The 57,671-nt window shown below is 48.3% G+C and carries 54 protein-coding genes (2 of these 54 cut by a window edge); 20 read left to right on the top strand and 34 right to left on the bottom strand.

Translation table 11 applies throughout. From position 1 onward, the window contains the following. Positions 1-1,660 carry the 5' portion of a class I poly(R)-hydroxyalkanoic acid synthase gene (phaC, locus tag ACO0LH_RS12915; RefSeq protein ID WP_422941493.1) on the bottom strand. The gene continues 86 nt to the left of window position 1, outside the view, so the window shows 1,660 of its 1,746 coding nt (coding positions 1-1,660); the start codon lies at positions 1,658-1,660; its stop codon lies beyond the left edge, outside the window. Positions 1,661-1,780: 120 nt separating this feature from the next. On the opposite strand from phaC, the gene ACO0LH_RS12910 reads away from it, so the two are divergent. Continuing rightward, a complete protein-coding gene (locus tag ACO0LH_RS12910) occupies positions 1,781-2,023 on the top strand; it encodes a hypothetical protein (RefSeq protein ID WP_422941492.1) in 243 nt (80 codons plus the stop codon). Here ACO0LH_RS12910 and pgeF read toward each other — a convergent pair. Then, positions 2,020-2,823: a peptidoglycan editing factor PgeF gene (gene pgeF / locus ACO0LH_RS12905; RefSeq protein WP_422941491.1), complete on the bottom strand. Its 804-nt coding sequence runs from the start codon at positions 2,821-2,823 to the stop codon at positions 2,020-2,022. The genes ACO0LH_RS12910 and pgeF overlap by 4 nt on opposite strands. Further along, positions 2,820-3,860: an RluA family pseudouridine synthase gene (locus ACO0LH_RS12900; protein WP_422941490.1), complete on the bottom strand. Its 1,041-nt coding sequence runs from the start codon at positions 3,858-3,860 to the stop codon at positions 2,820-2,822. Before ACO0LH_RS12900 ends, pgeF begins: the two co-directional genes overlap by 4 nt. A 43-nt stretch (positions 3,861-3,903) precedes the next feature. Here ACO0LH_RS12900 and ACO0LH_RS12895 point away from each other — a divergent pair, with 43 nt between their 5' ends. Continuing rightward, on the top strand, positions 3,904-4,707 hold the full coding sequence (locus ACO0LH_RS12895; RefSeq protein WP_422941489.1) for an outer membrane protein assembly factor BamD: 804 nt from the start codon (positions 3,904-3,906) through the stop codon (positions 4,705-4,707). An 81-nt stretch (positions 4,708-4,788) separates the two neighbouring features. On the opposite strand, the gene yaaA is transcribed toward ACO0LH_RS12895, so the two are convergent. After that, entirely contained in the window at positions 4,789-5,568 is a 780-nt protein-coding gene (gene yaaA, locus ACO0LH_RS12890; RefSeq protein ID WP_422941488.1) for a peroxide stress protein YaaA, read from the bottom strand. A 22-nt stretch (positions 5,569-5,590) separates the two neighbouring features. Here yaaA and ACO0LH_RS12885 point away from each other — a divergent pair, with 22 nt between their 5' ends. The 8 genes from ACO0LH_RS12885 (at position 5,591) to ACO0LH_RS12850 (ending at position 12,738) form a co-directional block, all read left to right on the top strand. Next, entirely contained in the window at positions 5,591-6,073 is a 483-nt protein-coding gene (locus tag ACO0LH_RS12885; protein ID WP_422941487.1) for a putative toxin-antitoxin system toxin component, PIN family, read from the top strand. A 257-nt stretch (positions 6,074-6,330) separates the two neighbouring features. Continuing rightward, positions 6,331-7,095 (top strand): protein phosphatase CheZ, encoded by a 765-nt coding sequence (locus ACO0LH_RS12880; RefSeq protein WP_422941486.1) that lies wholly within the window; start codon positions 6,331-6,333, stop codon positions 7,093-7,095. Continuing rightward, positions 7,095-8,960, top strand: a complete 1,866-nt coding sequence (locus tag ACO0LH_RS12875; RefSeq protein WP_422941485.1) for a chemotaxis protein CheA — start codon at positions 7,095-7,097, stop codon at positions 8,958-8,960. Before ACO0LH_RS12880 ends, ACO0LH_RS12875 begins: the two co-directional genes overlap by 1 nt. A gap of 155 nt (positions 8,961-9,115) precedes the next feature. Beyond that, entirely contained in the window at positions 9,116-10,600 is a 1,485-nt protein-coding gene (locus ACO0LH_RS12870) for a protein adenylyltransferase SelO (protein ID WP_422941484.1), read from the top strand. A gap of 11 nt (positions 10,601-10,611) precedes the next feature. Further along, positions 10,612-11,010 (top strand): peptide-methionine (R)-S-oxide reductase MsrB, encoded by a 399-nt coding sequence (msrB, locus tag ACO0LH_RS12865; RefSeq protein ID WP_422941607.1) that lies wholly within the window; start codon positions 10,612-10,614, stop codon positions 11,008-11,010. A gap of 11 nt (positions 11,011-11,021) precedes the next feature. Next, entirely contained in the window at positions 11,022-11,642 is a 621-nt protein-coding gene (locus ACO0LH_RS12860) for a septation protein A (RefSeq protein ID WP_422941483.1), read from the top strand. After that, positions 11,642-11,914: a BolA family protein gene (locus ACO0LH_RS12855; protein ID WP_422941482.1), complete on the top strand. Its 273-nt coding sequence runs from the start codon at positions 11,642-11,644 to the stop codon at positions 11,912-11,914. Before ACO0LH_RS12860 ends, ACO0LH_RS12855 begins: the two co-directional genes overlap by 1 nt. A 50-nt stretch (positions 11,915-11,964) precedes the next feature. Then, a complete protein-coding gene (locus tag ACO0LH_RS12850) occupies positions 11,965-12,738 on the top strand; it encodes a peptidyl-prolyl cis-trans isomerase (RefSeq protein WP_422941481.1) in 774 nt (257 codons plus the stop codon). 142 nt (positions 12,739-12,880) lie between these two features. Here ACO0LH_RS12850 and ACO0LH_RS12845 read toward each other — a convergent pair whose 3' ends face one another. The 22 genes from ACO0LH_RS12845 to ACO0LH_RS12740 all read right to left on the bottom strand — a co-directional run bounded on the left by ACO0LH_RS12845 (position 12,881) and on the right by ACO0LH_RS12740 (position 37,937). Continuing rightward, complete coding sequence (locus ACO0LH_RS12845) at positions 12,881-13,624, bottom strand: substrate-binding periplasmic protein (protein WP_422941480.1); 744 nt, start codon at positions 13,622-13,624, stop codon at positions 12,881-12,883. 207 nt (positions 13,625-13,831) lie between these two features. Beyond that, the gene (gene purL, locus ACO0LH_RS12840) at positions 13,832-17,833 is read right to left on the bottom strand and encodes a phosphoribosylformylglycinamidine synthase (protein WP_422941479.1); all 4,002 of its coding nucleotides are present in this window, start codon (positions 17,831-17,833) and stop codon (positions 13,832-13,834) included. A gap of 151 nt (positions 17,834-17,984) precedes the next feature. After that, positions 17,985-19,670, bottom strand: coding sequence for an ArnT family glycosyltransferase (locus ACO0LH_RS12835; protein ID WP_422941478.1), 1,686 nt, complete (start codon positions 19,668-19,670; stop codon positions 17,985-17,987). A gap of 191 nt (positions 19,671-19,861) precedes the next feature. Beyond that, on the bottom strand, positions 19,862-21,079 hold the full coding sequence (locus ACO0LH_RS12830) for an EAL and HDOD domain-containing protein (protein ID WP_422941477.1): 1,218 nt from the start codon (positions 21,077-21,079) through the stop codon (positions 19,862-19,864). 40 nt (positions 21,080-21,119) lie between these two features. Beyond that, complete coding sequence (cheZ, locus tag ACO0LH_RS12825; protein ID WP_422941476.1) at positions 21,120-21,752, bottom strand: protein phosphatase CheZ; 633 nt, start codon at positions 21,750-21,752, stop codon at positions 21,120-21,122. Positions 21,753-21,779: 27 nt separating this feature from the next. Continuing rightward, positions 21,780-22,175 carry a chemotaxis response regulator CheY gene (gene cheY / locus ACO0LH_RS12820; RefSeq protein ID WP_422941475.1) on the bottom strand — a complete coding sequence of 132 codons (396 nt, stop codon included), beginning with the start codon at positions 22,173-22,175 and terminating at the stop codon, positions 21,780-21,782. Between the two features lie 104 nt (positions 22,176-22,279). After that, positions 22,280-23,356, bottom strand: a complete 1,077-nt coding sequence (locus ACO0LH_RS12815) for a protein-glutamate methylesterase/protein-glutamine glutaminase (protein ID WP_422941474.1) — start codon at positions 23,354-23,356, stop codon at positions 22,280-22,282. 47 nt (positions 23,357-23,403) lie between these two features. Next, positions 23,404-24,012: a chemoreceptor glutamine deamidase CheD gene (cheD, locus tag ACO0LH_RS12810; RefSeq protein ID WP_422941473.1), complete on the bottom strand. Its 609-nt coding sequence runs from the start codon at positions 24,010-24,012 to the stop codon at positions 23,404-23,406. A 3-nt stretch (positions 24,013-24,015) separates the two neighbouring features. Beyond that, positions 24,016-24,909, bottom strand: a complete 894-nt coding sequence (locus ACO0LH_RS12805; RefSeq protein WP_422941472.1) for a CheR family methyltransferase — start codon at positions 24,907-24,909, stop codon at positions 24,016-24,018. A 237-nt stretch (positions 24,910-25,146) separates the two neighbouring features. Beyond that, the gene (locus ACO0LH_RS12800) at positions 25,147-26,871 is read right to left on the bottom strand and encodes a methyl-accepting chemotaxis protein (protein WP_422941471.1); all 1,725 of its coding nucleotides are present in this window, start codon (positions 26,869-26,871) and stop codon (positions 25,147-25,149) included. A 90-nt stretch (positions 26,872-26,961) separates the two neighbouring features. After that, entirely contained in the window at positions 26,962-27,477 is a 516-nt protein-coding gene (locus ACO0LH_RS12795) for a chemotaxis protein CheW (RefSeq protein ID WP_422941470.1), read from the bottom strand. Between the two features lie 35 nt (positions 27,478-27,512). After that, complete coding sequence (cheA, locus tag ACO0LH_RS12790) at positions 27,513-29,567, bottom strand: chemotaxis protein CheA (protein WP_422941469.1); 2,055 nt, start codon at positions 29,565-29,567, stop codon at positions 27,513-27,515. Between the two features lie 51 nt (positions 29,568-29,618). Further along, a complete protein-coding gene (locus tag ACO0LH_RS12785) occupies positions 29,619-29,984 on the bottom strand; it encodes a response regulator (RefSeq protein ID WP_188568472.1) in 366 nt (121 codons plus the stop codon). Between the two features lie 60 nt (positions 29,985-30,044). After that, on the bottom strand, positions 30,045-30,593 hold the full coding sequence (locus ACO0LH_RS12780) for a chemotaxis protein (protein ID WP_422941468.1): 549 nt from the start codon (positions 30,591-30,593) through the stop codon (positions 30,045-30,047). Positions 30,594-30,641: 48 nt separating this feature from the next. After that, positions 30,642-31,571, bottom strand: a complete 930-nt coding sequence (motB, locus tag ACO0LH_RS12775) for a flagellar motor protein MotB (RefSeq protein WP_422941467.1) — start codon at positions 31,569-31,571, stop codon at positions 30,642-30,644. A gap of 19 nt (positions 31,572-31,590) precedes the next feature. Further along, positions 31,591-32,451, bottom strand: a complete 861-nt coding sequence (gene motA / locus ACO0LH_RS12770) for a flagellar motor stator protein MotA (RefSeq protein ID WP_422941466.1) — start codon at positions 32,449-32,451, stop codon at positions 31,591-31,593. Between the two features lie 118 nt (positions 32,452-32,569). After that, the gene (locus tag ACO0LH_RS12765; RefSeq protein WP_422941465.1) at positions 32,570-33,319 is read right to left on the bottom strand and encodes an SAM-dependent methyltransferase; all 750 of its coding nucleotides are present in this window, start codon (positions 33,317-33,319) and stop codon (positions 32,570-32,572) included. Positions 33,320-33,391: 72 nt separating this feature from the next. Next, on the bottom strand, positions 33,392-33,946 hold the full coding sequence (gene flhC, locus ACO0LH_RS12760; RefSeq protein WP_422941464.1) for a flagellar transcriptional regulator FlhC: 555 nt from the start codon (positions 33,944-33,946) through the stop codon (positions 33,392-33,394). Between the two features lie 37 nt (positions 33,947-33,983). Then, positions 33,984-34,301, bottom strand: a complete 318-nt coding sequence (gene flhD, locus ACO0LH_RS12755; RefSeq protein WP_186945507.1) for a flagellar transcriptional regulator FlhD — start codon at positions 34,299-34,301, stop codon at positions 33,984-33,986. Between the two features lie 533 nt (positions 34,302-34,834). Next, on the bottom strand, positions 34,835-35,542 hold the full coding sequence (gene dnaQ, locus ACO0LH_RS12750; protein WP_422941606.1) for a DNA polymerase III subunit epsilon: 708 nt from the start codon (positions 35,540-35,542) through the stop codon (positions 34,835-34,837). A gap of 20 nt (positions 35,543-35,562) precedes the next feature. Next, the gene (gene tilS, locus ACO0LH_RS12745) at positions 35,563-36,963 is read right to left on the bottom strand and encodes a tRNA lysidine(34) synthetase TilS (RefSeq protein ID WP_422941463.1); all 1,401 of its coding nucleotides are present in this window, start codon (positions 36,961-36,963) and stop codon (positions 35,563-35,565) included. Further along, the gene (locus ACO0LH_RS12740) at positions 36,963-37,937 is read right to left on the bottom strand and encodes an acetyl-CoA carboxylase carboxyltransferase subunit alpha (protein ID WP_422941462.1); all 975 of its coding nucleotides are present in this window, start codon (positions 37,935-37,937) and stop codon (positions 36,963-36,965) included. Before ACO0LH_RS12740 ends, tilS begins: the two co-directional genes overlap by 1 nt. Positions 37,938-38,392: 455 nt before the next feature. Between ACO0LH_RS12740 and ACO0LH_RS12735 the strand changes: the two genes are divergently transcribed. The 5 genes from ACO0LH_RS12735 (at position 38,393) to ACO0LH_RS12715 (ending at position 42,756) form a co-directional block, all read left to right on the top strand. After that, complete coding sequence (locus tag ACO0LH_RS12735; protein ID WP_422941461.1) at positions 38,393-39,415, top strand: L,D-transpeptidase Cds6 family protein; 1,023 nt, start codon at positions 38,393-38,395, stop codon at positions 39,413-39,415. A 113-nt stretch (positions 39,416-39,528) separates the two neighbouring features. Further along, positions 39,529-40,683: a L,D-transpeptidase family protein gene (locus ACO0LH_RS12730; RefSeq protein WP_422941460.1), complete on the top strand. Its 1,155-nt coding sequence runs from the start codon at positions 39,529-39,531 to the stop codon at positions 40,681-40,683. A gap of 66 nt (positions 40,684-40,749) precedes the next feature. Next, positions 40,750-41,412, top strand: coding sequence for a peptidylprolyl isomerase (locus ACO0LH_RS12725; RefSeq protein ID WP_422941459.1), 663 nt, complete (start codon positions 40,750-40,752; stop codon positions 41,410-41,412). Positions 41,413-41,453: 41 nt separating this feature from the next. Then, positions 41,454-41,942, top strand: a complete 489-nt coding sequence (locus ACO0LH_RS12720; RefSeq protein WP_422941458.1) for a peptidylprolyl isomerase — start codon at positions 41,454-41,456, stop codon at positions 41,940-41,942. Positions 41,943-41,970: 28 nt separating this feature from the next. Continuing rightward, positions 41,971-42,756: a UDP-2,3-diacylglucosamine diphosphatase gene (locus ACO0LH_RS12715; RefSeq protein ID WP_422941457.1), complete on the top strand. Its 786-nt coding sequence runs from the start codon at positions 41,971-41,973 to the stop codon at positions 42,754-42,756. Between the two features lie 29 nt (positions 42,757-42,785). On the opposite strand, the gene ACO0LH_RS12710 is transcribed toward ACO0LH_RS12715, so the two are convergent. Continuing rightward, entirely contained in the window at positions 42,786-43,478 is a 693-nt protein-coding gene (locus ACO0LH_RS12710) for an ABC transporter ATP-binding protein (protein WP_422941456.1), read from the bottom strand. Positions 43,479-43,491: 13 nt separating this feature from the next. Here ACO0LH_RS12710 and ACO0LH_RS12705 point away from each other — a divergent pair, with 13 nt between their 5' ends. After that, positions 43,492-44,142 carry an arylesterase gene (locus ACO0LH_RS12705; RefSeq protein ID WP_422941455.1) on the top strand — a complete coding sequence of 217 codons (651 nt, stop codon included), beginning with the start codon at positions 43,492-43,494 and terminating at the stop codon, positions 44,140-44,142. Positions 44,143-44,146: 4 nt separating this feature from the next. After that, a complete protein-coding gene (gene mnmH, locus ACO0LH_RS12700; RefSeq protein WP_422941454.1) occupies positions 44,147-45,208 on the top strand; it encodes a tRNA 2-selenouridine(34) synthase MnmH in 1,062 nt (353 codons plus the stop codon). Between the two features lie 47 nt (positions 45,209-45,255). On the opposite strand, the gene ccoS is transcribed toward mnmH, so the two are convergent. From ccoS to ACO0LH_RS12665, 7 genes are all read right to left on the bottom strand, one after another. Continuing rightward, the gene (gene ccoS, locus ACO0LH_RS12695; protein ID WP_422941453.1) at positions 45,256-45,399 is read right to left on the bottom strand and encodes a cbb3-type cytochrome oxidase assembly protein CcoS; all 144 of its coding nucleotides are present in this window, start codon (positions 45,397-45,399) and stop codon (positions 45,256-45,258) included. Between the two features lie 6 nt (positions 45,400-45,405). Next, positions 45,406-47,664 carry a heavy metal translocating P-type ATPase gene (locus tag ACO0LH_RS12690; RefSeq protein ID WP_422941452.1) on the bottom strand — a complete coding sequence of 753 codons (2,259 nt, stop codon included), beginning with the start codon at positions 47,662-47,664 and terminating at the stop codon, positions 45,406-45,408. Between the two features lie 5 nt (positions 47,665-47,669). Further along, complete coding sequence (locus ACO0LH_RS12685) at positions 47,670-47,912, bottom strand: heavy metal translocating P-type ATPase metal-binding domain-containing protein (RefSeq protein WP_422941451.1); 243 nt, start codon at positions 47,910-47,912, stop codon at positions 47,670-47,672. Positions 47,913-48,358: 446 nt separating this feature from the next. Next, positions 48,359-49,342 (bottom strand): S49 family peptidase, encoded by a 984-nt coding sequence (locus ACO0LH_RS12680; RefSeq protein ID WP_422941450.1) that lies wholly within the window; start codon positions 49,340-49,342, stop codon positions 48,359-48,361. Positions 49,343-49,356: 14 nt separating this feature from the next. Further along, positions 49,357-49,722 carry a Rieske (2Fe-2S) protein gene (locus ACO0LH_RS12675; RefSeq protein ID WP_422941449.1) on the bottom strand — a complete coding sequence of 122 codons (366 nt, stop codon included), beginning with the start codon at positions 49,720-49,722 and terminating at the stop codon, positions 49,357-49,359. Between the two features lie 16 nt (positions 49,723-49,738). Continuing rightward, positions 49,739-50,398 (bottom strand): HAD-IIIA family hydrolase, encoded by a 660-nt coding sequence (locus ACO0LH_RS12670; protein ID WP_422941448.1) that lies wholly within the window; start codon positions 50,396-50,398, stop codon positions 49,739-49,741. Positions 50,399-50,491: 93 nt separating this feature from the next. Then, the gene (locus ACO0LH_RS12665) at positions 50,492-51,499 is read right to left on the bottom strand and encodes an RluA family pseudouridine synthase (protein WP_422941447.1); all 1,008 of its coding nucleotides are present in this window, start codon (positions 51,497-51,499) and stop codon (positions 50,492-50,494) included. Between the two features lie 634 nt (positions 51,500-52,133). Between ACO0LH_RS12665 and ACO0LH_RS12660 the strand changes: the two genes are divergently transcribed. The 3 genes from ACO0LH_RS12660 to moaA all read left to right on the top strand — a co-directional run. Beyond that, positions 52,134-55,172, top strand: a complete 3,039-nt coding sequence (locus ACO0LH_RS12660) for an Rne/Rng family ribonuclease (RefSeq protein ID WP_422941446.1) — start codon at positions 52,134-52,136, stop codon at positions 55,170-55,172. Positions 55,173-55,323: 151 nt separating this feature from the next. Continuing rightward, a complete protein-coding gene (gene chrA, locus ACO0LH_RS12655; RefSeq protein WP_422941445.1) occupies positions 55,324-56,655 on the top strand; it encodes a chromate efflux transporter in 1,332 nt (443 codons plus the stop codon). 83 nt (positions 56,656-56,738) lie between these two features. Then, on the top strand, positions 56,739-57,671 hold the 5' portion of the coding sequence (gene moaA, locus ACO0LH_RS12650; RefSeq protein ID WP_422941444.1) for a GTP 3',8-cyclase MoaA. 192 nt of this gene lie beyond the right edge of the window; the window shows 933 of its 1,125 coding nt (coding positions 1-933); the start codon lies at positions 56,739-56,741; its stop codon lies off the right edge, out of view.

The following is a 57,671-nucleotide window of genomic DNA, read 5'->3' as shown; positions in this document are numbered from 1 at the left end:
CCATTTTGCCACCATGTTCGCTGAGAAAAGCAGCCCATTGCGGCCACCAGCTGCCCGGGGTTTCTGTCGCGCCGGCAAACCAACTTTCAGCATCCAGGCCAGTTTTCTCATTGGTCCAATAACTTCTTTTCTTTTTCGCTGGCGGATTAACCACCCCTGCGATATGGCCAGATGCACCCAGTACGAAACGATTTTTGCTTTTGTGACGGGGATTGAGCAGGCTGGTCGATGCATAAGCAGCCGGCCAGGGCACGATATGGTCTTCGCGTGAGCCATATATAAAGCATGGCGCATCGATTTTACCCAGATCAACCTGGTTGCCTGCCACGGTCAATGCACCGGGCTGCTTCAGTTTATTTTCCAGATAGGTATTGCGCAGATACCAGCAAAACATGGGACCAGGCAAATTGGTGCTATCCGCATTCCAGTACAACAGGTCAAAAGGTGGTGGCGCCTCACCTTTCAGATAATTTGATTGCACATAATTCCAGACCAGGTCATTGGCCCTCAGGCTGGAGAACGTGCTGGCAAGATCGCGGCCAGGCAACAAGCCACCTCGGCCTATGGTCTGCTCACGCATATTGACCTGCATTTCATCGACAAACACATCGAGAACACCGGTATGCGAAAAATCCAGCAAGGTAGTGAGTAAGGTCAGGCTGCTGGCCGGATGCTCGCCACGGGCAGCCAGTACAGACAAGGCGGTAGAAATAATCGTACCGCCGACGCAAAAACCAAAAGCATTGATCTTGTCTTGCTTGCTGATTTTTTGTACGACCTTGATAGCCTGCACAGCGCCATCTTCGATGTAGTCATCCCAGGTAACCTGCGCCATGCTTTCATCTGGATTTGCCCACGACACCAGAAACACGGTATGACCTTGCTCAACCGCGTAATGCACGACTGAATTTTCTGGTTGCAAATCAAGAATATAAAATTTATTGATACATGGCGGCACCATTAACAATGGGCGCTGGTGTACGGTCTTGGTGACCGGCGTATATTGAATCAGCTGGAACAGATGGTTTTCAAATACCACTGTACCCTGTGATGTAGCGACATTCTTGCCAACTTCAAATGCAGATTCATCTGTTTGAGAAATTCTGCCCTTTTGCATATCCGCCAGCATTTGCGTAATGCCCTTGGCCAGGCTTTCGCCCTTGCTCTCAATCAGCTTGGTTTGCGCCTCAGGATTAGTGACCAGGAAATTTGCCGGCGACATGGCATCGATCATTTGCTGCACTGCAAAACCGATTTTTTGTTTGGTCTTCGCCGGTGCCTGCACAGACTCTGCCATGGCCATCAAAAAGCGCGCATTTAACAGATAGGAAGCTGCACTGTAAGAGTGCATTGCATGATTATGCCAGTCTGGCGCTGCAAATCGCCGGTCTTTCAAATCAGGCAGTTTGGACACTGAGAAATCCATCCACAGCTTACCCAGTTCCTGCATGTATTCGGTTTGCAGGCGCGTCATGGTCGCCGGATCAACCTGTACACCCAATTCTTTGAGCATATCCCCGGTCGCACTTAAGGGGCCAGCGCCTCCCGCAGGCATTTGATTCCATACAGCGGCAGATTTCAGACTATCCTGCCAATTATTTTGATTCACCAGCTGTGACATCCACTCGGAGTACATAGCTTGAGGATCGAAAGTCTTCATGCGTGCCTCCTGATTTTCGCGTATCGTTTCGGATTAATTTTAAGCTTTCATATGATTAAATTGCCTCATTCCCGAGGCAATTTCGCAAAGCCTCAGGTATAACTCAGGAATAAGGTTTTTATGTATATTGTTGCAATCGCCTGGATCTATGTCGTTTTGATGATGTCCATTACCGAGTATTCAGTCATTGCCGGAATAATGACTTTTTTGCTGTACTGCGTTTTTCCTTTAACAATAGTTTTATACCTGATGCGCGCACCACAACGCAAGCGGGAAAGGATGGAAAAACAAGCTGCACTGCAAAAACAAATGGTGCCAACGACGGCTTCAACCAATACCAGCGAACCAGAAAACCTGCCTTAATCGCCTGCGATCCAGATCAGACTTGCCATTCTGCCGGTAACGCCGTCACGCCGGTAAGAATAAAAACAGCTTGATTCAGTCACCGTACAGCGATTGCCTCCACTTATCTCGCTGACACCGACAGCATTTAGCAATTTTCTCGCCAAGCCGTAAATATTTGCCAGGTATTTGCCCGCCTCGCCGCTGCCGTCTTTGGGCCTGAAGTAAATCTCCACATTCTCTATTTGCGCAGAAAATGCCGTCAACACATCCTCACCCACCTCAAACTGGTCCGGGCCTATCGCCGGCCCCATCCAGGCAATAATTTCTCCGGCACCGGCTGCACGCATTTTGTTGACAGTGTTTTGTAATACCCCCGCCGCAAGGCCACGCCAGCCGGCATGCGCTGCCCCAACTACTTTACCCGCAGTATCGGTGAACAAAACCGGCAAGCAATCCGCAGTCAGCACAGCACATATGGCATTAGCTTGCTGGCTAACGACAGCATCAGCACAGGCACCCGCCGACACAGTCAAATCATCAAGTACTATATTGCCATGTACTTGTGATAAGAATATGACATCCGAAGAAAATTGTCGATTGAGTTGATCCCTATTGCTGGCAACGGCAATCTGGTCATCACCAACATGATCACCCAAATTAAAGCCCCCATTGCCCTCAAGAGCGCCATAGGTGCCCAGGCTTTCACCACCCTGTCTGACAGTGGTAAAAGCACGGACATGCGCCGGCAAGCCCGACCAGTCGGGCAGTAGTACGGGGAAAGGCAAGGTTTGCGACCAGATATTGCGTTCAGGCGTCATGCCAGGTTAATTCCCGCCTGGCCCAGCAACTCCTTGAAGTCATCGGCCAAATCTACTTGCCATTCGACATGCTCACCAGTTTTGGGGTGGTTCAGCCCTAATTTCCTGGCTTGCAAAGCCTGGCGGGGGAAAAAACGGGCCAGATGCTGCTTGCCATACAGAGGGTCACCCACCAGTGGAAACCCCAGGGACAGCATGTGCACACGGATCTGATGGGTGCGCCCGGTTTCCAGTTGGCAGGCGAGCAGGCAAACTGGAAACTTTTCAAGCATGCCTGCACCAATACGCTGAAAATGTGTGACGGCGGGCTTGGCAAGCACACTTTGTGAAACACTCATCTTGATACGGTCACGCGGATGCCTTGCCATAGGCGCATCGACGGTACCTGAGGGCTTGGGTGTGCCCCAGACCAAGGCGTTATATTCTCGTTTTACGGTACGGTCCTGCAATTGACGTACCAGTTCTGTATGCGCCATGAGGGTTTTGGCTACCACCATCAGGCCAGAGGTGTCCTTGTCCAGTCTGTGAACGATACCGGCGCGTGGAACACCCTGCAAGGCAGGCCAGCGAAATAACAGGCCGTTTAGCAGCGTGCCAGTCCAGTTTCCTGCGCCGGGATGCACCACCATACCGGCTGGTTTGTTGATTACCAGCAGGTCTTCGTCCTCAAAAACAACATCAAGAGCAATCTCTTCAGGTGAATATGCACCTTCATTTGGGGCAGCCTGGGGCTGGATGAGTATCTTTTCATCACCCAGCATGGTCATCTTGCCACGACCAGGCTTGCCATCAACGCTGACAAACCCGTCTTCTATCCATTGCGAGATGCGGCTGCGCGAATATTGGGGAACCAGTTTGGACAAAGTCTTGTCCAAACGCTCGCCGCAGACTTCAGATGTGAGTTTTAATTCAATATTTTCGACTGCAGACGAAAAATCTTCATCGACCTCTTCAGTCTCGGCAAGCCCCTCAAAATCGGTATCCAGGTCAGAATCTGACAAAATCACTGTAGTAGTTGGTTTCACATTTTTTGCCATCGGCTATAATCCGTAAATTGTTTTCATGCTCACGCACAAATTTATGCACATTAAATCTTTGAAATTGCTGGTTCTGGCTATGGCCGCGTCGTTAAGTTTAAGCGGCTGCGGGGTGTTTGGCGAAAAAGGCGATGAGACCAGAACCTGGTCAGCATCAAAATTATACGCTGAAGCAAAAGACGAAATGTCTAGTGGAAGCTATGAAAAGGCAATTCAGTACTTTGAAAAGCTGGAATCTCGCTTCCCTTTCGGCACTTATGCACAACAAGCGCAGATTGAAACTGCCTACGCTTATTACAAACAGGGTGATCAGGTACAGGCTCTGGCAGCGGTCGAACGTTTTATCAAGCTCCATCCGAATCACAGTCACGTTGACTATATGTATTATCTACGTGGTGTGATCAACTTCAATGATCAACTGGGTTTATTTAATTTCCTCGCCAATCAGGATATTACAGAACGCGATCCAAAAGCGTCCCGTGATTCATTTGATGCCTTTAAACAATTGGCAATACAATTCCCGGACAGCAAATATACACCCGATGCCATCTTGCGCATGAAGTATCTGGTCAATGCCCTGGCGCAGTATGACGTACACGTTGCACGCTATTACCTGCGTCGCGGTGCCTATCTGGCATCCGCTAACCGCGCCCAGGCCGCCATCAAGGAATATCCGGACGCACCATCGATTGAAGAAGCGATGTACATCCTGGTACGTTCATATGACGCCATGGGGATGACTGAGCTGCGCGATGACGCCAACCGCGTATTTGTGAAAAATTTCCCGGAAAGCGATTTCACGAAAGGTAAAAACCGTGGCCGCGATGCCTGGTGGAAATTTTGGTAAACCTGTTATAAGTGAAACTTCAATAGCTGAAGTTCCACTTGATCACTAAATCAAGCCTCCGGTCATCCCAGAGGCTTTTTTTCAGATTGTCTCGATATTTCTGCGAAATACCCAAGTATCCCTGGTTGATTCTTCCGCACAGTATGCATAACCCTCTTCAGAGAATGCCTTTAAGTCCTTGGCACTGCGCAGGCCATTTTGCGCACAATACCTTGCCATTAGTCCACGGGCACGCTTGGCAAAGAACGAAATAATTTTATATTTGCCATTTTTCCAGTCCTGGAACACTGGCGTGATAATAGTTGCATCCAGTAAGGCTGGGCGAACCGCCTTAAAATACTCATCTGATGCCAGATTGACCAATACTTTGGTTTTTTGTTGTTGAATTGCATCATTCAAGCGTAAACTTATTTTCTCACCCCAAAATGCATACAGATTCTTGCCGCGGGGATTAGCCAGTGCCGTCCCCATCTCCAGGCGATAAGCCTGAAAACTATCCATAGGTCGCAATAAGCCATACAAACCCGACAATATGCGCACATGGTTTTGCAGATATTTTAATTGTGACGCTGTTAAGGTATCAGCATCCAAGCCTTCATAGACATCACCATTGAAGGCAAACACGGCCTGCCTGACAGTAGAAACGCCTGGATTTTTTCCCCATGTAGCAAATCTTGCTGCATTGAGCTGTGCCAGCGCAGGGGATATATCCATCAATTTACTCAAAGCATCCGGGGTGTATTCGCGGGCAATTTCTATCAGTTCTTCGGCCTCGTCCAAAAAGTCTGGCGTAGTCAATATCTTTGTTTTGACTTTAGTTTCAAAATCTAGGCTTTTGGCGGGAGATAATACAATGAGCATAAATTAATTTAACTTAAGAAAAATGACGCACATCATACCTAAGCGTGTCGTTCTTGACACGAATGTCTGCCTAGATCTGTTTGTTTTCAAGGATCCAAGATGGTCAGTTTTAATGGAAGACCTGAAAAATGGTCACATTCAGGCAGTGACCAGAAGCGATTGCAGAGATGAATGGCTGGCAGTGCTCAAATACCCTCACCTGCCAGTCAATATGGATGACTACGAAACCATTGCGATGGCATTTGATACCTATATCACTTGCGTGAATCCAACCGATCACTCGTCCTACAAATTACCTGTATGCAGTGACAAGGACGATCAGAAATTTCTGGAAATTGCCAGGGATACGCAGGTTGAAGCACTGATCACCAAGGATAAGGCATTACTCAAACTTGCCCGCAAAATGAAACATGCCGGCATGTTCCGGATTGAGACACCTGAACAATATTTGCAAGCTTACGTAAAAGAATGTGACAAAACTACATTGACCCAAACAAAAGCATGACAAATTTTATTACTCTGAGTTATTCTTCGGTAATGTCCTGCTACTATGATGTGAGAAAAAAGCAGTCTCGTTTGTGCACGAAAACAATAACCAAATTCCCTTGAAAGAGAATCTGGTAAAACCACCGGAGTCCATGCGGAAAATTAAAATCTGAATGGCAGCAACGCTCAGAATTATTTCTGCATACTCTCGCTGACACACCATGATATTTGTGAAGATTACACAAGAATCAATGCGATTATGGAGAACAAAGGACTATGACCGATTCAGCAGATGATCTGGACGCATTGTTCGAAGAAATGGCCAATCAGCGTCTGGAAACAAACGTAACGGCCCCTACTTCCGAACCCTCTTCTTCAGGTGGGACAAGCGCGCTGGCCTCAGTTCCAGAAGCACCTCCTGCAAAGTTTAATTTCCACAGTAACGACGAAGCTTCAGCCAAACCCATATTTGACCGACTGGGTGGACTGGTCAGGATGCTGCATGATTCCATGCGCGAATTGGGCTATGACCGTTCGCTGTCAGACGTTGCTGTACAAATCGCCGATGCCCAGGACAGGCTTGAGTACGTTGCATCACTGACCGAACAGGCTGCCAACAAAGTACTGAACGCCACTGACGTCGGCTTACCGGAACAGGATGAACTGGCTAAAAAAGCGAAATCCATGGATGCGCGCTGGACAGATATGTTCGGTGGCAAACTTAGCGTGGATGAATTCAAAACGCTGGCAACTGATTCCAAAACCTTTGCCAATGCCGTACTGACAGCAACCGACGCAGAAAAAGCTCGCTTGCTTGACATCATGATGGCGCAGGATTTCCAGGATCTGACCGGCCAGCTGATTAAAAAAGTCGTGGCAATCAACAAGGCTGTTGAGCATGAACTGGCTCAAATCCTGCTCGATAATGCACCAAGCAATCTGAAAGAAAAAGCTGTTGAATTGATGGAAGGCCCTTCCGTCCCGAATGCGGCACTGGAACAGGACGATGTAGACAACCTACTTGATAGTCTGGGTTTCTGATGGATGACATGCTCAAAGAATTTGTCGTCGAGGCGCTCGATCTGGCGACTAATGTAGAAGAACATTTGCTTTCGCTCGAGCGCAATCCCGGCGACATGAACACGCTGAACGCTGTCTTTCGATCGTTCCATACGATCAAGGGTGGTGCTGGCTTCATGAATTTGAGCGCAATGGTGTCGGCCTGCCACCTGACAGAAAACTTATTTGACGCCTTGCGTACCGGCCAGGTGCCGGTAACGCCCGAGGCGATTGAAGCCGCACTGGAAGCCAGCGGATTCGTTGCAGACCAGTTGACCGCGCTTAACAATGGCACAGAACCGGACAAACTTTCGACGATGCCCAAGTCGCTCGAAAAAATGTTGACCGATGCCATAGAAATGAAGGGGGCGAGCAAAAAAGCGGCTCCTGCAAAAGCAAAAGTCGAAGATGCGCCAAAACCCGTTGAAAAGAAACCGGTTGCAGCCGGCCCAGAACCCAGCAGCAAGAATGGTGAGCTGGATTGGGAAAGCTATTTCCGCGCCATCACACCGGAAGGCACTTTGCCCGAAACAGCAACAGTAGCAGCGCCGGAAGAAGTTGAAGAAACTGCTGAAGCCGAAACAAAGGTTGCCACACAACGAGAAGAACACGAAGCAGTCAAGTCTTCACTTTCCAATGCCGAGATCAAGCAAAATGCGCCGGCCAAGGAAGAAAGCATACGCATTGATGCGGTGAAGCTCAACGTACTGCTGGAAGTCGCCGGCGAATCTGTACAGGCCGCAAATCAGGCCGCCGTATTACTGGAAAAACTCGCTCAATTCAAATTCGATGGCCAGGCAGCGCCGTTAATGTCGGCACTGACTGAAACCCTGACCCGTGCATCGCGCTACTCTACCGAGTTGCAACGGGCCACGCTGGCAACACGCATGCAGCCAGTTGGCCGCCTGTTCCAGAAATTCCCGCGCCTGATCAGGGAATTGGCACGTGACCTGGGCAAAGAAGTTGATCTGAACATTGCCGGCGCAGAAACCGAGGTTGACCGTGTCGTGGTTGACAGCCTGTATGACCCTTTGGTGCATATGCTGCGTAACGCGCTCGATCATGGCATTGAGACTGCGGAAGAGCGCATCAATGCCAACAAGGTACCACGCGCGACCATCTCACTCAAAGCCTGGCAGGAAGCCAGTAGTGTCATGATTGAAGTCACCGATGATGGCAAGGGTATGGATTCGCAGAAACTGCGTGAAAAAGCCATTTCCAAAGGCTTGATTAATGCCCACGATGCACGCACCGATGATGAGGCTTTCCAGCTGGTTTTCTTGCCCGGCTTTTCAACCAAGGAAGTCGCCTCCAGTGTTTCAGGACGTGGCGTAGGCATGGATGTGGTGAAAACCGCAGTAGAACGTCATCGCGGCGCAATCCGCATTGCATCTCAACTGGGCACGGGCACGACCTTCCTGATTCGCCTGCCAATCGAACTATCCATTGTACCAACCATGCTGGTTCGTACCGATGGTGCCTCACTGGCCCTGCCAATGGCAACAGTACAGCGTGTTGTGGAATTGCCGGAAACCTTTGAAAGCGTAGGCGGGCAACCTGTTCTGCGTGATCTGGGGCGACCTTTACCAGTCAAATCGCTGGGCAAGATACTTGGTTACACACCAGCATCAGAACGTGTAGGGATCGTCATTGCTGCACCCAGCCCTTACATTCTGTCAGTAGATTCAGTGGATGGCACTGCCGATCTGGTGATCAAACCATTGACTTGCATCAGCACGCCAGGCATTACCGGCACCGCCCGTTCTGCAGAAGGTGAGTTGGTCCTGGTAATCAGTTTGTCTTTCCTGATTGATGGCTGCAAGACACGTGAACGTATTTCTGCCTGATGCTGTAGTCACAACAGTTTTACACTATTCAGCCTGAAAGTTTCACCATAAACGCATTTTGACCAGATCTGTCAAAATGCGTTTATTCTTTTATAGCCAGTGATGCCGCATGAAACATACGGCATATCAGGCACATCAAATACCATTGGCATGTCATGACATCAGTAAATCCCCCACTCTCCCTGCAAGAATTGATGCTGGAGAATAAGTTTTCAAACCTGCCTCCGCATTTTTTTACGCACGTCTCTGCAAGCCCTATCAGTGCCCCCTACCTGGTTGCTGCCAGTCTATCGGCAGCAGCATGCCTGAACCTGGATGCAGCCTGCCTGGGCGCACCTGAATTTCTCTCTTATTTCTCTGGTAACCAGTTAATTCCTGGCAGCAAACCGCTGGCAGCCGTTTATTCTGGCCACCAGTTTGGTGTCTGGGCCGGACAATTGGGCGATGGCAGAGCATTGCTCCTGGGTGGCCTGAGCAATGTTGCCACCCATCAGGAAATCCAGCTTAAAGGGTCTGGCCCGACGCCGTATTCCCGCATGGGTGACGGGCGTGCCGTATTACGTTCATCAATACGCGAATTTCTATGCTCAGAAGCCATGGCTGGTCTGGGCATACCGACTTCACGCGCATTGTGTGTGATAGGTTCAGATCAAATGGTCTTTCGTGAAACACCTGAAACCAGTGCCGTGGTAACCCGCATAGCCCTCAGTTTTGTACGCTTTGGCTCGTTTGAGCATTGGTATTACAACGATCAGATAGATGATTTGCGCTTGCTAGCCGATTTTGTCATTGAAAATTCTTTTCCCGAGCTACTGGACCAAGCCAACAAATACCAGGCGTTACTGACTGAAGTAACAATACGTACCGCCGAATTGATGGCGCAATGGCAGGCAGTCGGCTTCATGCATGGTGTCATGAATACCGACAATATGTCGATTATCGGGCTGACTCTTGACTATGGTCCTTTCGGCTTCATGGAAGCCTATGACGAAAAACATATCTGTAACCACACCGATCAGCAGGGCCGCTATTCTTACCGCATGCAACCTGCAATCGGTAACTGGAATTGTCAGGCACTGGCACAGGCACTCTCCCCGCTCATTGGCAGTGCCGACGAAACCAATTTTGCCCTGTCGCATTATCCTGCAAGCTATAACAAAAAATGGCAAGCGCTGATGCGCCAAAAGTTTGGGCTCGAAATGGAAGAGGAAACTGATCTCGCGCTATTCGCAGACTTTTTTGCCTTAATGCAGAGCAATCAAGCCGACTTTACCCTGAGTTTTCGCTATTTAAGTAAGCTTTCGAATCAAACCACGACTAAAGATGAAGACTTGCGCGATCTTTTCATTGACCGGCTAGCTTTGGACCAATGGTTGGTAAATTATCGCGCACGTCTGACAAGGGAATTCAAGACAGACATTGAGCGCCAGACAAAGATGCTGGCAGTCAATCCCAAATACATATTAAGAAATTACCTGGCACAGGCGGCGATAGAAAAAGCCCAGAACAAGGATTTTTCTGAAGTGGCAAAACTACTTAAAATCCTTGAAAAGCCGTTTGACGAGCAAACAGAGCATGAAAGTTATGCCGATCTGCCCCCGGACTGGGCCAGGCACATAGAAGTCAGTTGTTCATCCTGAAAGGACAAAGAATTATGAAAAAAGTTGTCAAGCCCGATGCAGAATGGAAAGCGCAGTTAAGCGCAATGGAATACGAAGTGACCAGGCACGCTGCCACGGAACGCGCTTTTACTGGTAAATACTGGGACCACCATGAGGTCGGCACCTATATTTGCACCTGCTGCAATACGCCGCTTTTTACGTCTGATGCCAAATTTGACTCTGGCTGTGGCTGGCCCAGTTATTTCAAAGCGATAGACCCGGCAAATGTACGTGAGAAAATTGATACATCTCATGGCATGACGCGCACCGAGATATTGTGTAATATCTGCGACGCTCACCTTGGGCATGTATTTCCAGACGGACCACCGCCGACAAGGTTGCGCTATTGCATTAATTCCGCCTCCTTAAAATTTGAACCTGCAACTTAAATTGTCTGTAAATGAAATTTCTTTTTGATACGTTCCCGGTTATCTTGTTTTTCCTCACCTTCAAATGGGGAGAGAAAAACGCTGCAACAGCACAGTCTCTGATATCCGAGTATTTTTCCGGCATCGTTTCTGGTGGCGTTACCAGTTTGACACTGGCTCCTATTCTTCTGGCGACAGTGATTACCCTGGCGGCTTCAAGCTGCCAGATTGGGTATCTGCTGTTACGCAGAAGAAAAGTGGATGCCATGCTTTGGATCTCCTTCATTATCATTATGGTATTTGGCGGTGCCACCTTGTACTTTCAGAGTGAAGCGTTCATCAAGTGGAAGCCTACAGTATTGTATTGGTGCTACGCTGGTGCTTTTGCTTTGGCGCAATTCGCGTTCAAATCCAATCTCATCCAGGCAGCGATGGGGTCACAAATCAAACTACCAGAAACAGTTTGGGCCAAGCTCAGCTATGCCTGGATTGTTTTTTTCATACTCATGGGCTTCATTAATCTGTATGTAGCATTTAATTTTTCGACAGATACCTGGGCAAATTTCAAATTAATTGCAGTTGTAGCTATAATGCCCGCATTTGTGGTGATTCAAAGCCTGTTTTTGGCAAAATATATGGAAGAACCAGTCTGATGAATCGCTATCAGCAAATATTAGAACGTCTTTCGGAAACCTTGCAGCCACAGGAGTGTCTATTAAAAGATGATTCCGAGGCACACAGGGGCCATGCTGGCGCTGCCGGTGGCGCTGGTCATTACAGTGTAAGAATAGTTTGTCAGCAATTTGAGGGCTTAAACCGCGTTACTCGCCATCGACTAGTGTATGATGCCGTTGGCGATATGATGCAAACGGAAATTCATGCACTGAACATTGTGGCCTTGAGTCCGTCAGAGATACCGACCTAAGCAGTTTATCTATAATCCGTTTTTTTTATTTTGTTATTTAGGAACAGACAATGAATTTTAAACCTGCTCATTTGCTGGTAGTTCTTCTTGCAACTGCCCTGCCTGCAATGGCACAGAATTTAGCCGTCGTTAACGGCAAAGCTATTCCATCGAGCCGTGTTGATGCGATGGTCAAGCAATTGGCAACGCAAGGACAACAAGACACCCCGCAATTGCGCGCGATGGTAAAGCAAGAACTGATCAATCGTGAAGTGTTGATGCAGGAAGCTGAGAAATCCGGAGTAGCCGCAAATCCAGAGGTAAAAAACCAGCTGGAAATCGCACGCCAGTCTTTGTTGATTCGCGCCCTGATGATAGAACACGTCAAGAAAAACCCGGTTTCCGACGCTGAAGTGCAAGCTGAGTACGACAAGGCAAAAGCACAAGCTGGCGACAAGGAATACCATGCCTACCATATCCTGGTAGAAAAAGAAGATGAAGCAAAAGCGATCATTTCCAAACTGAAAGCTGGCGCGAAATTCGAAGAACTGGCAAAACAATCCAAAGATGCGGGCTCTGCTTCCAAAGGCGGCGATCTGGATTGGGCATCTCCTGCAACCTGGGACCCAGCTTTTTCTGCAGCCATGACGGCCCTGCAAAAAGGCCAGTTCACAGAAACACCAGTGAAAACACAATTTGGCTACCACGTTATCAAACTTGATGACGTACGCGCAGCTAAATTCCCTACACTGGAAGAAGTGAAGCCACAAATCGTAGACGGCTTGCAACAGCAACGTGTACAGGCTTTCCAGCAAGCACTGGTTAAAAAAGCAAAAATCCAGTAATCTGGATGGAATGATAAAAAGAGGCGCTGATGCGCCTCTTTTTGCGTTTACGCTCTCAATCCACAGCTATCCCGGCAAAAATAAACCATCATAAATAATCTGCCAGCTCACGCAAGCTGGTTAGATGCCATTGGCAATCTGGCTATTGGTATTTGCTGATGATGGCAGCCAGTTTGCCACTGCGCTGCAACTCTGCCAGACCTCTATCAATCTGATCCAACAATTGCTGCGCCTGTGGATGCTGCTTGCTGATACCAAAATGCAATGCATATCGCTCTGTCTGAGGTAAATTCACTATCTTGTACGCATTCATGTCAAGTGGGAGCAAGCCCAACCTGGCGAAGCCCCATAATACCTCCTGCATGTCGACGATGATATCGCAATGACCACGTTCAATTTTTCGCAACAGGCTGGTATAACTGGTGGCACCGCTTTCAATGACTGACGGCGGCAATTTGGTATAAAACGTGGACGCACCATGCAATGAGCAAACCTTGTATTTTTCAAGGTCCGTTAACATTTGCAGGGGTGGCGCCTGAAAACGTGAAGACGCATAGAGATAAGATGGTGCAAGGCTGTGATAGCTTCGTGAAAAGAAATACACTTTTTCACGCTCTGGCGTCCTGAAGACAGACATGACGACATCAAAACCTTCCCTTGCCTGCACTTCTGCCAGGCAGCGTGCCCAGGGACGCAGCTCTATCTTGGGATCAGCAAAAATACTTCTCAAGACATCGGCGGATAATCCCTCTACTGCTGCCCCTGCTGACTTGACATACGACATCGGCGGCCAATTGCTGTCACCACCACACGCACGCACCCGTTCCACTGCCTGCGCAGAAGCATGCAGACTAAAGGCCAGGGCAAGAAAAATCAGGCGTCGCATCTATCAAAAAAATATCCTTGAGTATTTCAGTATAAGGAAACCCCTATCTGGCGCAACAAAAATTCCAGCAATCAACAAAAATTCATACAATAGCGATTGAAGCTGCGACAAGTGCGATATTGGAGAGACGCCTGCAAATTTCTGGCCATCAGGTTTCACACTTCATGAGGTTTTTTTGAAGTGTGAAACCTCGCCCCAGTATCAGGATCAGCCGATCCAGACACGGGCATTACGGAACATTCTCATCCATGGGGAGTCTTCACCCCAGGCATCGGGATGCCAGGAGTTCAGCACGGAACGGAATACCCTTTCAGCATGCGGCATCAGCACGGTAAAGCGGCCGTCAGCATTAGTGACTGAGGTTATACCTTGTGGCGAACCATTTGGATTGTAAGGGTAGGCTTCGCTTGCCTGACCAGCATTGTTGACGAAGCGCATGGCAACTTGCGCTTTACCAATATCACCAGTAGTAGAAAAGTCTGCGTATCCCTCACCATGTGCAATCGCTATCGGTGCCTGTGTGCCAGCCATCCCCTGGAAGAAGATGGAAGCCGAATCCATCACCTCAACCATGGCAAAACGACCTTCGAATTGCTCTGATTTATTTTTGGTGAATTTTGGCCAGGCATCTGCACCGGGAATAATGGATTTCAGATTACTCACCATCTGACAACCATTACAGATACCCAGCCCAAACGTGTCGCCACGGTGGAAGAATTGGGCAAACTGATCAGACATCATGGTATTGAACAAGATGGTTTTGGCCCAGCCTTCACCAGCGCCCAGCACGTCACCGTAGGAGAAACCACCAACCGCAATCAACCCTTTGAAATCTGCCAGACTGGCACGGCCGGCAATCAGGTCACTCATGTGAACATCGACCGCTTCAAATCCAGCCCTGTGCATGACATAGGCAGTTTCGATATGGGAATTTACACCCTGCTCACGCAAGATAGCCACCCTGGGTCGTGCGCCTGTCGCTATGAAAGGTGCGGCGACGTCTTGCTGCTGATCAAAACTGATCTTGGGTTGCATACCAGGATCATTGACATCCAGTATGCGCGCATATTCTGCATCTGCGCAGGCTGGGTTATCGCGCAAACGGGCAATCTGCCAGCTGGTTTTGCTCCACAACTGGTGCAGGACACTGCGGGGTTGAGCGTAAATCTGCTTGGCGTCACGTGCAAATTCAATGACGTCGCCATTATTTGGTTTGCCGATAATATGGCTGCAAGCACCCAGATTATGTGCACGCAAGACATCCATGACGGCAGAACGCTGTTCAGTACGCACCTGGATGACGGCGCCTAGTTCTTCATTGAACAAGGCGCGCAAAGTCAGATCATTACGGCGCTCAGCCACCTGGCTGGCCCAGTTTTTGGCGTCTCCCTGGTCAGCTGCATGCTCGCTTTCCATGGTCAGAATATCAAGGTTCACAGCCAGGCCAGCGCGACCGGCAAAGGCCATTTCACACAGCGTGGCATACAAGCCGCCATCTGAACGGTCATGATACGCCAGCAGCTTACCCTCATGATTCAATTGCTGGATCGCGGCGAAAAAGGCTTTCAGGTCTTCAGCACTGTCTACATCTGGGGCATCATTACCCAGTTGCTGCATGACTTGCGCGAAGCAGGATGCCCCCAGGCGGTTCTTACCACGACCAAGGTCGATCAGTATCAGGCTGGTATCCCCCTGATCGAGACGAATTTGCGGCGTCAATGTCTGGCGCACATCATGTACAGGCGCAAATGCTGAAATGATGAGCGAGACTGGTGATGTGACCGATTTATTCTGATCAGCATCTTTCCAGGTAGTCCGCATGGACAAGGAATCCTTACCGACCGGGATGCTGATACCCAGGGCCGGGCATAATTCCATACCTATGGCTTTAACAGTATCGAACAACGCAGCATCCTGACCGGGCTGGCCACAGGCAGCCATCCAGTTGGCAGACAATTTGATATCAGAGATATCCTTGATGGCTGCCGCTGCAATATTGGTAATCGCCTCGCCCACAGCCATGCGGCCTGAGGCAGCTGCATCAATGATCGCCAACGGCGTACGCTCGCCCATGGACATGGCTTCGCCCAGATAACCTTCCAGACTCATGGTTGTCACAGCACAATCGGCTACCGGCACTTGCCAGGGGCCTACCATCTGATCACGTACAGATGTGGCACCAACGGTGCGGTCACCGATGGTGATCAAAAATGATTTATCGGCAACTGTAGGCAAGCTCAAAATGCGCTTACCAACTTCGCTCAAATCCATGCCTGTCAGGTCGATTGCTGGAAACGTTTGCGTTACATGCGTCACATCGCGATGCATTTTGGGTGGTTTACCCAGCAATACATCCATAGGCATATCTACCGGTGTTGTCTCATTTTGCGGATCGATCACGCGCAGTTGACGCTCTTCAGTCGCTGTACCAACAACAGCAAACGGGCAACGTTCACGCTCACAGAAATGACGGAACAATTCCAGGCTTTCTGGTGCAATGCCGAGCACGTAGCGCTCTTGCGATTCATTGCTCCAGATTTCTTTTGGTGCCATGCCGCTTTCTTCGAGGGGCACTTTGCGCAAGTCGAACAAGGCACCGCGTTTGGCATCATTGGTGATTTCAGGGAAAGCATTGGACAAGCCACCGGCCCCCACGTCATGAATCGACAAAATCGGATTGTCGTCACCCATTTGCCAGCATGAGTTAATCACTTCCTGGGCACGGCGTTCCATTTCCGGATTGCCGCGCTGTACTGAATCAAAATCGAGATCGGCTGTATTCGTGCCTGTCGCCATTGATGATGCCGCACTGCCGCCCATACCGATGCGCATGCCCGGGCCACCCAGCTGTATCAACAGGCTACCAACCGGCAAATCGTTTTTCTTCGTATGTTTATCTGAAATATTACCCAAGCCACCAGCAATCATGATGGGCTTGTGATAACCATAAACCGTGCCACCGACATTTTGCTCAAAAGTACGGAAATACCCGCCCAGATTTGGACGGCCAAATTCGTTATTGAATGCCGCACCACCGATCGGCCCTTCCAGCATGATTTGCAGTGCAGAGGCAATGCGGTCAGGTTTGCCATATACATGCGATTCGTGCTGGCCTTGCAAGCTGTCTGTGGCATTTTCCCAGGCTTGCGGCGCATCGGGCAAGGCCAGGTTTGATACCGTGAAGCCAGTCAGGCCAGCCTTTGGCCTGGCACCACGACCAGTTGCACCTTCATCGCGGATTTCACCACCCGCACCAGTAGAAGCACCTGGGAAAGGTGAGATAGCTGTTGGATGATTATGCGTTTCCACCTTCATCAGGGTATGAGTCAATTCTTCGCTGGCCTGATAAACATTGCCATTGGCGCTGCCACGTGGATAAAACCGCGTCACCATTGCACCTTCCATGATGGAAGAATTATCGCTGTAGGCAACGATCGTGCCTTTGGGTTGCAACTCATGGGTATTCTTGATCATCTGGAACAGGGATTTATCCTGTTTCAGTCCATCGATTGTCCAGTCTGCATTGAATATTTTGTGACGGCAATGTTCGCTGTTTGCCTGGGCAAACATCATCAACTCCACATCCGTAGGATTGCGTTTGGCATTGGTGAATGCCGTGACCAGATAATCAATTTCATCATCTGACAGCGCCAAACCCAATTCGGTGTTGGCATTCAGCAAAGCGGTTTTCCCACCCACCAATACATCAATGTGCTCAAGATTTTTGGCAGTCAGCTCAGAAAACAGATCCTTTGCCTGAGCGGCATCGGCCAGCACCATTTCTGTCATCCTGTCATGCAACAGCGCTGCAACCGCGTCGCGACTGGCTTCTGCAAGTTTTTTTGTGCCACCCAGCAAGCCGGTCTTCACCTGTACGCGATAACTAATACCGCGCTCTATACGGCGGATATCCGCCATGCCGCAGTTATGGGCAATATCAGTCGCCTTGCTCGCCCATGGCGAAATCGTGCCAAATCGCGGGATGACAACAAACACGTCGCCATCGTCATTACCAGAAAAGGCATCACCGTAAACCAGTAGTGAATCCAGGCGGCTTGCGTCTTCAGATTTTAGTTCGACAGCGGTATCGACGAAATGGATATAGCGACCGGTAACGCCAACAATACCGGCATCAACTGACTGCAAGCGGGAGAGAAGACCGGAAGTACGAAAGGCAGACAAGGCATTAGAGCCTGGCAATATCAACATGGTGAGCGAGGTAGTTGAGGCAATATGCACAATTTTGCCATGCACATTTGCTGGTTGGATCAGAAACCCAGATTATACCTTGATGCCCAAGCTGGCTCCAAACGTCAGCTGGAAGAAATTGCGCAGCCAGATCACATTGACCTGGCAAGACTCAGTTCAGGAATAAAGTGCTGTGGCCAATTTTTTTGCTACTGGTGAACTTATGCGCGTACCGCTCATTTGCAAAACCGCTTAAATCCTGATCAAGCACAATCAGGCTGATTTTTTCCTGATCAGAAACTTTATCAAAACCTGTGTCAGAAAGAACAATATTGTTTCTGTGCAGCTTATTACCCCAAAATAAATCGCTGCTGCGACTATCTGCCACACGTACCACTTGCTTTAGATAAAAAGGCAAGGAAGATTGATTCTCAAACACTTTATAAAGGAACACTTCGCGACCACTGGTGTCCGTTTGCAAATGCTGAACCAGGGGCAAGGTAGATGTCCAGTTACCAGAGAATTGCAAAACTGATAGCAATGTGAATAAAATGGCGACCGGCAGACTGGCAAAAGGCAAAATACCCCATTGCGGATATCGCCATACAACAAAAGAAACAAGAGCACAGATCACTGTCATGCTGATCAGGCAAATCTGTAAAAAGCCTGGCCCATCAAATGAATAGATCGACAGGGCGGATATCCATGAATATTCTGCCCCTTTGAACCACCAGGCAAGAGCCGCCAACAAGCCCGTCAATACCAGGCCGATGAGCAACCTTGCCCAGCGCTGACCAAAACCCCTATCCTCCAGCGCAATTGCCAGTTGCATTGCTGCCAGCGGCATCACAACCACAAGGTAATAATTGGCCTTTGCACTGGAAAGTGAAAAGAACAATACAGGAATTAACCAGGCGGACGTCATAAAAAAATGCAGGGACTTTGCAGATTGCTGCACAGATTTGACCAAAATGAGCAATGGCAGAAAAAATGACCAAGGGAATAAGTAAATGATCATTCTCGGCAGGTAATACCACCAGGCACCCGCATAGTAGTCATGTGGTTCCCTCTTCCCCAGAAAACGCAACACATGCTCATTCACAAAATAGAACCAGGCAAAAATAGGCTCTGTCAGAATGGCTGCAACATGCCAGGGGGCAGCGATCAGGAAGAATAAGCCCAGAGCCCTCCAGCTAAACCAGGCACCTAGTCGTTTGAAAAAATCGCCAATTGAGGCAGATAACAGAATAAGGTAGGCAAGCGTCACTGCACAGAACAGGATGATGGCAACAAAACCCTTTGCCAGCAAAGCAAAAGCCAGCAAAGTCACTGACCAGTACAGCTTCTTTTTGTCTTGTGTGGTGTTGAACAGGTACCCACACATCAGCGCGCCCGACAAAAATGCGGTCAACAGCATATCAAACATCAGGGTACGTGACATAGCGATCACGCCTACCCCACTGATAAAAATGATGGCGGCCAGCCTTGCTGCTGAAATACGCCCGATCTGGCGACCAAACCACAACATCATGCCTACACACGCCAATGCAGAGCTGGCAGGCACGAGGCGTGCGGCCCATTCATGCTCGCCGAACAGTGCAAATGAAATAGCCGTCAGCCAATATAAAAGTGGCGGCTTTTCCATATAGGCCAGACCATTCAAATGCGGAATAATCCAGTACGTCCAGTCACCAGAAGCCAGCATTTCTCTTGGAATTTCGGCGTACAACCCCTCGTTGTTATCCAAAATAGGATAGCTACCCAAGCCATAGGCGACAAAAAAAATGGCCAGACACCACACCAGCCATGTCGGTATGACTGGGTACTGCGTACGGTGATCAGGTGGAACAAAACTCATAGGCAAATTAAATTAATCAAATTCAGGCTAAAACATACTCTAATTGAGTTTTTGGTCGTATTTTCAAAAACAAAGGAGCTATGCTCATTTTTTAACCTTATTTCAAAATTGTTTGAAAATTTACTCTCTCATTACTAATGACAAAAAAAAGACAAGCAAAATGCTTGTCTTTTCAATGGTAAATAAACAACTCAGGCTACAGAGGCAACATTTTTTGCCCAGACCAATGCTGCCATATGCGCGGCATTCAGGTCGGATGGTGTAATCTTCAAAGATTCTGCCAAAGATCCCACCAGCATGCTGTTGAGCTCGCAAGCCTCTGCCAGCGCCAGGAACGGTCCATATACGCCACCGCGGGAAATCAGTGCTTCGGTAACAACTTCAGGTAATTGTATGGTCGACAATACCTCTTCCATGGGGATGCCCAGCAATCTGTCCAGCAACGAGAACATACCAGCGACAAACAGGTTTTCAGCTTCACTTTTGGACATTTTGCTTTGTCCGAGAGTTTCTGCCAAACGACCACGAACTATTGCAGTTTCCAGTAAAACCGGGGAATAACCACTGGAACTGGCAGTCGCCAGCAATAGTGTCAACCAGCGATATAAAGGGCTATAGCCTAACATTTGCACCGCATGCTTCAATGACTGAACTTCAGTCCTGAGGCCAAAGCCAGCAGAATTAATGTACCGCAATAATTTATATGCCAACGTAGCGTCGCGCTTGACCACGGCTTCCAATTGCTGGATATCGGCATTTTTTCTGACCATTTCCATCAATTGCAGAATGGTGGTTTGCGCCGTATTCAGCGCTTTCGGCGCGCTGCTCGGCCTGGGTGTCAGATGTAATTTGCCAACAAAACTATCAAGACCCAAAGCAGAGCAGGCATCAAAATCTGGCCAGGCCAAAACGTTTCTAGCCACCATGCGCACCGATGATTGCTTCAGGGTGGCATATACCTTGGCTTGTGAAGCGAAATTTGCTGCGTTCAATTTCACTTCAAGGTGAGAAATCTGGGCGAAATAAGCACGCTCCAGCGTAGTGACTTCAGCACCTCGCAAACAAATACCATAGCCGAGCTGACGCAACTGCGTCACCGCTTCCAGCGTTTCCGGGTCAGCAAAATACTTCTTATGCAAAATCAGGACTGTATTTTTTGCCGGCAGCAGCTTCAGACCTTCTGCCTGTAGCAACTCGGGGACCGCTTCGAGAAAAAGCAGGCTATCGCCGAGTAAAAAACCCTTGTCATCGTCGTGTAGCTGTTCAGCAACGAATTCCAGCAGGGAATTCAGACTTTGCGTGCTTGATTCAGCATTTTGATCAGGTTGTTGCCAGGAAAATTGGAATCCTATTACTCGCTGCTTGGGATCGAGTAGTGGTTCTCTAACGATGAAGCTTGCTTCGACCATTTTATCTATTATGTATGTTAATCAGTATGAATGAGACTGCTTAAAATCCCAGACTATCCAGCAAATCATCTACCTGCCCCTGGTTTGCTACAACTTCTGCATTGCCTTCAGGGTTGATTTGAGGGCCATTGAGCAAGTCATCTGAAATTTCCCGTTTAACTTCGCCTGGGGAATAGTCGATCAGTAATTGCACCAGCTGTTGTTCCAGATTTTGCGCCAGCGCCGTCACTTTCTTGATCACTTGCCCGGTCAAATCCTGAAAGTCCTGCGCCATCATGATATCCATGAGGTGAGACTTGGTCTCAATACTGTTTGCGCTTGCCATTTTCAGGTATGCCAGCATTTGCGCCGTCATTTCCTGATATTGCTCGGGCAGGGGCGATTGTGCCTGAGAGGCAGCAAGAGCCACACTCAATTTTTTTGCTTCAGTATCCAGCGTTTCCTGTAAGGGAATCGCTATATCCGTCGCATTCAATACCCGTTGCGCGGCTTGCTCAGACATTCTGGCCACATAGTCCAGTCTGTCCCTCGCGTCAGGAATATCTTCTGCCGCGCGCTCTAACAACTTATCCAACCCCAGGCCGCGCAAACTATCATGCAGCAACCTGGTCATGTGGCCTACTCTGTGCAGGAGATCATCTTGTTGAGTATTTTGATTGATGTTCTGACTCATATCCTCCCCTATTCAAAACTCAAAGCCTTACGCACCCTTACCCAGTTTTTCAAAAATTTTTGTCAATTTTTCATCCAAGGTTGCAGCCGTAAATGGTTTAACCACATAACCATTTGCGCCCGCCTGTGCGGCAGCAATGATGTTTTCCTTTTTTGCCTCAGCCGTGACCATCAGGACAGGCATTTTCGACAAAGCTGGATCAGCACGAATATGCTGAAGCATCGTCAGGCCGTCCATGTTAGGCATATTCCAGTCGGAGATGACGAAATCGAAATCACCATTCTTAAGCTTTGCCAATCCCATTGCACCATCTTCGGCTTCATCGACATTGGAATAACCCAATTCTTTGAGCAGATTCCGCACAATGCGACGCATAGTAGAAAAGTCGTCAACTACTAAAAATTTGAGATTTTGATCGGCCATGAATTACTCCACTATTTCTTTAAGGACAGTTATTAGCATTATCGGACAATTTGAAACAAAACGGTGCTGAAATTGCAGTAATACATTAAATTCTATCTAATGCATCAAACCCTCAAGGCTCGACTACCATGTGTTGCAAGGTAATGCAGGACTTTGGCAGGCAGCTCATTGAGCGGGCCGACCTCGTGCGTGGCACCAATTGCAATTGCTTCACGTGGCATCCCAAATACTACACAACTTGCTTCATCTTGGGCAAAATTGTAAGCGCCGGCATTTTTCATTTCCAGCATACCTGCTGCGCCATCTTTCCCCATGCCTGTGAGTATGACACCAACTGCGTTTTTACCGGCAAAAGTTGCAGCAGACCTGAATAAAACATCCACTGATGGGCGATGGCGATTGACAGCCGGCCCCTGATCCAGTTGCGTGACATAGTTGGCACCGCTGCGACCTAACAACAAATGAGAGTGCCCTGGCGCGATATAAGCATGGCCTGGCAGCACCCGCTCGCCTCCGGCTGCCTCTGAAACAGAAATTTTGCACAGCCCATCCAGTCGCTTGGCAAAAGAACGGGTAAAGCCTTCAGGCATATGTTGCGTGATGAGTATGCCGGGGCAGTCAGACGGCATCTGAACCAGAAAATTCTTGATGGCCTCAGTGCCGCCCGTTGATGCGCCAATAATGATCAGTTTTTCACTACTGGTTAATGGATTTCTAACCTGAGGTAAAACCCCTACGCTGGCATGTGTCGTGTCCGCAGCTGGCAAGCTACGTGCCCTGACTCTGGCTTTCGACGCAATTCTGATTTTATCCGTAATCAATTCGGTATATTCAAGCATGCCGCTTTGTATGGACAATTTGGGTTTGGTAACAAAATCAACCGCACCCAATTCCAAAGCGCGCATGGTAATTTCAGACCCGCGCTCAGTCAGTGACGACACCATGATCACTGGCATGGGCCGCAAGCGCATCAAGCGCTCCAGAAAATCCAGCCCATCCATCTTTGGCATTTCCACATCAAGTGTCAACACATCGGGATTGGTCTGCTTGATCAGCTCGCGCGCTACCAGTGGATCAGGGGCGACCCCGACCACTTCCATATCAGGTTGACTGCTGATGATTTCGCTCATGACACTTCGAATCAACGCAGAGTCATCAACAATTAAAACTTTTATTTTCATTAAAAACACTCCGCGTTCAGTGTTGCCATTGATAGCTTAAAAAATAACTAGAACAAATCCACTTCGCCGCCCACTGAAGTCGTTTTCAGTCTGCTGGCGTAATCTTGCTCGCGTCTTCTGAGCGTATCGTTGTGTTCCACTTTCAATTTCTTGACCAATACTTTTCCGGTTCTTGGGAAGAAGTACACTTTGCGGGGATAAATATCGTTCAAATCCTCAGCAGTCACGCGCATTCTTTCTGCCCGCAGGTAATCGAGTACAAATCTGGCATTCCGCTCGCCCACATTGATTGCCGTAAAACCGCGCAAGACATTGCCTCCACCAAAAACCTTGGCTTCCATGTTTTCGCGTTTCGCGCCTGCTTTCAGCAGTTCATTGATCAACACTTCCATGGCATATGTGCCATAGCGCATGGATGCAGATACAGGGTTATCTGCATCTCCTCCAGAATCTGGCAACATGAAGTGATTCATCCCACCGACTCCCGACACACGATCACGGATACATGCAGAAACACATGAACCCAGGACGGTGACTATCAACATATCTTTGTTCGTGAAATAAAATTCACCAGGCAAAATTTTTGCCGCATCACAATCGAAAGTACGATCGTAATAGACATTCGTTGCAAAATGCTCTTCGCTTAGCTGGCTCATGGATTACCCTTTTTGCAGATGACGCAATGTCGTTCTGGTGCCCGAAGCAAGGGACTTAGTCAATTCGTAGACTGTTTTCCCTCTCAGCTTGAAATCATCTGAAACATATAAAAAATTTTCCGAATGGCCTGCAAATAACAAACCATCCGATTTCATCAAGGGTACAAATTTCTTTAAAATTTTACTCTGTGTTGGCTTGTCAAAATAAATCATGACATTACGACAAAAAATAGCATCAAATTCGCCACTTAAAGGCCAGCTATCTTCCAACAGGTTCAATTGTTTGAACGTGATAAGGTCGCGCAACTCTGGCCTGACACGTACGAGTCCCTCTTGCGCCCCCTTACCCTTTAAAAAAAACTTCCGCGTCCGCTCCGCTGACAGTTTTTCAATACGGTCCAGGTTATATACGCCCCGCGACGCTGTTTCCAGAACATTGGTATCAATATCTGTGGCGATGATGTGCGCTGGCGGCCTCAGTGTTCCAAATGCTTCACAAAGTGTAATGGCAATTGAATAGGGCTCTTCGCCTGTTGAACTTGCAGAACACCAGATATTGACGCTGTCACTTCTCTTCGAAATATGCTCTGACAAGATAGGAAAGTGATGCTCTTCCCTGAAAAATGATGTTAAGTTGGTGGTCAGCGCATTGGTAAACGCCTCCCACTCGGATTCAATTTGCTCATTTTCCAGTCCGTCCAGGTATTCCGAAAATGAGTGAATACCTGTAGCCCGAAGACGACGCGCCAAACGACTGTAAACCATCTCCTGTTTGCTATCGGCCAGAGAAATGCCTGCTCTTTTATAAATCAAATCCCTGACGCGATCGAAATCACGCGCATTAAAAGAAAACTCTTTTGATGTGTCTGACTTATTTTTTTCGATGGATTTCGTCATTTAATACTTTCTCAAACTCTCACCATCATTTTCAGAAGCAAGTGTAAATCTCCGGAAAAATCGCTTGTATTACATAACATCGCATCGCATCGCACGTTCATCATCATATGATCTCAACATTGATACGACACCCGTACCAATTTTAAAGAAAGATCAGGCAAAAAATCCTGAGGGCAAACCGCAGCACATTGAAGCAAACCTCTTGCAATCACGCTTCACTGCGCGCTTCCTGCAAATTCAAAACTCCTCCCAGTCGTCCTCATTGCGTTTACCTTGTTCAGTCACATGCTTTGCTGGACGAGATGCCGAAGCCCCGCTGGAAGCGGCCCTTGGCAAGGCTTTCACCTGAGGTCGTGCGCTGGTCGCAACTTGACTACTGACTTTATTTACAACCGGCTTTACCGACGAACTGGTACTGGTTATCAGTTTAAAAACACTCACTGCTTGCGCCAACGAGATCGCCTGCTCTTCCATACTCTCAGCCGCTGCCGCTGCCTGCTCAACCAGGGCTGCATTTTGTTGCGTCATTTCATCCATCTGCGTAATCGCCAGATTGACTTGTTCAATACCTGAACTTTGTTCCTGACTGGCCGCTGTGATTTCACTCATGATGTCGGCAACATGCTGAACACTGGTGACTATTTCATCCATGGTCTTGCCTGCTTCATCCACGAGCTTGCTACCCTGATCAACCTTGTCTACCGAATCACTGATCAGGGATTTGATTTCTTTGGCCGCACTGGCGCTACGCTGAGCCAGGTTGCGCACTTCTGCTGCCACAACAGCAAAGCCTCTGCCCTGCTCCCCTGCCCTGGCCGCTTCTACCGCCGCATTCAATGCCAGAATATTAGTCTGGAAAGCAATGCCATCAATCACGCCGATGATGTCGACAATCTTGCGTGAGCTTTCCTTGATGGAGCCCATGGTACTGACCACTTGCCCAACCACAGCGCCACCTTTGACTGCAACACTAGAGGCGGAGACCACCAGTTGATTGGCTTGCCGCGCATTGTCCGCATTTTGCCTGACGGTGCTGGTCAGTTCTTCCATCGAACTGGCTGTCTCTTCCAGTGAGCTGGCTTGTGATTCGGTGCGGCTCGACAGATCGGCGTTGCCTGAGGCAATTTCTTGCGAAGCGACGGTAATGGTTTCTGTGCCCAACCTGACTTGCCCTACAGTGGACGCCAGATTGTCATTCATGTTTTTAAGTGCCTGCAACAAAGAGGTCACTTCATCATTACCTGACACCACCACCTGGCTACGCAAATCACCTTCTGCTACCGTTTCAGACAAATCCAGTGCTTCTTGCAGAGGCTGGGTGATGCTGCGTGTAATTGCCCATGCAAACAGGACGCCGACTGCCAGGGCCGAGAGCAGAATGGCGTACAACCACATCGTCAGCCTTGCACCCGCCACTGCAAATGTCTCAAACACCTGTTTGGTCGCAGCTTCCTGCAAATCCACCAGTTTGTTCATTTCTATAATCGACTTTGAACTCAACGGGTCGATAACCGAAGAAATTATTTTTACCGCACCTTCTGCATTAAATGCCAAAGCCTGTCCCACAGCATCTTTAAACGGCTTTTCAATTTCCTTATCAACTTTCGCAATGTCACCGAGGATTTTCTTTTCTTCTTCGCTTAATCCCAGTGAAGCAATTTTCTCTTTGGCATCATCATATTTTTTTCTCTGCGCCTTGACTTTGGCTTCTTCTTTTTGCATCTCGCCGACATCCGACTGAATACCAATATTGCGCATGGCAATACCACCCTCAAACAGGGCACTTTTCATGTTATTCGCCAGGATTTGCTTTTGGTTGGCCAGATTCAATCCGTCAACCATGGCTTTACGATTGCTACCGCTGAGTGCATTGACCAGCAAAATAACTGTTATCAGGCCGCCTAAAATGAATGCAAATCCCACCCCCAAACGGATACCGATTTTAAAATTCCTTAAATTCATAGCGTCTCCTATTTTTTTGATTAGCTTTTTATGTCTTCATTCCGCTACGCAGCAGGCCTGTAAGCCGGCCAGCATGACACCACCCCGCAATCAGGCGACGGTATCTACCAGACCCATCTCGGGGCTGGACATTAATTTGTCAATATCAACAAGAATCAACATCCTGTCATCCAGCGTACCAAGTCCGATCAGGAAATCGGTACTGAACGTTGTCCCCATTTCAGGGGCCGGCCTGACCTGCTCAGGCAGCAATGTAGTGACGTCAGAGACGCTGTCAACTACCATACCGACAATTCGTCCTTCTATATTTAAAATAATCACCACCGTGAATTGATCATAAGTAGGTGTACCCAAATTAAACTTGATACGCATATCCACTACAGGAACAATAATGCCGCGCAGATTAATAACCCCTTTTAAGAAATCAGGCGCATTGGCGATTCTTGTTACGGCTTCATAACCCCGTATTTCCTGTACTTTAAGGATGTCGATGCCGTATTCCTCATTACCTAAAGTAAAAGCGAGGAACTCATGTCCAGCAATATCAGATTTTGCACCATCGATATGTGAACTATTGTCTCCACCACCATGCGAAATTTGCGTCATTTCATTTTCCTCGTCTTAAATTTTCAATTCAATTTTCAGCGTGCGGTACGCAATACAGCGGCGACATCCAGAATAAGTGCCACACCACCGTCCCCCAGAATTGTTGCTCCCGAGATACCAGGCACTTTTTTATAATTTGATTCTATATTTTTGACCACTACTTGCTGTTGCCCGACCAGGTCATCCACAAAAAGTGCAGCCTTCTTGCCATCCACCTCAACGATCACCACAATGCCATCCGAGGGGTCGGTATATTTGGGTTTGATATCAAAGTATTCATACAGTGGCACCAAGGGCAAATACTCATCTCTAACCTTGACTACACGCCCTTTGCCATTGACTTCTTTTATATCTGCCTTCGCTGGCTGCAAAGACTCCATGACAAAACCCAGCGGCAAGATGTAAATTTCATCGCCAAATTTGATCGACATGCCATCCAGAATCGCCAGCGTCAGAGGTAAAGAAATGGTAATCGTCGTGCCATATCCTTTTGCCGAACGGATGTCCACCACCCCGCCCATGGCGGTGATATTGCGTTTAACCACATCCATGCCTACACCGCGACCAGAGACATCTGTCACCGTCTCCGCAGTAGAAAACCCCGGGGCAAAAATCAACAGCCAGACTTCACTATCGGTCATGGAATCAGAAACGATCAGCCCATTCTGCCTTGCTTTGGCAAGAATTTTATCTCTGTGCAAGCCGCCGCCATCGTCACTGACCTCAATGACGATATTGCCCCCCTGGTGCACCGCCGACAATGACAGCTTACCTGTATCATTTTTCCCGGCTTGCACCCTTGTAGCGGGCATTTCTATACCATGATCAATACTATTTCTGACCAGATGCGTGAGAGGATCGACAATGCGTTCGATAAGCCCCTTATCCAATTCCGTCGACGCACCATAAGTGACGAATTCAACTTTCTTGCCCAGTTTAGTCGCCAGATCTCGCACCATGCGCGGAAAACGGGAAAACACATAATCCATGGGCATCATGCGAATCGACATGACGGCTTCCTGCAAATCCCTGGTGTTACGTGTCAGATGCCCGACACTGCTGAGCAAGCGTTCATTGGCGATAGGGTCAAGCTCTTGCGTGCGTTGCTCCAGCATGGCCTGGGTAATCACCAGTTCGCCGATCAGATTAATCAACTGATCCACCTTCTCGATACCAACCCGTATCGTCGAAGATTCTTGCGAATTGTTTACTTTTTCAACTTCCTTCTTTGCGGCAGTTTTCTTCTCGGTTTGCGCTGTCAACTTTTCTGGCTCCACGACTTCAGGAGCAGCTTTTACAACCGGTGCATCTGGGCTCTTTTCCTCTGGCGGAAACATGGCGTCCAGCGGCTCAAAAAAGCCATAACCAAGATCTTCTTCAGCAACGGCAACCTTGCCAGCCGACACATCAGCAAGCTGCATTTCGGAAATCTTCAAGAGATCAGGATTGAGTATGAAAGAACAGATAGAAATAATGTCGTCCTGCCCCTCATTTGTCTTGAGATTCAGAACTACATTTTCCCCTGTATTTTCCTGCCTGGAAATCGCGCCCAGCAAGCCCAGTTCAGACATGAGGGCAGAAGCATCTTCCTTGGAAACCTTAGGCAGTTCTATTTTGAATGCAGTTTTATAGACGACATTCAAATTTTCATCATCAAGATTTTTATGGGAAAAACTGGCAATTGGTGCAGCAACTGCAACCACATCTTGTGAAAGCGACTGCAACAGCATTCTGACATCCGCAACCGCATCCTGATCAACTGGAGTGCCCAGTCTGTGCCCATCGAGCTGCATCTTCAAAATGTCTTTTGTAATGAGGAAAGCATCAACATGCTCTGCCGTTAAAGCCATCTCTCCCTTGCGTATCTTGTCAAGCAATGATTCAAGGATATGCGTCACTTCCGTCATATCGTTTAAACCAAAGGTAGACGCGCCTCCTTTAATAGAATGCGCGGCCCTGAATATGGCATTCAAATCCTCCGGATCCGGGGAGGAGATATCGACGGCAAGTAACAATTTTTCCTTCTCGGCAAGAAGCTCTTCCGCCTCGTCGAAAAAAACTTGGAAAAACTGACTCATGTCAATCGTCATTATTAAACTCCGTGATTTACATTTGTTTGCCCAGACAAGCGGCTTATTTATTTAGCCAATCACTTTTTTAACTACTTCAGTTAATTTTTGCGGATCGAACGGCTTGACCAGCCAGCCATTTGCACCCGCTGCACGTCCTTTTGCCTTCATGTCATCGCTTGATTCTGTCGTTAGCATCAGGATAGGTACGCGTTGATAAGAAGGCAATCCTCTGAGTGATTTAATCAAGGTCAGACCATCCATCCGTGGCATATTCTGGTCGGTCAAAACCAGGTCAACTACCTGATTTCGCGCCTTTTCCAGGCCATCCTGGCCATCGACGGCCTCAATAACCTGATACCCTGCGGCCTTCAAACTAAATGCCACCATCTGCCTCAACGAGCCAGAATCATCCACAGCTAAAATTGTCTTGGCCATATCTACTCCGTTATACAAATTGAAGGCAGTTTACATAAACTGCCCTTTGTTTTTTCAAACTTAAAATAACTCAATGTCACCACTATCCAGATGTTTTTGGTGCACTGCTTTTCGCAACAAATTTTTCAGGTCCGCACTTTGTTTTTCAAGACGCAAAGTCGTTTCACGCAAAACCGCAGTCAGTTCATCGGCCTCGCCATTGTGTTCAATATCGTCGCCAAGCACACCTAAAGTTTTCAATACATCCCGCAAACCTTCGCAACGCTGTAGCGTTCTGGAAATCAATTGACTGGTCAGATCCTGAAATTGCAGACTGGTCACCGCAGAATTAATATGCTTTGCAATCTCTTCCTGAATTGTTCTGAGTCGCTCCACACTGGCTTCCGACACGCCACCTGAGCTGATAATCAAATTGATTTCTTCCTGCTCACTCGATATCGCTGCGTGCAATGCCATAAAGCTCACGCCCAGTTTTTCGATTGCCTCTCCTAAGAGAATAGTCGTTTGCGCCAGGTCTGTTTCGACTTCGAGCAAATGTGCATTGCCGTGATCGGACACACCGGATAAAAGCTGCTTAACCTGAGAACCCAACATTTTCTTTTTGGACATCTTAAGCATCCCATCTCTACATTTTGACTTAATGATGCTGCGCCATGACTACTTTTCAAGCTTGACAGAAATTTCTGTGCTTGCGTCAGATTGGTTTGCGACTTCAATTGAACCACCATCCTGAGAAGCAGACTCTTCTGCTTTCTTGTTCATCACAATAATGCTTATTCTGCGGTTGATAGGATTCAAAGGATCTTGCTTGTCAAATAAAACCGAAGAAGACAGGCCAACCACACGAAGCACTTTGGTTTCATCCATGCCGCCATAAATCAATTCCCGCCTTGATGCATTTGCGCGATCAGCCGACAATTCCCAGTTACTGTAACCACGTTCACCACTGCCATAAGGCGCAGCATCGGTATGCCCGGACAAACTGATGCGGTTTGGCACATCATTCAATGCCTTGCCGATCTCATGCAATATCTCTCTTGTATAGGGCTGCAACTCAGCTTTAGCTGAGGCAAACATTGGTCTGTTTTGCTCATCCACCATTTGTATCCGCAAGCCATCCGTGGTGATATCCAGCAGCAGCTGTTTTTTATATTGCTTTAGAGTAGGATTGGATTCAATCGCCGCCTCAATCTTCCCTTTCAACACTTTTAACCGGTCAGCATCGACTTTTGCCAATGCGGCTTCGGCGGCTTGCAGGTTATAGGTTTTTTTTTGCGAATCAATATCGCCTTTGCGGTTTTGACCATCCCTGGCGCTGAGATCTTTGCCACCGCCCTTGATAACGCTGGAGCTGTCGCCACTGCCATCCCCCCCAGCCATTGCCACTTTCAGAGGGGTTTGAAAATATTCGGCAATACCGTTCAAATTACCCTTGGCGGTAGAGCCCAGCAACCACATCAACAGAAAAAAAGCCATCATCGCTGTCACAAAATCGGCGTACGCGATTTTCCAGGCGCCACCATGATGGCCGCCAGCTACTTTCTTAATGCGTTTGACGATAATCGGTCTTAATTCTTCGCTTGCCATCATCAATCCTGAGTTTTTGTTATTTAGATTTTGATTGCTTAATGTGGTCTTCTAATTCGCTGAAGGTTGGTCTTTCTGTGGAATACAAAACTTTTCTGCCAAACTCAACAGCCAATGCAGGCGCATAGCCGTTCAGACTGGCGAGCAGGGTCACTTTGATGCACTGGAATGTCTTGGAAGACTCATCCAGTTGTTGCTCCATCAGACCAGCCAGTGGCCCTACAAAGCCGTAAGCCAGCAAAATACCCAGGAACGTGCCGACCAACGCATGGGCGATCAATATCCCCAGCTCAGCCGGTGGAATACCTACTGACTCCATCGTATGGACCACCCCCATCACCGCGGCAACGATACCAAACGCTGGCAGGCCATCACCCAGTTTGGCGATAAAATGCGCCGGGACAGCACCTTCGTGATGATGCGTCTCCAATTCATTATCCATCAGGTTCTCGATCTGGAAAGCATCCATATTCCCGGAAACCATCAGTCGCAAATAGTCCCCGATAAACTCCATCATGTGATGGTCATGCACAATCGCAGGATACTTGCTGAACAGCGGGCTTTCTTCAGGTTTTTCGATATCACCTTCAATGGACATCAAGCCTTCTTTGCGTACCTTTGTAAGTACATCAAAGAGCATGGTCATCAACTCCATGTATAAGGCCTTGGTGTATTTAGAGCCTTTAAGCACGCCAGGTGCGGCTTTCAACGTGGCCTTCAAGGTTTTGGCATTATTGCCGACCAGAGAGGCGCCAACGGCTGCGCCGCCTATCATCAGCAGTTCCAGCGGCTGGAACAATACCGCAATATGCCCTCCGGACATGACAAAGCCACCAAAAACGGAGCCTAATACAACAATATAGCCGACAATAACTAACACGACCCTTTACTCCTTAGAGAGGAATTCAAAATATCGACCACACCACATCATGAGCCTATACCAAAAAGCACAAACAAAAGTTTAAATATTGCTTCAGGAATACATTTCACTATGATCATTATATGCGCCAGACATACAGAACGGGGTCATTCGCCTTGCTTTTTATAATTAAATCAGGCTCAACACCGGGTATCGGAAATTCATAACTCATCAGCAAAGTACCGGTCCGCATTTCCGACCGCGCCTTATCCCAAAGCCCGGGCATGGCCGCCGGGGACAAGTAAGCAAAAACCACATCGAATTCACCCAGATTCAAACGCAAATAATCTTGCAGGAAAAAACGCAACTTACCTGCGGCAAATTTTGCTCTTATCCAGCTGACGAACCAGGGAAAAGGGGCAATCTCCACACCATAAAAATACTGATCCCGCCTCACGCTCGAAAGCTTTGCAGACAAGCCACCAAAGCCGCTGCCAACATCAATAAAACGCAATGACGGACTTGTTGGTAGTTGTTCAAGAATACACGGCAACAAACTAGATTTGGAAGGAAAATATGGAACTTGCGTGCGGTAGGTTGACCAAAACAACAATACCATGACGGCAAATACCGACAAACTGAGCGCCGGACGTAGCTGGAAGATTAAAGAAGCAATGACGGCGAAGGGAAAAATGAACTGAATAATCCACCACCACCAGCTCAGGCGGCGGATGGCAGAGATCAGGACAGCCAGAAGGGAGTGGAAAAACAACAGAAGGTACGGGGTGATAACGCCGCCAAAATACCATTTATCGAATATATAGAGAGAATACGAGACAAAAAGCGCAACAAGCTGAACCAGCAAAGCATGAAAAGCTGGTGACGACACTGCCTTCGCTTCAGTAGGGAATTTGCCTTTGCCGGTTTTCGATGGGACTACCTCCAAGGCACCTCCTCAATTTTAAGCGACCATCTCCAAAGTGGCTTCAGCGTCTTTGGCTTTTTTTGTCTTGCCTGCCCTGGAAGGGACATGGCACAAACCACATGCATAATCATCATGCAAATCCAGGCTATGCGCAACAAAATGACCGCCGCATTTGCAACATTTTGCAAAGCTTAGCATTCTGCCCTCAAAAAACCGCACAAGTGTCCAGGCACGCGTCAGGGATAGCACTGGCTCTTCACCGGCAGGAACGGCAATTTGCTCCAGATAAAGACGATAAGCCTTGATGACCGCATCAATACCCTCAACACCCGCATGCTCACGCAAATATTTATGAATATTCATAAACAAGGAGGAGTGAATATTCGGTTGCCAGGTAGTGAACCAGTCGGTCGAAAATGGCAACATCCCTTTCGGCGGGGATACTCCCTTCAACTCCTTGTAAATCTTAAGCAAGCGCTCACGCGACAGCGAAGTTTCCGATTCCAGCAATTGCAATCTGGCGCCCAGGTTGACCAATTCAATCGCCAACTGGATTTCGTGTGCTTCATTTACTACGCTTTTGCCTGCCATGATTTTTCTCCATCCAACCAATAGTTATGCTGACGAATTAATGGATTTCTTCCACTGCCTGACCAGCCATCAGGATCGCTGCATGTGAATGAGCCAAAGCACGTTCTTTGTTGTAATTTGTCAACATGCACAGGATGGAGCTATCTTCAAACCTGAAACGCGCCAGCATCATGTTGGAACCAGCCAATTTCAAAATCTGGGCATTATTCAAGCCTTCGATCAGATCTGCAATTTCCTTGCCGATACCCAAACGAAAAATAGCGGTCGCTTTATCAGCGCGAATCATTTGCTGCGCAAGCATCAAATAACTCAAGTTGGCGTCCCGAATCTCAGCCATCATATCGTTCTGCGTCATCTTCCTACCCTCCATTCTGTAATCAGCGGCACGAATTGCGTTGCCAGTGAGATACATTGTGCAGGCTAGAAATTTAGCGCTGTATCAGCAGGAGTACGTATTTAAATCCAGAAAAAAACGAGAACATGCCGTAGGAAATTATCCTACAAGCAAATTTTGACATCTGCGAAATAAAATTTCACAGAAAATAGATTTTTATTTTTTAGATTGAGCAAAAAGACTCAATTAAAAATTTTCAACAAAAACAAAGACTTAAGAAAAATTTTAACTATTCCTTTATCGTCTCTTTACCATTAACGGCAAGGAAATCGAAAACTTTAGGAAATATTTAAAAATATTTTCGAATTATTTCCGTAAGCTTCTAACGGTTTAAAACCATAAAAACTTTAGGATTTTTTTCAAAAAGTTCAAAAAAAAATCACCCGTTAGCAACAGGTGATTGTTTTTTTAATACTTTAAATAACAAATTGCTATTATTTAATTTTCATTTTGGCAATTTTCATACTCAGGAAATGATAACGCTAAATCGTTTTTTAAGAGATAGAACGCCAAATACACCTATCACGGATCTGCTTATCCAAACCTGTCAGCAATAATTCATGTTCCTTCATTTCATCTTCGGATGCGAATTGGACCGAAATTTCGCCCAAAGGAACTTCAAAGGACACGACCGTTTGCACTTTAGGCAAGTCATCTTCATGATCATCGATCTCAAAGCTGTTTTGCCCGCGAGACATTGCCAAAAACACATCTGCCAAAAGCTCAGCATCCAGCAAGGCACCATGCAACTTGCGATGTGAATTTGATATTTCATAGCGGCCGCAAAGTGCATCCAGGGAATTTCGTTTGCCTGGATGCAATTCTTTTGCCTGCACCAGCGTATCGATCACCGAGGGACATAACTCAGAAAAAGGCGCCAGGTTCAGTCTGGTAAACTCGGCATTCAGAAAACCTATATCGAAAGGCGCGTTGTGGATGATGACTTCGGCATCTTTGATGTAAGCACAAAACTCAGCAACGATTTCAGCAAATTTCGGTTTATCACTTAAAAACTCGGTCGTTAATCCATGGACAGCCAACGCGCCCTCTTCTGAATCACGTTCGGGATTGATATAGCGATGGAAATTATTTCCCGTCAGCTTGCGGTTCACCAGCTCTACGCCACCAATCTCGATAATCCTGTCGCCATTGCGGGCATTCAGACCTGTCGTTTCCGTATCTAAAACTATCTGTCGACGCATTTCAATATCCAATAAATTCTTTAGTTAGTATCAAAAGACCATGACAGGCGAATGCGTGCATTTTCGCCATGTGTGCAAAAACTGCTTTGCATCCCCACCCCTGCGGCAAACAATAGGTTTGCCTTCTCAGACACAAAAGGCAAACGCTCGCGCTGCCAGAACGGAATTTGCAGTGTCTGGTAGTGGCTTTTCATATCCCGCGTATGCCGGTTGTCGGCCAGTTTTAAGCGCTCGCCACCTCTGCGCAAGTGCAATGATAGCTGCTGCTGCTTCAGCCACTCAAGTTCCAGGCCATCATCAACGGGCTCAAAATGCAGAGTGCCGGCAAACTCAGGAAAATGTATGCGTGCCTGCCCTTGCCAGGCAAATTCAATTGAAAACCCTGGATCAACAGGCATATTTACCGTATCCGACAGAAACACAGCATTCTTGAAGCGGTGAATGGCATGCTTGCCATGATGTACAGTAATGCGAGCATCATCACGCCCGCCAAATAGCTGGCTTTGCATCTCTTTTAATCTGGCAGTGGTCGGCATCCGAACACCTGCCTGTGACAACCAATAGCGAAACAAATTATCAATACGGTCAGCGCTAAGCTGTCGCATTGGCTCTATACCCAATCCCTCGCCAAGTTTGCAAGCGACCAGATCCTCCGCTGCCATTTCAGTCAGCAAGTTTTGTGCAGCCTGAAAATGCAATGCTGATCGCCCCAGACGCTCAGAATAACCTGGAGATAATTTTTCCAGTATCGGCATAACCTGATGCCTTATCGCGTTTCTGACATAACGGTGATCAAAATTTGATTCATCCTCTATGCAAGATAGCTGATATTTTGCCGTGAAGGCTTCCAGTGTAGTTCGCTTCTCAGCCAACAGGGGGCGCGCCAGCATGACCTCATCATGACCAAACAAATCAGGTGCCAGATGACAGATATCCATACCGGACATGCCAGCAACACCACTGCCTCGCAACAATTGCAAGAGCAAGGTTTCTGCCTGATCGTCTTGATGATGCGCAGCAAGAATCAGCTTGATCTGGCGGTCTTTCGCCAACTGCCCAAGCGCCTGATAGCGCCCTTTTCTGGCAGAAGCCTCAATCCCTTCGCCGCTATCCGTTGTAACCGTGATGCGCGCTGGGAAGAAGCCGACGCCGTAAGCATAGCAACTTGCCTGGCAGTGCGCCAGCCAGGCATCGGCGTTTGGGCTCAGGCCGTGATGAATATGGAAGGCATATAAGGGGATATTAATTTGACGGCAATATTTCACCGTCAAATCCAGCAACACCGTAGAATCCAGGCCACCACTGTAGGCAACGGCCACACCATTTTGCACATTGCCATCACAGAATTGCTCTATGATGGCATCAAGTTGCTTAGAAAAACCTTGTTCTAAAGCTGGCACCGGGCATCGCTGAGTTGCCATCATTCAGCAAGTTTCGTTTCCTTAAACTTGCCATAACTCATTAATTTTTCATGGCGTGCAGACAGCAAGTCCTTGGTTTTGACACCTTGGAATTGACGCAAGGTATCGGCCAGCGCACGTTTCACCAATGCACACATTTGCTTGGGATCGCGGTGCGCGCCACCCAAAGGCTCATTGATGATTTTGTCGATCAGGCCCATGGCTTTCAGCCTGTGCGCAGTCAAGCCCAATGCTTCAGCAGCATCTGAGGCGCGATCCGAGGTTTTCCACAAAATAGAGGCACAACCTTCGGGTGAAATCACGGAATAAGTAGCATATTGCAGCATCAGGACAGCGTCGCCCACAGCCAGAGCCAAAGCACCACCAGAACCGCCTTCACCGATGATAGTGGCGATCAGCGGCACTTTCAATTCAGCCATCACATACAGATTATGGCCAATCGCCTCTGACTGACCACGCTCTTCAGCGTCAATACCTGGCCAGGCACCCGTGGTATCAACAAAAGTAAAGACGGGGATATCGAATTTCTCAGCCAGTTTCATCAGACGCATCGACTTACGATAGCCTTCTGGCTTGGGCATGCCAAAATTACGCATGGCGCGCTCTTTGGTATCACGGCCCTTCTGATGACCCATGACCATACATGCCTGGCCATTAAACCGTGCCAGTCCACCGACGATGGATTGGTCATCGGAAAAACTGCGGTCGCCATGCAACTCATGAAAATCAGTAAATATCTGATTGATGTAATCCAGCGTGTAGGGGCGCTGAGGATGACGAGAAATCTGGGAAACTTGCCATGGTGTTAATTTGGCGTAAATATCCTTTGTCAACATCTGACTTTTCTTCGACAGTCTGTCGATCTCTTCCGAGATATCGACTGCGGAATCATCCTGAACGAAACGTAATTCTTCTATTTTTGTTTCAAGTTCCGCAATAGATTGTTCAAAATTCAAAAATGTTGTCTTGGTCATCGTGTCTCCTTAACATCACACGAGTTTATAAAAAAATCCAATTTCGCCACGAAACCGCTGCGATTAATCAAATTGAATCAAGTGTAGCCCTGATATATCATCGTGCAAGAAAAGCATTTAAATAGCTTTTTGCAAACTTCGAAATGAATCGACAAATGACACACCGCTCCGAAGAACCGGATTAGATATCAAAAATAGCCTTGTTGTCCAGTATCCCAAAAGAAATGCTGCTTGCTTTTGCTATACAACGGGCTTATTTCTGTCGATGCGCCTTTCATGCTGAAGACGATCTGCAAAAACAATCCGTGCAATAAAGCAAACACAAAAACGCTGTTTACGAGTCAAACACCCATAGCTGGCAACTTATTTGATAAGATGGCGGTTTGCTTGATGCTCAGTATATCATTGCTGCTTAACTGTTCTGCCAAACTCCTATAAATCCAAGACCGAACACCATGCGCCACATTTTGAAGAATGTACTTACTTTATCCAGTCTTTCACTGTTGTTAATGTCTGCCACTGTTATGGCTGACGATGCTGCTGATGTCGGGAAATTATTAAGAGCAGGCCAAACCAATGAAGCGCTGCAGAAGGTTGATGCCGCATTGGCACAAAAACCAAAAGATGCACAGATGCGTTTTTTGAAAGGCCTGATATTGACAGAACAAAGCAAATCTGCCGAAGCCATTACCGTTTTTACGAAACTGACAGACGATTACCCTGAATTGCCTGAGCCGTACAACAATCTGGCTGTTTTATATGCATCTTCAGGCCAATATGACAAAGCCCGCGCGGCTCTGGAAATGGCGATCAGAACCAATCCAACCTATGGCACTGCCCATGAGAACCTGGGTGATGTCTATGCCAAGCTAGCCAGTCAGGCATATGACAAGGCATTGCAGCTCGACTCAGGCAATAGTACTGCCAAATTAAAGCTGACCCTGGTACGCAATCTTGTCGGCAACACAACTGGCGGCACTAATCCCAAGACTGCTGCATTAACTACGCCAGCCGCAGTGACGGCACCTGCGGCAAAACCGACAGTCGTGGCAGCAGCCAAACCTGAACCAGAGCCAACCAAGGCCGAAAGCAAGGCCAATATAAAATCAACACCAGCCGCCAGTCCTGTAGCTGACCGCGAGGAAGAAGAAGTCCTGAAAGCGGTAGAAAGCTGGGCAAAAGCCTGGAGCAGTAAAGACACCACCACCTACCTTGCACATTACGCCAAAGATTTTCAGACGCCAAAAGGCGAAACCCATAAAGCCTGGGCTGAAGAACGCCGCAACAGGATTGAAGGCAAAGGTCGTATCAATGTCAAAATTGAAGCCGCCAAGATCAGTGTCGATGGCAACACTGCCACTGCAAAGTTCCGCCAGATTTATACCTCGGATCAGTTGACTGCAAATAGCCGCAAGACCTTGAACATGGTCAAGCAAGACGGCAAATGGCAGATCAAACAGGAGCGTGCGGGTAGCTAATGTTTTTTGCTGTCACCTCTGATGCTCCGACTAAAGGCAGACTCGGAAAGCTCTTTATTTTTGTTTTTTTGGTAGTGATATGGACGGCGAGCCTGCTCTCGCCAGCCCCTGTCATGGCGAAGTCGCGTCCAAATAAAATAGCTGCCGCAGAAATCAATCCCAATTCGCCAGATCCCGATGCTTTACTGATAGAAGTCTATAAAAGTCTTGCCGCCAATAATCTGCAAAAAGCGCAAAGCAAGATTGATGCACTGGTAGAGGCCTACCCTCACTTTCAATTAGCCCATCTGATCCAGGGCGACCTGTTATTGATGCACACCCGGCCAGTGCCAAGCTTTGGTGCGGGCGCGGCAGCGCAACCTGACAAATTAAAGGATCTCAGGGATGAAGCAGCAGTCAGGATACGCTCATACCGGGAACGGCCAGACCCTGATCTGATACCACGGGCAGTTTTGCAATTGCGTGATGACCAGAAGCAAGTCATCGTTGTTGACGCCAGAAAATCCCGTCTCTACGTCTATGAAAATAGCCCTGGGCAACCGCGTCTAAGCGCAGATTTTTACATCAGCCAGGGCAAGTTCGGCATCAACAAGATTAAAGAAGGCGATCAAAAAACCCCGATAGGGGTGTATTACATCACCAGCCGTCTGGCAGGTGCAAAACTGCCAAACTTCTATGGCCCAGGTGCCCTGCCCCTGAATTACCCGAATGAATGGGATAAATTGAATGGCCGCAATGGATCTGGCATCTGGCTGCATGGCATGCCACCAGAAAGCTTTAGCAGGCCGCCCATGGCGTCGGATGGCTGTGTTGTCCTGACCAATCCTGACTTTTTAAAGATCGCCTCCATAGTCGATATAGGCAAGACCCCGGTCATCATCAGCGAGCATGTAGAATTCATCAGCCGCAGCAAATGGCTGGCAGAAAAAAATCTGGCGGAAAAATTACTGGAAGACTGGCGACTGGACATGGAAAGCCAGAATGCCAACCGCATCCTGACCAACTATTCGCGCAATTTCAAGACTACACAGGGTGACAATCTCAACACCTGGTTTCCAAAACAGCAATCAAGCTGGGATAACTGGCATAATCCTGCTATTAAATTCAAGGATGTGACTCATTTCCGTTACCCCGGCAAAGATGAGCTGATCGTCAGTACCTTTACCCAGGAAACCAGTTTTGGAAAAAGCAAGAGCGCCGTTCGCAAGCGGCAGTACTGGCTGAAAGAAGCGGCAAGATGGCGCATAATTTATGAAACAACAGTTTAGGAAGTTCTGATTAAATGCTGATGGCGTTTACTTGGAAATTGTTTAAAAAACTCACTCAGACCAGATATGAAAATTTCAAAAATGAAACTAAGTAGTTTTTTCCTGAGTTGTAGCGTGATGCTGACGGCTCATGCTGGCTACGCTGAAAATTTACCTAAAGTCTCGCTAAAAACCAATATGGGCGAAATTGTTATCGAACTGCACCCTGAGGCTGCACCGAAAACCGTAGACAATTTTCTGAAATATGTCAAAAGCGGTCATTACAAAGGCACGATTTTCCATCGTGTCATCGATAACTTCATGATACAGGGCGGCGGTTACGATAAGGATTTGAAAGAAAAATCTGTTGGCAAGCCCATTGCATCTGAAGCACGTCACGCGCTGGAGAACGGACTGAAAAATGATCTGGGCACCATCGCCATGGCGCGCACGGAAGACCCGAATTCGGCAACTGCCCAGTTTTATATCAATGTAAAAGACAATGACTTCCTGAATCACCAAATACTGGCTGATGGCGACCCGGTAGAGTTCACTTACCGTGGCAACAGCATGACAGAACCACGTGCCAAAGCATTGAAAATGACTGCTGGCTACACCCCCTTTGGTAAGGTCATCAAGGGCATGGATGTCGTTGAAAAAATTAAAGTCCTTGAAACTGGTGAATCGAAGATGATGCAAAACGTCCCCAACAAACCAGTTATCATACAATCTGCTACCTTGCTAAAATAAGCAAAACTTCACTCAATTTCCAACTTTTTTGAAAGATTATCATGGCTGTTATTCTGACCACCAACTTCGGCACCATCAAGATCGACCTGAACGAAGAAAAAGCGCCAAAAACCGTTGCCAACTTTCTGGCCTACGTTGAATCCGGTCACTATAACGGCACTATTTTCCACCGTGTCATTGATGGCTTCATGATACAAGGTGGTGGTTTCGAACCTGGCATGAATCAAAAATCAACGAATGCGCAGATCGAAAACGAAGCAAAAAATGGCTTGAAGAATGAGCGTTATTCTCTCGCCATGGCGCGTACCGGCGACCCACATTCTGCATCTGCACAATTCTTTATCAATACTGCCAACAACACTTTCCTGGATTACCCAGGGCAAGATGGCTGGGGCTATTGCGTATTCGGCAAAGTCGTTGAAGGTACAGAAGTGGTTGACAAGATCAAGGGCGTCAAAACGACACGTACCGGCATGTTCCAGGACGTACCAGTTGAAAACGTAGTTATTGAAAAAGCTGAAATCGTTTAAAAGACGAACAGTTTTCGCATTCTGGCCAATGACCGCAGCTCTCAACGCGCATCAGGCAAAAGCGCAACCCGAACTGGTTGCGCTTTTTGTTTCTGACACACATTTAAATCCCTCACTACCCAAAACAACGACAGCCTTTCTCCGATTTTTGGAGCTGCATGCATCCCATGCTCCAGCGCTTTATTTGCTTGGTGACTTATTTGAATACTGGGTCGGTGATGACAATATTTCTGATGCCTATAATCAGATCATCGTTACAGCGTTGCGCACTATCCATGACGGTGGCGTCGAGCTTTACTGGATAGGCGGCAACCGGGATTTTTTGATTGGCGAAGGATTTGCAAAAGCGACGGGAGCGGCTTTATTGCCTGACCCTTTTGTCATTCAACTGAAGACAAAAAACATCGTTATTACCCACGGCGATGCGCAATGCACGGACGATCGCGCATACATGGAATTCCGTCAAAAAGTCAGGCAGGTGGAATGGCAAAAGGCATTTCTGGCCATGCCTTTACTTCAACGCAAAAATATTATCGAAGGCTTGCGCACTGAAAGCAAATCCGAGCAAAAGCAAAAAACAGCGGAGATCATGGATGTCAATAGTGCCGCCATCGAGCAATTATTCCTGGCAACTGACAGCAGCGTCTTGATCCACGGCCACACTCACCGGCCAGCTACCCATATCGTCAATGATCGCATACGGCATGTATTGCCAGACTGGGATTGCGATACCAACCCAGAAAGAGGCGGCTGGTCAGCTCTGTACAGTGATAGCACCATCCGTAGCTACAACTGGAATGGTGACGAACTGTGATTGCGCTCATGCCTCAATAAAACGGTATACTAATTATTGACTGCATCAGAGCGCAAATGTCCTGCACTGATCGTCAATACCCTGCCGCACCGCGCGGCAATCGATAAGTCATGAGTGACCAGTACCAGCGTCGAACCGCGCTCGCGATTCAGTGTAAACATCAGATTGATAATCGCCTCACCAGTTGTTGCATCCAGGCTGCCGGTCGGCTCATCGGCAAACAATAAGGGCGGCTCAGTCACAAAAGCTCGCGCCAATGCTACCCTTTGCTGTTCACCACCCGAAAGAAATTTCGGGTAATGCCTTAATCTTGATCCCAGACCCACATGCTCAAGCATTTCTTCTGCTTTTGCACGCGCCTGCTTTTCGCCACGCAATTCCAGCGGCAACATGACGTTTTCCAGCGCTGTCAAATGCATCAATAACTGGAAAGACTGGAATACGAATCCCAGGTTTTCTTTACGAAATTTCGCCCGGCCGTCTTCATTCAAAGCAAAAATATCTACCCCATCAAGTAAAACACTGCCCTGCGTTGGTGTGTCTAGCCCTGCCAGAATACCCAGCAAAGTTGACTTGCCAGAACCGGAGGCACCAACAATTGCAAGCGTTTCCCCAGCTTGCACGGTAAAATCAATACCATTAAGTATGCTTAGCTCACCCGTGGCATCTGCTACGCGCTTTGCCAGCTGCTTGACTTCAATTGCCAATTTGTCTGATACCATAAGGTCTTCTGTTATGCGTTTTGTTCGATTGATACGCCGTACTGCAAAGCATTTGCAGCATCTCATTGTGCTCGCAGTTTTCGCGATTTCAGCCACACCTGCTTATTCTGCATCAAAAACACTAGTTGTGCTCGGAGATAGTTTATCTGCCGAGTATGGTCTGGCCAGAGGTAAAGGCTGGGTAGCGCTGCTAGAAAAGCGCCTGCAAGAAAAAAAGATGGATACAAGCGTCATCAATGCCAGCATCAGTGGCGACACGACCAGTGGCGGCAAAGCCAGATTTGCCCATCTACTGGAAAAATTTCACCCCGATGTCGTCATCGTTGAACTCGGCGGTAATGATGCCTTACGCGGACTGTCGCTGAATGCATCAGAGGCCAACTTCAAAGCCATCATAGAAATGGCGCAAGCCAAGCACGCCAAAGTGCTGTTGGTAGGCATGAGAATACCGCCCAATTACGGCCCCGATTATTCAGAGCGCTTCTTTTCTCTCTACGCCAAACTGGCAAAAAACATGCGCGTGCCCTTGGTACCCTTTCTACTGGAAGGCGTGGTCGATAATGATGCCCTGTTTCAGGCCGACAGAATCCATCCTTTGGCAGAAGCCCACCCGACCATTTTAAATAATGTCTGGCCGCATTTACTGCCCCTGCTGAGCAAATAGCACCATGAAATACCCCGAGCTGATCAGTTTCGAAGATGCGCTGAAACGTTTTCCAGAATTCGATGCCATTATTGATGTACGCAGCCCCGCTGAATATGCAGAAGATCATATCGCTGGCGCCATCAATTGCCCTGTACTCGATGACAGTGAACGCATTACTGTCGGCACCATGTATAAGCAAATTGGTTCGTTTGAAGCAAAACGCCTGGGCGCTGTACTGGTTGCAAAAAACATCGCACAGCACATAGAAAAAAATTTTCTGGATAAACCCAAAGACTGGAAACCCCTGATTTATTGCTGGCGCGGCGGGAATCGCAGCGGATCCATGGCGCATATTTTTGCCAAGATAGGCTGGTCGGTAGCACAACTGGATGGGGGCTATAAATCTTACCGGCATTTCGTCAACAACAGCCTCTCTGCCGAGTCGATACAATTTCACTGGCGGGTTTTGTGTGGCCCAACTGGTAGTGGCAAAAGCCGTCTGTTGCAAACCTTGCAGCGTATGGGCGCACAAGTATTGGATCTGGAACAAATGGCCGGACATCGCGGCTCTGTTCTTGGCGGAATTCCAAATTGCCCGCAACCTTCACAAAAAAAGTTTGAAAGCAGGATTTTCGAACAATTGAAAAAATTCGATCATCAAAAAGTGATCTATGTAGAAGCCGAAAGCAAAAAAATCGGCAGGCTCAGAGTACCCGAAATATTGATGGATAATATGCGGGCGTCGCCCTGTATTTCGATTTGCCTGACTATAGAAAAACGAGTGGATTTACTCTTGCAGGAATACGCGCATTTTATTGCAGACACCGCAAGCCTGAACTTGCAGCTTGATTTCCTGACTGCTTTGCATGGCAAGGAAAAAATTGCAGCATGGCGGCAATTGGCAGAGAGTGGGCATATTCCCGCGCTGGTAAAACAGCTGCTGGAGCAACACTACGACCCAGCATACAATAAATCCATTGAGCGCAATTTTACTCTGGCCAATAAAGCAGTAATCATAAAACAGGATACTATCGCTGAAACTGATTTCATCAATTCAGCAAGACTGATCATGGATCAGACTTAATTAGATTTAGATCAGATTTACAGTGTGATTTGCCAAACTCAAATCAATCAACCATCGACATCATCAAGTATTCTTTGCCCTTCCCTGTCCAATTCATCAAACTGTTTATGATTAATTGCCCACCAAAAAACTGCCCCGATGGCAAAGATCAGAACCAGGCTCAGGGGTATCAGCAAATATAAAATATCCATATCTTTTCAGGTTTTAGCTTGCGTGAAATGTTGTGGCTGCGGCAAAAGATACAGGCGCAAGGCATTCAATACGACGATCAGGGAACTTAGCGACATCCCCAATGCTGCATGCCAGGGCTCGATAATTCCGGCAATAGCGGCAGGTATGGCAAGCAGATTGTAGAGTACCGCCCAGGCCAGGTTTTCCTTAATCAGCCGATAAGCGCTAGTGGCAACCGTCAATGCAAAATCCAGATCCAGCAAACGATTCGACATCAACAGAATATCGCTGCGTGTTTGTGATATTGGCGCCCCCTGCCCCATTGCAACAGACACGTTTGCCAATGCCAGTACCGGGCCATCATTCATGCCGTCCCCCACCATCATTACGGTTGCACCACCTGCCTGAAGTTGCTGAACCAGATGGTGCTTGTCAGCAGGACTTAAACCACCGCGAGCATCCTGGATATCGCACTGCGCTGCCACTTTTACGACCACTTCAGCTCTGTCACCTGACAACAGTACTATTTTTTTCCCCGTCCTTTTCAGATGCTGAATAACCTCAATTGCATCTTCACGCAAAGCATCATTCAGGCCAAATAACAAGATGTCGTCATCTTCATTAGACAGCATGGCCAGGGTCTGCTCAGATACCGATGCCGGAATGGGGTAGCACCCTGCGTGCAGTTCACGTACAAATGCAAGGCTCCCCAATCGATACCGACGATCATTGCAGGTCGCCTCGATACCTGCTCCCGGTACTTCGCACACGCCAGACAACTCGGGCATATCAGAGACATCAACACCAGATTGCAGATGATAAGCAATGGCCCTGGCGACGGGATGTGTCGACCTGGATGCAAGCGCGAACGCCATCATCTCTGCCTGCATCCCACCCAATACTGAACTTGGCATGGCGATCACTTCATTGACCTGAAGCTTACCCATTGTCAAGGTACCGGTTTTGTCGAACACTACATGCGTGGTTTGTGCCATGGCCTGTAGGGCCCTGGCTTTAGTCAGCAAGACGCCATTTCTGGCCAGCATACCTATGGCGGCCGACATGACGCCTGGTGTTGCCAGAGACAAGGCACAAGGACAGGTAACAACCACAATGCTGATGGCGATCCAGATTGCGCGCGTCGCATCGATTTGCCACCATACCGCTGCACTTACCGCAGCAGCCAATAAAATAAACAACAGGAAACGACTCGCGTGCCTGTCAGCCAAAAGAACCAGTGCAGGTTTTTCTGCTGCGGCACTATCCATCATATCTATCAATGCCGACAACTGCGTTTGCCCACCCGTAGCCTGCGCTTTTACGGTCAATGCGCCATAGATATTCACGGATCCGGCAATCACATTACTGCCTGCGCACTTGGTAACCGGCAAGGATTCGCCTGTCATCAACGCCTCGTCACAGGCACTCTCACCGGCCACCACTACACCATCCACAGGCACTTGTTCTCCCGCCGCAACCAATAACATATCATCGGGCTGCAACACACTTGCATCGACAATTTCTGTCGCTCGATGTCGTGGAAAATCAAGAAACCGCTGCGCCAGACTGGGCGTAAGTTGCGTTAATATCCTGAGTGCTGCGCTCGTGCGTTTTTGTACTTTAGATTCGATCAGGCGTGCACCTAAAAGCAGAAAGACAAACATGATCGCAGTGTCAAAATACACGACGCCACCTGCAAAGGTAGACCATACACTGGCCATGAAAGTCAGCAGGATTCCCAGAGAAACCGGCACATCCATACCGATATGCCGATTTTTTAAATCACGCCAGGCAGATTGAAAAAACGGCATTGCAGAAAAACCGATAACGGGAATCGTGATTATCATGCTGGCTATTTTCAACAGCCTGTCCACATCAGGTGTCAGGTCACCGTCAATTTGTGGAACCGGCACCAGATAAGCCGGAAATGCATACATCATGACTTGCATCATGGCAAAGCCAGCTACAAATAAACGCCACAATGCCAGCTTGTTTTCTTTTTGTTCAAATGCATCGACTGACATGCTTGATGGCAAAGCACCATAACCAAGGTCTATGATGGCATTCAAAATTTGCTTGAGGGAAATTAATTCCGCTTTCCAGCGTACAACAGCACGATGGCTGGCTGGATGCACTTTGAACGACAGGACACCGGATAATTGCCGGATACGATATTCAATTAATTGCACACAGGCAGCGCAGCGCATGCCAGACAGGTTGATATGCTCCTGCTTTACCTGCAGTTGGGTATCGTTCAATTTATCAACAGGCAATGCGTTGTCCATCGTAATCACCTGACGAGCGTCTGGTTTGCCCTGCTCAACAGATATTCGCCCACCAGTTGACTTTGTTCAACAGTACGCAATATGGTCAGGCAGCCATGACAGCAGACGCTCTGGGCGCTACGGTTGAAGGTGATGACCAGGGCATGGGTCTTCGCTATTTTTTCGCCACAATGAAAACATAGCACTTTCTCTTCCCCCTTTAAAACAGGGAACATGGATGCAAGCAGCGCAAAAAAAGGAAATGACATAATTTCCGTCACAATGTGATGAAAGATGAGGGGTAGTTTTGATGATATAGGGGAACATATTGCACGACTTGATATGCATCAAGAGTGCTATGCGAAATTTTGGCAATAAAAAAACGGTAGCGTTGCACTACCGTTTCTTTTACTTCATGGATGCTGTATGGCTGTTACCTAGCGAGGAATCCGAGAAACCTCTGAACCGCGAATTACACGGTCAAGTCCTGCACAAATTGTAAACCGCTCCACTTCATTAATAACCGGTACATAAGACATTACCGGAGCTCAAATTCAATCCGCCTTGGATACAAAAAATAATTTTGTATATCGACCTCCTTCTTTTGAACCAGTTACGCCACTAATATAAGCCAACTGAAGAAGGAGTGAAAGAAAAAAATAACTATGCAAGTAAGCGGCGGGATTGAAAAAATTAAACAAACTATATGTTCAATTTAGCGCATGCTTGGAACATTTTCCTTCAATATCGTTGAGGCTGCGGAAGAGCCAATTGAAGCGCCAAATTTCTTCAGCACACGTTCAGGCAAACCTTCCTTTTGCGTGTAATCGACAATGTTTTCTACCTTGACCACATCGCGCGCAACTGAATCAACAGAACCAAAATCATCTGCCAGCCCCATTTCAACTGCTTTACTGCCTATCCAGAACAGGCCTGAAAACATTTCCGGCGTTTCTTTCAGGCGCTTACCGCGTCCAGCACGCACAGTATCAATAAATTGTTGATGAATTTCGTTCAGCATTGCTTGCGAGAATGCCTTTTGCTTTTCTGTCTGCGGAGAAAATGGGTCCATGAAACCCTTGTTTTCACCAGCGGTCATCAAGCGACGTTCAACACCCAGTTTTTCCATGATGCCGGTGAAACCGAAACCATCCATCAAAACACCAATAGAACCAACAACGCTGGCCTTGTTGACGTAAATTTTATCTGCAGCAACGGCAATATAGTAGCCACCTGACGCGCAAATCTCGTCGACGACGACATAGAGTTTCTTGTCCTGATATTCTTTGCGCAAGCGAACAATTTCATCGTTGATCATGCCCGCCTGCACCGGGCTACCGCCGGGGCTGTTAATACGCACAACCACGGCGACAGAACCAGGGTCAGCAAAGGCCCGGTTCAGCGCAGGAATGACAGAATGGGCGCTACCGGCCCCTTCCGACTCTATGTTGCCATCTATCTCTATCAATGCGGTGTGATGTCCAAGGTTTTCCATTTCTCCGGTGGCATAGTCACTGAAATAATAGAAGCCGAAAATAATCACGGTCAAAAAAACAAACTTGAAGAATATGCCCCAGCGCCTTCTCAAGCGTTGTTCGCGCAAAGAATCTGTAGCCAGCTTTTCGAGCAACTGGCGCTCCCAGTTCGATTCAGGTTTCCCCGCTTCGCCAGTCTGCGAATTCGTTAATTGATCATTCATAGCTATTCCACAGTTCAGGCAATAACAGGTTGTATATAGTCATCAGGATGCCAGTAGACTTGCCCGTCCACTTCACTGACATTAATTTTTCGCAGACGCCCGCCTCGGCAGGGGCCACCCGTGCAATAACCGGTATCTGGCTGGTAAATGGCACCATGCGTTGCACACATGATGTAGAGACCACTGGACTCAAGGAATTCACCTGGGTTCCAGTCCAGTTCGACGGGCACATGGGCACAACGGTTCAGATAGCCATGCACTGCGCCATTATAACGAATGACAAAGCCAACGGCGTCGTCGCTGCCCGCAGTAACGGGAAAGCGCACACCCTTGCCACCCTCGATCAAGTCTCCTGAAACACAAATAGAAATCGTCGTCATTGATGCATCACTCCGTTCAGGCGTTTTCACGCAGCCACTCGCGCAGTTGCAAGACATTTTTGGCAGAAAACAGAGGGTTCAGATTCTGCAGAGCCACCGGATCATGCGCGCCATACTCGACTGCAATTGCCGCAGCACCAGCGTTGCTGGCCATTTGTAAATCATGCGTAGTGTCACCGATCATGACGGTGCGGCGCATATCCTGCCCAAGTTCACGCGTCAATTCTTGCAGCATCGCTGGGTGCGGCTTGGAAAATGTTTCATCAGAACAACGCGTAGCATCAAATACAGAAGTCAGTTTTGCCGTGTGCAGGGCGCGGCTCAACCCTACCCGGCTCGCGCCTGTGGCGACCGCCAGAAAATACCCTTCCTGCGACAATTCCGCCAACATTTCCCGCACACCGTCGAATAAGGGTAACTCATGGTCTTTGGCCAGGAAGTGATAGCGAAACCGCTCCACGACACGAGGATAGAGCTTTGGGTCAATGTCCGGCATTGCCATCTGAATCGCGTCAGCCAGAGCCAAACCGATGACATAGGAGGCAACATTTTCTTTAGGAACTGGCAATCCAAGATCTCGCGCTGCTGCCTGTATGCATTTGACGATGGTCGTCGTGCTGTCCATCAAGGTGCCATCCCAGTCAAATACAATTAAATCGAATTGCTTTTTTGCCATATTTTTAATAAATGCGACTTCCGCAGAAGTCGCAATTTGTTTCTCGTTAATAACAACATATTACCATTACTAAACCACCAATACTTTTCAGAACTAAGCAAGACTCTTCAGAAAATTTTCACACTCACCAGGCAAGGGCGCATTCACTGTCTGGGTTTTACCGGACTCAGGATGGACGAAACTGATTTGATGCGCGTGAAGAAACATTCGCTTCAACGCACCACGCCCCTCCGCGGCTTTCAGCAAAGCACGGTTCAGGGCAAAATCGCCATACTTGTCATCACCAGCGATGGCAAAGCCGCTAGCTGATAAATGCACACGAATCTGATGGGTACGCCCGGTCTTGAGCTCTGCCTCCAGCAAAGCAAAATCCCGGTATTTCTTCAAAAGGGAAAAAACTGTATGAGAAGGCATGCCGTCAGCCTGAACCCGCACACGGCGCTCACCTTCCGCTGTGGTGTATTTATGCAAGGCCAGCTTGACATGCTGCCGGGTATTTTTCCAATCGCCATGCACCAGGGTCAGATAACGCTTGTCGGTAACCCCATCGCGCATTTGCTCATGCAAATTTGTCAAGGCACTGCGCTTTTTTGCCAATAAGAGTATGCCCGAGGTTTCTCTATCCAGTCGGTGGACGAGCTCCAGAAATTTCGCATCCGGGCGCGATGCACGCAATTGTTCGATGACGCCATAGCTGACGCCAGAACCGCCATGCACGGCAACGCCAGCAGGCTTGTTGATAATAAGCAAATGATTATCTTCAAACAGGATAGGAAATTCATGTTTGGGTACAAGCTGCTCTATCACTTCCGCCATACGTATTGGCGGAACACGTACCACGTCGCCTTCCACCAGTCGATATAGCTGATCTATCCTGCCCTTGTTAACGCGCACTTCACCAGAGCGCAAAACACGATAAACATGGCTTTTTGGCACGCCTTTACAGATACGCAATAAGAAATTGTCAATACGTTGCCCCGCCTCTTCTTCCGAGATTGTGAGCAACTGCACTTTGGGTTGTGATGCCGAAGGCTGCTGAGGGGAAGGCTTTTCCATCTGAATTTGATGTGCTCCCCTATTAATTGTCGCTAAGTCCTTCATTTTGAATATATAATCATTTTCGCTTCAGCATTTAATGCTTAAGCAGTGTAAGAGGAATAAACAACTATTTTACACAGGGGCATGTCCATCGGCCTCGCCAGTTTGCAAATTTGATGGAAAAGATGTGTATGCAGCTTCATTTGCGTGTCAAGGTAATCACCAATTGTTGTTATCGGGCATAGATAAGTGAAGTTGGATCAGAGAGTTTGAATTGTAAGGATAAGTCTGGCAAGAGATGCTGGTTTAATTAAGAATCAGTGTGCTTGCCGGTTGATAGTTTCGGTAATCGGATCGATTCCGCCAGACACAACACAAGAAGATGGTCTGGCACCAAAGTTGCTCATCGCCTGGCGTTGCACCTGCTTATTGCAAAACATAAGCAATTACGACAACGCGGGGGACATGTGCACTCGAGCTTTTTTACCTGAACTGTCCGCGCCCAGCGCAAAACAGATGTCCGGTTTTATCAGTTTTCATAGCAAGCTGCTTGCTGTGACTGTTTCCGCCCTGCTTTGCCTCAGGCATTTCCCTCCCCCTCAGACACTCCGCTCCCGCGTACATCCCGTATCAGTACAGTTGCGTTCCCAAGAAGGGAATGCAACACAAGATGACCACCAGGTCACGGAGTAAAAACATGAAACGTATGCTGTTCAATGCGACGCAGCAAGAAGAGTTGCGCGTTGCGATTGTCAATGGGCAAAAGCTGATTGACATCGATATCGAGACTGCCGGTCGCGAATTGCGCAAGTCCAATATCTACAAAGGCGTGATCACCCGCATCGAGCCTTCCCTTGAAGCCTGCTTCGTCAACTATGGCGAAGAACGTCACGGCTTCCTCCCCTTCAAAGAAGTTGCCCGTACCTACTTTAAAGAAGGTGTGGACGTACGCAATGCTTCCATTAAAGAAGCGCTGCGCGAAGGCCAGGAAATCATGGTCCAGGTTGAAAAAGAAGAACGTGGCAACAAAGGTGCAGCCCTGACCTCGTTCATTTCCCTGGCAGGCCGTTACCTCGTATTGATGCCTAACAACCCACGTGGTGGTGGTGTTTCCCGCCGCGTTGAAGGTGAAGACCGTCAGGAATTGCGCGAAACCATGGACAAGCTGGACTTGCCAGGTGGCATGTCCGTAATTGCCCGCACAGCTGGCATAGGCCGCAATGTTGACGAATTGCAATGGGATTTGAATTACCTGATGCAACTCTGGCGTGCAATCGAAGGCGCTGGCAAGTCTTCTCCTGGCGCTTTCCTGATTTATCAAGAGTCTTCCCTGGTCATCCGCGCCATTCGCGATTATTTCCAGCCTGACATTGGTGAAATCCTCATCGATACCGATGAAATCTACGAACAGGCTCAGCAGTTCATGAGCCATGTGATGCCGGACATGGTGCATCGCGTTAAACGCTATAGCGATGATGTCCCGCTGTTCTCGCGTTTCCAGATCGAACACCAGATCGAAACAGCCTATTCCCGTACCGTACCCCTGCCATCTGGCGGCGCGATCGTGATTGATCATACTGAAGCCCTGGTGTCAGTGGACGTTAACTCGGCCCGCTCGACCCGTGGTGGTGATATCGAGACGACCGCTTTCAATACCAATCTGGAAGCAGCTGAAGAAGTAGCCCGTCAATTGCGTTTGCGTGACTTGGGTGGTTTGATCGTGATCGATTTTATCGACATGGAAAACGCCAAGAACCAGCGCGAAGTTGAAACCCGCCTCAAAGATGCCTTGCGCTATGACCGCGCACGTGTGCAAATGGGCAAGATTTCCCGCTTTGGCCTGATGGAATTGTCACGCCAGCGTCTGCGCCCTTCGCTGTCTGAAGGCAGCCATGTGACCTGCCCACGCTGTAACGGCACCGGTCATATCCGCGATACCGAGTCTTCTGCCCTGCAAGTCCTGCGCATTATCCAGGAAGAGGCAATGAAAGAGAATTCAGCAGCGATCCACGTCCAGGTACCTGTCGACGTTGCCGCTTTCCTGCTGAATGAAAAACGTGGCGAGATCCTGAAGATAGAAACGCGTCACCGCGTGACTGTCATCCTGATCCCCAACAAGCATCTGGAAACCCCACATTACAAGCTGGATCGTCTGAAAACAGATGATCCGCGCCTGGAAGACCACCATGCCAGCTATGCCATGGCTGAACAGGCTGACACCGACATCGGCTATAGCAAGCGTCAGAAAGAAGACGTCAAGCCACGTCAGGAAGCCATGGTCAAGAGTATCACGCCAGATACGGCACCAATTGTTGAGCGCAAAGAAGTGGCGCCTGCGGTGGTGGCGCCTGTAGCGGCTGCCCCAGAGCCTGGCTTCTTCAGCAAACTGTTTGGCTTCCTGTTTGGCAAAACTGAAACGCCAGCAATCGTGGAAACACCTGAACCGGCTGAAGAAAAAACCAATGGCCGTGACCGTAATGCCCGTAACCCACGCAATAACCCACGCAACCGCAATCGTCGCAATCGCGATCGCGATGAACGTGAAGAGCGTCCGGCACGTGCAGAAAAAGTCGAGCAAGAGACCGCAAAGCCAGTAGTAGCGACAGAGAATACTCGCCCGCCAAAAGCACCTAAGCCGCCGCGTGAAGAACGTGAATCGCAGGAAAGCCGACGCGAACGTCAGCAACGCCAACGTGACGAACGCAAGGAAAATCTGACGACTGAAGGCAAGTCAGAAGAACCTATCCACAAGCATGTTGATCCGGTTCCCGTTGAAGTAATGCCAGCAACACCGCAACTGGAAGCACTGGAAGCTGGCGTCGAAAATGAAACGACGGAACAAGGTGAAGAACGCCGTCGTCGTCGCCGTCGTGGTGGTCGCAATCGCAACCGCCGTGATCGTGATGGCAATGAGCAAATCAGCGAACAAGGTGAGTTGCCAATTGAAGCAGGCATAGATGGAACTGATGCGCCTGCCAGCCCGGTAAATGAAGTAGAACCGGTAAGCGCGCCATCCACCCACATTGCCCCGACTGCATTCCCAGCGACTTCTGCGCCAACTTCTATCGCGGACGATACTGTCGCTGCAACAGTGGTGGTACCTGTATCAGAGGCAGCTCCAGCGATAGCAGTTGAGTCAGTTGAACCTGTCGTTCACGCACCCGCCGTAGAAACAATCACGGCTGCCAGCGCGGTGCCAGTTGCCGCAGAAGTGGCTCAGCCAGCGGCGACGGCAAGTCCTGAAACTGCTACCGAAGTTGTGTCTGCGCCTGCTAAAACAGAAGCAACAGTCGCAGTTACTACAGAAGTAACTGCTGCGCCGGTTACGGAGGTGGCGACACCTGCGTTGGTGACTACGTCAGTCGAAGCTAACAGCATCCCTGTTGCAGCAAGTGAACCAGCGGCACCAGAAGCACCAACAGTAATCGCTGAGTCAACGCTGTCGGAACCAGTCATTGCCGCCGCAGAAAAGGCACCGGCAACAACTGCACCAGCAATCAGCACCAGCAAACCGGTGACAGCACCTGCAGTGGCTGCACCTATGGCTATGGATACCCTGCATGCCATGCTGAAAGAAGCTGGTCTGGAACTGGCAAGTACTGATCCTGTCAAATTACAGGCAGCACAAGCCAGCGTAGAAAGTGCCACATCTGCACCGCGCGTGCCACGTGAACGCAAGCCTTTGCCTGTCGTGACTGGGGAGCCCTTGGTATTGGTGGAAACACGTCGCCAATAAGTACTGCACTGCAATGTAGTGATCTCCTGAAAAGCCGGCAATTTGAAATTGCCGGCTTTTTTACTGTTTTGACTTTTTGAGAGTTCAGCGGCATGGAGCATACTGACCGTAGACACACATGCTTTTAACCTGTCACCTTATCTAAAAACGCATGCAAGCCACCACTTTGCCACCACCAGCTGTTTCGCTTAAAGAAGCCTTTCTGTACTGGCTCAAATTAGGCTTTATCAGCTTTGGCGGCCCTGCTGGTCAAATTGCACTCATGCATGCAGAATTGGTGGAAAAACGCCGCTGGATATCAGAAGCACGCTTTCTGCATGCACTGAACTACTGCATGCTCTTGCCTGGACCAGAGGCGACTCAGCTTGCCGTCTATATAGGCTGGCTGATGCACAAGACCCGTGGCGGTATCATGGCGGGTGTCTTATTCATACTCCCCAGCATGATCGTGCTGATCTTGCTGTCGTGGGTCTATATGCGCTTCGGCAACAACGACATTGTGCGTGCTGTCATGGCAGGCATCAAACCGGCCATCGTCGCCATCGTTGTTGCTGCCGCATGGCGCATCGGTCAGCGTACGTTAAAGAGCAGTTTTTTGATCGGCATTGCTGCCATGTCGCTGCTTGCCATTGCAGTGTTTAAAATTCCCTTTCCGGCAATCATCGTTGGTGCTGCCTTGCTTGGTTTTTTATTTCAAGCTCAATGCAACATAGTGAAAACCAACGCGTCATCAGATGCTGCCATCATCGCCAGTATCAGGCTAGCCATCATTGATGACAACAGCCCTACTCCAGCGCATGCAAAATTTAGCTGGAAGCATCTGCTTTGGGTGGCAGTCTTCGGGATTGCTTGTGCGGGCGCCATATGTGCACTACTGATCGCGTGCTTTGGCAAGCAGCATCCACTGATGGATATGGCCTGGTTCTTTACCAAAACGGCATTGCTATGTTTTGGTGGCGCCTATGCAGTTTTACCCTATGTTGTTCAGGGGGCGGTTGAACATTTTCATTGGCTGAACGCCTCACAAATGATAGACGGCCTTGCATTGGGTGAAACCACGCCTGGCCCATTGATTATGATTGTTGCTTTCGTTGGCTTTCTGGGAGGCTGGAACAAGGCCTTCCTGGGAACTGATAGTGTGTTCCTGGCCGCCAGCCTTGCAGCCAGCGTGAGTTGTTTCTTTACCTTCCTGCCTTCGTTTATTTTTATATTGGCTGGTGGCCCGCTGGTGGAATCAACACGCAACAATTTACGCTTGAGCGCACCATTGAATGCCATTTCCGCAGCCGTAGTTGGTGTCATTCTCAGTCTGGCGCTTTTTTTTGCCAGCCATGTATTTTATGATATTGCAGGTCAGCTCAACTATGCTGCTATTGCGCTGGCAATTTTTGCCAGCATTGCCATTTTTCGCTACCAGGTATCCACTATCCATTTGCTCCTCGCTAGTGCTATAGCAGGAATTTTCTTGCCAGCATTTCACTAATGCTGGCAATGCATCTCGGGAACAAGAGTAAGCCAATCGTGCTATTGTTACAGGCTAAGCTCATTTTTACTATTAGTTGAATCATGACGGAAAAATTTATTCCGCTGACAGACCTGCGGCAAGTTGCCTCGACCTTGCCCATTCCAGCCATCCTGCAGCCACCCAATGGCTTACTCAAGGATACACTGGCGAGACCGCTGCATGACTTGCGTATATCTGTTACTGATCGTTGCAATTTTCGTTGCGTCTATTGCATGCCCAAGGAAGTATTTGATAAGAATTACCTGTATTTGCCACAGCACGCGCTGTTGAATTTTGAAGAAATAACGCGTATTGCCAGGATTTTCGTCACCCATGGCGTGAAAAAAATTCGCCTGACCGGGGGAGAACCGCTGTTACGCAAACACCTGGAACGTCTTATAGAAATGCTGGCAAACTTGCGCACTGTCGACGGCAAACCGCTGGATCTGACTTTGACGACAAACGGTTCCTTACTGGCGCGCAAGGCGCAAAGTTTGAAGGACGCAGGTTTAACACGCGTCACGGTCTCACTGGATTCACTGGATGATGCCATTTTCAAGCGTATGAACGATGTAGATTTTTCCGTCAGCGAAGTACTGGAAGGCATCACTACGGCAGAAGCTGTCGGACTTGGTCCGGTTAAAGTCAATATGGTTGTCAAAGCAGGCATGAATGACCAGGAAATCATTCCCATGGTGCGCTATTTCAAGGACAGCCCACACATATTGCGTTTCATTGAATACATGGACGTTGGCGCATCGAATGGCTGGAAGCTTGATGAAGTTATTCCATCTGCCGAAGTCATAAGGCGCATACAGGATGCCGGCATGCCTTTGACAGCCATCGATGCCAATTACACGGGGGAAACCGCAGAACGCTGGCGGCACGCTGACGGTAGCGGAGAGATCGGCGTTATTTCCAGCGTCACACAAGCGTTTTGCCATGATTGCAGTCGCGCCAGACTCTCGACGGAAGGTCAGCTTTACACTTGTCTG

This window comes from Undibacterium sp. TJN19, from assembly GCF_049339485.1.
GTDB lineage: Bacteria > Pseudomonadota > Gammaproteobacteria > Burkholderiales > Burkholderiaceae_D > Undibacterium.
This window is presented reverse-complemented; position numbering and strand designations above follow the sequence as displayed.

What these genes read in the sequence shown, in the direction of transcription:
- ACO0LH_RS12730 (WP_422941460.1), top strand. Translation starts at nt 39,529, where the DNA reads ATGGCGAAGTCGCGTCCAAATAAAATAGCTGCCGCAGAAATCAATCCC.
- cheZ (WP_422941476.1), bottom strand. Translation starts at nt 21,752, where the DNA reads ATGAGTCAGAACATCAATCAAAATACTCAACAAGATGATCTCCTGCAC.
- ACO0LH_RS12685 (WP_422941451.1), bottom strand. Translation starts at nt 47,912, where the DNA reads ATGTCATTTCCTTTTTTTGCGCTGCTTGCATCCATGTTCCCTGTTTTA.
- dnaQ (WP_422941606.1), bottom strand. Translation starts at nt 35,542, where the DNA reads ATGCGTCGACAGATAGTTTTAGATACGGAAACGACAGGTCTGAATGCC.
- cheD (WP_422941473.1), bottom strand. Translation starts at nt 24,012, where the DNA reads ATGAGCCAGCTAAGCGAAGAGCATTTTGCAACGAATGTCTATTACGAT.
- ACO0LH_RS12780 (WP_422941468.1), bottom strand. Translation starts at nt 30,593, where the DNA reads ATGTCCAAAAAGAAAATGTTGGGTTCTCAGGTTAAGCAGCTTTTATCC.
- ACO0LH_RS12665 (WP_422941447.1), bottom strand. Translation starts at nt 51,499, where the DNA reads ATGAAGGACTTAGCGACAATTAATAGGGGAGCACATCAAATTCAGATG.
- ACO0LH_RS12855 (WP_422941482.1), top strand. Translation starts at nt 11,642, where the DNA reads ATGAATCGCTATCAGCAAATATTAGAACGTCTTTCGGAAACCTTGCAG.
- ACO0LH_RS12860 (WP_422941483.1), top strand. Translation starts at nt 11,022, where the DNA reads ATGAAATTTCTTTTTGATACGTTCCCGGTTATCTTGTTTTTCCTCACC.
- ACO0LH_RS12895 (WP_422941489.1), top strand. Translation starts at nt 3,904, where the DNA reads ATGCACATTAAATCTTTGAAATTGCTGGTTCTGGCTATGGCCGCGTCG.
- flhC (WP_422941464.1), bottom strand. Translation starts at nt 33,946, where the DNA reads ATGGCAGGCAAAAGCGTAGTAAATGAAGCACACGAAATCCAGTTGGCG.
- flhD (WP_186945507.1), bottom strand. Translation starts at nt 34,301, where the DNA reads ATGACGCAGAACGATATGATGGCTGAGATTCGGGACGCCAACTTGAGT.
- pgeF (WP_422941491.1), bottom strand. Translation starts at nt 2,823, where the DNA reads ATGACGCCTGAACGCAATATCTGGTCGCAAACCTTGCCTTTCCCCGTA.
- ACO0LH_RS12785 (WP_188568472.1), bottom strand. Translation starts at nt 29,984, where the DNA reads ATGGCCAAGACAATTTTAGCTGTGGATGATTCTGGCTCGTTGAGGCAG.
- ACO0LH_RS12725 (WP_422941459.1), top strand. Translation starts at nt 40,750, where the DNA reads ATGAAAATTTCAAAAATGAAACTAAGTAGTTTTTTCCTGAGTTGTAGC.
- chrA (WP_422941445.1), top strand. Translation starts at nt 55,324, where the DNA reads ATGCAAGCCACCACTTTGCCACCACCAGCTGTTTCGCTTAAAGAAGCC.
- ACO0LH_RS12715 (WP_422941457.1), top strand. Translation starts at nt 41,971, where the DNA reads ATGACCGCAGCTCTCAACGCGCATCAGGCAAAAGCGCAACCCGAACTG.
- ACO0LH_RS12800 (WP_422941471.1), bottom strand. Translation starts at nt 26,871, where the DNA reads ATGAATTTAAGGAATTTTAAAATCGGTATCCGTTTGGGGGTGGGATTT.
- ACO0LH_RS12735 (WP_422941461.1), top strand. Translation starts at nt 38,393, where the DNA reads ATGCGCCACATTTTGAAGAATGTACTTACTTTATCCAGTCTTTCACTG.
- ACO0LH_RS12710 (WP_422941456.1), bottom strand. Translation starts at nt 43,478, where the DNA reads ATGGTATCAGACAAATTGGCAATTGAAGTCAAGCAGCTGGCAAAGCGC.
- ACO0LH_RS12885 (WP_422941487.1), top strand. Translation starts at nt 5,591, where the DNA reads ATGACGCACATCATACCTAAGCGTGTCGTTCTTGACACGAATGTCTGC.
- mnmH (WP_422941454.1), top strand. Translation starts at nt 44,147, where the DNA reads ATGAAATACCCCGAGCTGATCAGTTTCGAAGATGCGCTGAAACGTTTT.
- motB (WP_422941467.1), bottom strand. Translation starts at nt 31,571, where the DNA reads ATGGCAAGCGAAGAATTAAGACCGATTATCGTCAAACGCATTAAGAAA.
- ACO0LH_RS12720 (WP_422941458.1), top strand. Translation starts at nt 41,454, where the DNA reads ATGGCTGTTATTCTGACCACCAACTTCGGCACCATCAAGATCGACCTG.
- cheY (WP_422941475.1), bottom strand. Translation starts at nt 22,175, where the DNA reads ATGGCCGATCAAAATCTCAAATTTTTAGTAGTTGACGACTTTTCTACT.
- ACO0LH_RS12660 (WP_422941446.1), top strand. Translation starts at nt 52,134, where the DNA reads ATGAAACGTATGCTGTTCAATGCGACGCAGCAAGAAGAGTTGCGCGTT.
- ACO0LH_RS12705 (WP_422941455.1), top strand. Translation starts at nt 43,492, where the DNA reads ATGCGTTTTGTTCGATTGATACGCCGTACTGCAAAGCATTTGCAGCAT.
- ACO0LH_RS12880 (WP_422941486.1), top strand. Translation starts at nt 6,331, where the DNA reads ATGACCGATTCAGCAGATGATCTGGACGCATTGTTCGAAGAAATGGCC.
- ACO0LH_RS12845 (WP_422941480.1), bottom strand. Translation starts at nt 13,624, where the DNA reads ATGCGACGCCTGATTTTTCTTGCCCTGGCCTTTAGTCTGCATGCTTCT.
- ACO0LH_RS12815 (WP_422941474.1), bottom strand. Translation starts at nt 23,356, where the DNA reads ATGAAAATAAAAGTTTTAATTGTTGATGACTCTGCGTTGATTCGAAGT.
- ACO0LH_RS12675 (WP_422941449.1), bottom strand. Translation starts at nt 49,722, where the DNA reads ATGACGACGATTTCTATTTGTGTTTCAGGAGACTTGATCGAGGGTGGC.
- ACO0LH_RS12680 (WP_422941450.1), bottom strand. Translation starts at nt 49,342, where the DNA reads ATGAATGATCAATTAACGAATTCGCAGACTGGCGAAGCGGGGAAACCT.
- ACO0LH_RS12795 (WP_422941470.1), bottom strand. Translation starts at nt 27,477, where the DNA reads ATGACGCAAATTTCGCATGGTGGTGGAGACAATAGTTCACATATCGAT.
- ACO0LH_RS12830 (WP_422941477.1), bottom strand. Translation starts at nt 21,079, where the DNA reads ATGGTCGAAGCAAGCTTCATCGTTAGAGAACCACTACTCGATCCCAAG.
- ACO0LH_RS12835 (WP_422941478.1), bottom strand. Translation starts at nt 19,670, where the DNA reads ATGAGTTTTGTTCCACCTGATCACCGTACGCAGTACCCAGTCATACCG.
- tilS (WP_422941463.1), bottom strand. Translation starts at nt 36,963, where the DNA reads ATGGCAACTCAGCGATGCCCGGTGCCAGCTTTAGAACAAGGTTTTTCT.
- ccoS (WP_422941453.1), bottom strand. Translation starts at nt 45,399, where the DNA reads ATGGATATTTTATATTTGCTGATACCCCTGAGCCTGGTTCTGATCTTT.
- ACO0LH_RS12875 (WP_422941485.1), top strand. Translation starts at nt 7,095, where the DNA reads ATGGATGACATGCTCAAAGAATTTGTCGTCGAGGCGCTCGATCTGGCG.
- yaaA (WP_422941488.1), bottom strand. Translation starts at nt 5,568, where the DNA reads ATGCTCATTGTATTATCTCCCGCCAAAAGCCTAGATTTTGAAACTAAA.
- ACO0LH_RS12805 (WP_422941472.1), bottom strand. Translation starts at nt 24,909, where the DNA reads ATGACGAAATCCATCGAAAAAAATAAGTCAGACACATCAAAAGAGTTT.
- ACO0LH_RS12870 (WP_422941484.1), top strand. Translation starts at nt 9,116, where the DNA reads ATGACATCAGTAAATCCCCCACTCTCCCTGCAAGAATTGATGCTGGAG.
- ACO0LH_RS12900 (WP_422941490.1), bottom strand. Translation starts at nt 3,860, where the DNA reads ATGGCAAAAAATGTGAAACCAACTACTACAGTGATTTTGTCAGATTCT.
- ACO0LH_RS12740 (WP_422941462.1), bottom strand. Translation starts at nt 37,937, where the DNA reads ATGACCAAGACAACATTTTTGAATTTTGAACAATCTATTGCGGAACTT.
- ACO0LH_RS12670 (WP_422941448.1), bottom strand. Translation starts at nt 50,398, where the DNA reads ATGGCAAAAAAGCAATTCGATTTAATTGTATTTGACTGGGATGGCACC.
- ACO0LH_RS12850 (WP_422941481.1), top strand. Translation starts at nt 11,965, where the DNA reads ATGAATTTTAAACCTGCTCATTTGCTGGTAGTTCTTCTTGCAACTGCC.
- ACO0LH_RS12910 (WP_422941492.1), top strand. Translation starts at nt 1,781, where the DNA reads ATGTATATTGTTGCAATCGCCTGGATCTATGTCGTTTTGATGATGTCC.
- ACO0LH_RS12690 (WP_422941452.1), bottom strand. Translation starts at nt 47,664, where the DNA reads ATGGACAACGCATTGCCTGTTGATAAATTGAACGATACCCAACTGCAG.
- purL (WP_422941479.1), bottom strand. Translation starts at nt 17,833, where the DNA reads ATGTTGATATTGCCAGGCTCTAATGCCTTGTCTGCCTTTCGTACTTCC.
- cheA (WP_422941469.1), bottom strand. Translation starts at nt 29,567, where the DNA reads ATGACGATTGACATGAGTCAGTTTTTCCAAGTTTTTTTCGACGAGGCG.